Annotated in this window: 43 protein-coding genes (2 of these 43 cut by a window edge); 29 read left to right on the top strand and 14 right to left on the bottom strand. The window is 70.6% G+C overall.

Going from position 1 to position 57,671, the window contains the following annotated elements:
- The 6 genes from glmS to F8M74_RS04555 form a co-directional block, all read left to right on the top strand.
- Positions 1-677, top strand: the final stretch of a protein-coding gene (gene glmS / locus F8M74_RS04580) for a glutamine--fructose-6-phosphate transaminase (isomerizing) (RefSeq protein ID WP_141253501.1). The gene continues 1,159 nt to the left of window position 1, outside the view; 677 of the gene's 1,836 nt are visible here — the last part of the coding sequence; the start codon falls outside the window, past its left edge; the stop codon is at positions 675-677.
- A gap of 163 nt (positions 678-840) precedes the next feature.
- Entirely contained in the window at positions 841-1,644 is an 804-nt protein-coding gene (locus F8M74_RS04575; RefSeq protein ID WP_141253500.1) for a hypothetical protein, read from the top strand.
- Positions 1,645-1,756: 112 nt separating this feature from the next.
- Positions 1,757-2,848: a recombinase RecA gene (gene recA, locus F8M74_RS04570; RefSeq protein ID WP_090484573.1), complete on the top strand. Its 1,092-nt coding sequence runs from the start codon at positions 1,757-1,759 to the stop codon at positions 2,846-2,848.
- Positions 2,849-3,012: 164 nt separating this feature from the next.
- On the top strand, positions 3,013-5,241 hold the full coding sequence (locus F8M74_RS04565; protein WP_141253499.1) for an alkaline phosphatase: 2,229 nt from the start codon (positions 3,013-3,015) through the stop codon (positions 5,239-5,241).
- Between the two features lie 202 nt (positions 5,242-5,443).
- Positions 5,444-6,001 (top strand): GNAT family N-acetyltransferase, encoded by a 558-nt coding sequence (locus F8M74_RS04560; RefSeq protein ID WP_141253498.1) that lies wholly within the window; start codon positions 5,444-5,446, stop codon positions 5,999-6,001.
- Positions 6,002-6,060: 59 nt separating this feature from the next.
- The gene (locus F8M74_RS04555; RefSeq protein WP_141253497.1) at positions 6,061-8,412 is read left to right on the top strand and encodes a Tex family protein; all 2,352 of its coding nucleotides are present in this window, start codon (positions 6,061-6,063) and stop codon (positions 8,410-8,412) included.
- A 12-nt stretch (positions 8,413-8,424) separates the two neighbouring features.
- On the opposite strand, the gene F8M74_RS04550 is transcribed toward F8M74_RS04555, so the two are convergent.
- Together F8M74_RS04550 and F8M74_RS04545 are read right to left on the bottom strand one after the other, a co-directional pair.
- Entirely contained in the window at positions 8,425-9,549 is a 1,125-nt protein-coding gene (locus F8M74_RS04550; protein WP_141253496.1) for a hypothetical protein, read from the bottom strand.
- Positions 9,549-11,405, bottom strand: a complete 1,857-nt coding sequence (locus F8M74_RS04545) for an HSP90 family protein (RefSeq protein WP_141253495.1) — start codon at positions 11,403-11,405, stop codon at positions 9,549-9,551. The genes F8M74_RS04550 and F8M74_RS04545 overlap by 1 nt, the downstream gene beginning before the upstream one ends.
- 186 nt (positions 11,406-11,591) lie before the next feature.
- Between F8M74_RS04545 and F8M74_RS04540 the strand changes: the two genes are divergently transcribed.
- The 3 genes from F8M74_RS04540 to F8M74_RS38520 all read left to right on the top strand — a co-directional run bounded on the left by F8M74_RS04540 (position 11,592) and on the right by F8M74_RS38520 (position 16,307).
- Entirely contained in the window at positions 11,592-12,431 is an 840-nt protein-coding gene (locus F8M74_RS04540; RefSeq protein WP_141253494.1) for a metal-dependent hydrolase, read from the top strand.
- 166 nt (positions 12,432-12,597) lie between these two features.
- Complete coding sequence (locus F8M74_RS04535) at positions 12,598-13,974, top strand: LETM1 domain-containing protein (RefSeq protein ID WP_171410149.1); 1,377 nt, start codon at positions 12,598-12,600, stop codon at positions 13,972-13,974.
- Between the two features lie 155 nt (positions 13,975-14,129).
- On the top strand, positions 14,130-16,307 hold the full coding sequence (locus F8M74_RS38520) for an FUSC family protein (protein ID WP_141253492.1): 2,178 nt from the start codon (positions 14,130-14,132) through the stop codon (positions 16,305-16,307).
- Here F8M74_RS38520 and F8M74_RS04525 read toward each other — a convergent pair.
- A complete protein-coding gene (locus F8M74_RS04525) occupies positions 16,261-17,856 on the bottom strand; it encodes a HEAT repeat domain-containing protein (RefSeq protein WP_141253491.1) in 1,596 nt (531 codons plus the stop codon). The two genes, F8M74_RS38520 and F8M74_RS04525, sit on opposite strands and share 47 nt — an antisense overlap.
- Before the next feature lie 103 nt (positions 17,857-17,959).
- On the opposite strand from F8M74_RS04525, the gene F8M74_RS04520 reads away from it, so the two are divergent.
- From F8M74_RS04520 to rsmB, 4 genes are read left to right on the top strand one after another with little or no spacing between them, the layout of a single operon-like run.
- Positions 17,960-18,541, top strand: coding sequence for a signal protein (locus F8M74_RS04520; RefSeq protein ID WP_228559543.1), 582 nt, complete (start codon positions 17,960-17,962; stop codon positions 18,539-18,541).
- Between the two features lie 29 nt (positions 18,542-18,570).
- Positions 18,571-19,509, top strand: a complete 939-nt coding sequence (gene fmt, locus F8M74_RS04515) for a methionyl-tRNA formyltransferase (RefSeq protein WP_141253489.1) — start codon at positions 18,571-18,573, stop codon at positions 19,507-19,509.
- Positions 19,510-19,529: 20 nt separating this feature from the next.
- Positions 19,530-20,453, top strand: a complete 924-nt coding sequence (locus F8M74_RS04510) for a type II 3-dehydroquinate dehydratase (protein WP_141253534.1) — start codon at positions 19,530-19,532, stop codon at positions 20,451-20,453.
- Entirely contained in the window at positions 20,450-21,766 is a 1,317-nt protein-coding gene (rsmB, locus tag F8M74_RS04505; RefSeq protein ID WP_141253488.1) for a 16S rRNA (cytosine(967)-C(5))-methyltransferase RsmB, read from the top strand. Before F8M74_RS04510 ends, rsmB begins: the two co-directional genes overlap by 4 nt.
- On the opposite strand, the gene F8M74_RS04500 is transcribed toward rsmB, so the two are convergent.
- Together F8M74_RS04500 and F8M74_RS04495 are read right to left on the bottom strand one after the other, a co-directional pair.
- Positions 21,760-22,674 carry a LysR family transcriptional regulator gene (locus F8M74_RS04500; protein WP_141253487.1) on the bottom strand — a complete coding sequence of 305 codons (915 nt, stop codon included), beginning with the start codon at positions 22,672-22,674 and terminating at the stop codon, positions 21,760-21,762. The genes rsmB and F8M74_RS04500 overlap by 7 nt on opposite strands.
- Before the next feature lie 136 nt (positions 22,675-22,810).
- The gene (locus F8M74_RS04495; protein WP_141253486.1) at positions 22,811-23,119 is read right to left on the bottom strand and encodes a hypothetical protein; all 309 of its coding nucleotides are present in this window, start codon (positions 23,117-23,119) and stop codon (positions 22,811-22,813) included.
- 68 nt (positions 23,120-23,187) lie between these two features.
- Here F8M74_RS04495 and F8M74_RS04490 point away from each other — a divergent pair, with 68 nt between their 5' ends.
- A complete protein-coding gene (locus F8M74_RS04490) occupies positions 23,188-24,285 on the top strand; it encodes an MJ1255/VC2487 family glycosyltransferase (protein WP_228559545.1) in 1,098 nt (365 codons plus the stop codon).
- A 25-nt stretch (positions 24,286-24,310) separates the two neighbouring features.
- Here F8M74_RS04490 and F8M74_RS04485 read toward each other — a convergent pair whose 3' ends face one another.
- Entirely contained in the window at positions 24,311-25,357 is a 1,047-nt protein-coding gene (locus F8M74_RS04485; RefSeq protein ID WP_141253484.1) for an SDR family oxidoreductase, read from the bottom strand.
- A gap of 15 nt (positions 25,358-25,372) precedes the next feature.
- Positions 25,373-25,846, bottom strand: a complete 474-nt coding sequence (locus tag F8M74_RS04480) for a TlpA disulfide reductase family protein (RefSeq protein ID WP_141253483.1) — start codon at positions 25,844-25,846, stop codon at positions 25,373-25,375.
- A gap of 112 nt (positions 25,847-25,958) precedes the next feature.
- On the opposite strand from F8M74_RS04480, the gene F8M74_RS04475 reads away from it, so the two are divergent.
- The 3 genes from F8M74_RS04475 to F8M74_RS04465 all read left to right on the top strand — a co-directional run bounded on the left by F8M74_RS04475 (position 25,959) and on the right by F8M74_RS04465 (position 29,469).
- A complete protein-coding gene (locus F8M74_RS04475; protein ID WP_141253482.1) occupies positions 25,959-27,080 on the top strand; it encodes an aminotransferase class I/II-fold pyridoxal phosphate-dependent enzyme in 1,122 nt (373 codons plus the stop codon).
- A gap of 184 nt (positions 27,081-27,264) precedes the next feature.
- The gene (locus F8M74_RS04470) at positions 27,265-28,152 is read left to right on the top strand and encodes a hypothetical protein (RefSeq protein WP_141253481.1); all 888 of its coding nucleotides are present in this window, start codon (positions 27,265-27,267) and stop codon (positions 28,150-28,152) included.
- A gap of 24 nt (positions 28,153-28,176) precedes the next feature.
- A complete protein-coding gene (locus F8M74_RS04465; RefSeq protein ID WP_141253480.1) occupies positions 28,177-29,469 on the top strand; it encodes a choice-of-anchor X domain-containing protein in 1,293 nt (430 codons plus the stop codon).
- Between the two features lie 5 nt (positions 29,470-29,474).
- On the opposite strand, the gene F8M74_RS04460 is transcribed toward F8M74_RS04465, so the two are convergent.
- Positions 29,475-30,620, bottom strand: a complete 1,146-nt coding sequence (locus F8M74_RS04460) for a hypothetical protein (protein WP_141253479.1) — start codon at positions 30,618-30,620, stop codon at positions 29,475-29,477.
- 399 nt (positions 30,621-31,019) lie between these two features.
- Here F8M74_RS04460 and F8M74_RS04455 point away from each other — a divergent pair, with 399 nt between their 5' ends.
- A complete protein-coding gene (locus tag F8M74_RS04455) occupies positions 31,020-31,763 on the top strand; it encodes a PP2C family serine/threonine-protein phosphatase (RefSeq protein WP_011551529.1) in 744 nt (247 codons plus the stop codon).
- A gap of 6 nt (positions 31,764-31,769) precedes the next feature.
- Here F8M74_RS04455 and F8M74_RS04450 read toward each other — a convergent pair whose 3' ends face one another.
- Entirely contained in the window at positions 31,770-32,369 is a 600-nt protein-coding gene (locus tag F8M74_RS04450; RefSeq protein WP_216619785.1) for a hypothetical protein, read from the bottom strand.
- A 251-nt stretch (positions 32,370-32,620) separates the two neighbouring features.
- Here F8M74_RS04450 and F8M74_RS04445 point away from each other — a divergent pair, with 251 nt between their 5' ends.
- On the top strand, positions 32,621-34,450 hold the full coding sequence (locus F8M74_RS04445; protein WP_141253477.1) for a methyl-accepting chemotaxis protein: 1,830 nt from the start codon (positions 32,621-32,623) through the stop codon (positions 34,448-34,450).
- Between the two features lie 45 nt (positions 34,451-34,495).
- Here the strand turns inward: F8M74_RS04445 and F8M74_RS04440 are convergent, their stop codons facing one another.
- Positions 34,496-35,257 (bottom strand): SDR family NAD(P)-dependent oxidoreductase, encoded by a 762-nt coding sequence (locus F8M74_RS04440; protein WP_141253476.1) that lies wholly within the window; start codon positions 35,255-35,257, stop codon positions 34,496-34,498.
- A 137-nt stretch (positions 35,258-35,394) separates the two neighbouring features.
- Positions 35,395-36,273, bottom strand: a complete 879-nt coding sequence (locus tag F8M74_RS04435) for a DUF2058 family protein (RefSeq protein ID WP_141258239.1) — start codon at positions 36,271-36,273, stop codon at positions 35,395-35,397.
- 105 nt (positions 36,274-36,378) lie between these two features.
- Here F8M74_RS04435 and F8M74_RS04430 point away from each other — a divergent pair, with 105 nt between their 5' ends.
- Both F8M74_RS04430 and F8M74_RS04425 read left to right on the top strand, forming a co-directional pair.
- Complete coding sequence (locus F8M74_RS04430) at positions 36,379-37,413, top strand: hypothetical protein (protein ID WP_163884330.1); 1,035 nt, start codon at positions 36,379-36,381, stop codon at positions 37,411-37,413.
- A 225-nt stretch (positions 37,414-37,638) separates the two neighbouring features.
- Positions 37,639-37,986 carry a hypothetical protein gene (locus F8M74_RS04425; protein WP_020477748.1) on the top strand — a complete coding sequence of 116 codons (348 nt, stop codon included), beginning with the start codon at positions 37,639-37,641 and terminating at the stop codon, positions 37,984-37,986.
- 18 nt (positions 37,987-38,004) lie between these two features.
- On the opposite strand, the gene F8M74_RS04420 is transcribed toward F8M74_RS04425, so the two are convergent.
- Entirely contained in the window at positions 38,005-39,525 is a 1,521-nt protein-coding gene (locus F8M74_RS04420) for a peptidase M3 (RefSeq protein ID WP_171410150.1), read from the bottom strand.
- A gap of 173 nt (positions 39,526-39,698) precedes the next feature.
- On the opposite strand from F8M74_RS04420, the gene F8M74_RS04415 reads away from it, so the two are divergent.
- Positions 39,699-40,643 (top strand): RluA family pseudouridine synthase, encoded by a 945-nt coding sequence (locus tag F8M74_RS04415; protein ID WP_141258236.1) that lies wholly within the window; start codon positions 39,699-39,701, stop codon positions 40,641-40,643.
- A gap of 4 nt (positions 40,644-40,647) precedes the next feature.
- On the opposite strand, the gene F8M74_RS04410 is transcribed toward F8M74_RS04415, so the two are convergent.
- Positions 40,648-41,667 (bottom strand): glycosyltransferase, encoded by a 1,020-nt coding sequence (locus F8M74_RS04410; RefSeq protein ID WP_141258235.1) that lies wholly within the window; start codon positions 41,665-41,667, stop codon positions 40,648-40,650.
- 24 nt (positions 41,668-41,691) lie between these two features.
- Here F8M74_RS04410 and F8M74_RS04405 point away from each other — a divergent pair, with 24 nt between their 5' ends.
- Positions 41,692-46,254 carry a hypothetical protein gene (locus F8M74_RS04405; protein WP_141258234.1) on the top strand — a complete coding sequence of 1,521 codons (4,563 nt, stop codon included), beginning with the start codon at positions 41,692-41,694 and terminating at the stop codon, positions 46,252-46,254.
- A 1-nt stretch (position 46,255) separates the two neighbouring features.
- On the opposite strand, the gene F8M74_RS04400 is transcribed toward F8M74_RS04405, so the two are convergent.
- Positions 46,256-47,104, bottom strand: coding sequence for a hypothetical protein (locus F8M74_RS04400; RefSeq protein ID WP_141258233.1), 849 nt, complete (start codon positions 47,102-47,104; stop codon positions 46,256-46,258).
- A 60-nt stretch (positions 47,105-47,164) separates the two neighbouring features.
- Here F8M74_RS04400 and galU point away from each other — a divergent pair, with 60 nt between their 5' ends.
- The 6 genes from galU to def form a co-directional block, all read left to right on the top strand.
- Positions 47,165-48,067, top strand: a complete 903-nt coding sequence (gene galU, locus F8M74_RS04395; protein WP_140788461.1) for a UTP--glucose-1-phosphate uridylyltransferase GalU — start codon at positions 47,165-47,167, stop codon at positions 48,065-48,067.
- On the top strand, positions 48,064-48,819 hold the full coding sequence (locus tag F8M74_RS04390; protein ID WP_141258232.1) for a hypothetical protein: 756 nt from the start codon (positions 48,064-48,066) through the stop codon (positions 48,817-48,819). Before galU ends, F8M74_RS04390 begins: the two co-directional genes overlap by 4 nt.
- Before the next feature lie 108 nt (positions 48,820-48,927).
- A complete protein-coding gene (locus tag F8M74_RS04385; protein WP_141258231.1) occupies positions 48,928-49,554 on the top strand; it encodes a glutathione S-transferase family protein in 627 nt (208 codons plus the stop codon).
- A gap of 134 nt (positions 49,555-49,688) precedes the next feature.
- The gene (priA, locus tag F8M74_RS04380) at positions 49,689-52,076 is read left to right on the top strand and encodes a primosomal protein N' (RefSeq protein WP_141258230.1); all 2,388 of its coding nucleotides are present in this window, start codon (positions 49,689-49,691) and stop codon (positions 52,074-52,076) included.
- A 15-nt stretch (positions 52,077-52,091) separates the two neighbouring features.
- Positions 52,092-57,470 carry a DnaJ domain-containing protein gene (locus F8M74_RS04375; RefSeq protein WP_141279539.1) on the top strand — a complete coding sequence of 1,793 codons (5,379 nt, stop codon included), beginning with the start codon at positions 52,092-52,094 and terminating at the stop codon, positions 57,468-57,470.
- Between the two features lie 89 nt (positions 57,471-57,559).
- Positions 57,560-57,671, top strand: partial view of a peptide deformylase gene (def, locus tag F8M74_RS04370; RefSeq protein WP_090484493.1) — the beginning only. The gene runs 422 nt beyond the window's last position; the window shows 112 of its 534 coding nt (coding positions 1-112); its start codon is at positions 57,560-57,562; the stop codon falls past the right edge of the window.

Genomic DNA, 57,671 nt, shown 5'->3' with positions numbered 1-57,671 from the left:
TCTCCGTGCTCACCAACGCGGGCCCTGAGATTGGCGTGGCGTCCACCAAGGCGTTCACCACGCAGCTGGTGGCCTTGTACCTGCTGGCCGTCAAGCTGGGCCGCATGCGTGGCACCCTGTCCGTGCCGGCGGCACAGGAGCACCTGACGCAGCTGACGAAGGTGCCGAAGATGATTGAGGACGTCCTCAAGTGCGAGCCGGCCGTGACGCGCGTGTCGCGTGAGTACATGGACTCGCAGGACTTCCTCTTCCTCGGCCGCGGCCCCATGCACCCGGTGGCGCTGGAGGGCGCGCTCAAGCTGAAGGAAATCTCGTACATCCACGCGGAGGGCTACGCGGGCGGTGAGATGAAGCACGGCCCCATCGCGCTCATCGACGAGAAGATGCCGGTGGTGGTCATCGCGCCGAAGCAGCCGCACGTCGCGTACGAGAAGATCATCGGCAACATCGAGGAGGTCCGCGCGCGCGGTGGCAAGGTGATTGCCATCATCGACGAGGACGACGAGCACGTGGCCACGCTGGCCGACCAGGTCATCCGGATTCCGGCGGCCTGCGCGCTGCTGGCGCCGGTGGTGGCCACCATCCCCCTGCAGCTGCTCGCCTACCACGTGGCGGACCTGCGCGGGAACGACGTGGACCAGCCGCGCAACCTGGCCAAGAGCGTGACGGTGGAGTAGCCGCCGCGCGTCTTCGGACCTGAAGCGCCAGAAGCCCGGGCTCCCGCGAAGGGGGCTCGGGCTTCGTCGTTTCCACGCGAGGGGCTTCAGTCCTCCCGCTCCAGCTCGCCCGTTGCCCGGTGAATGTTGCGGGGGCACGTCGCTTTGAACCTCGCGGGGGGCCGTGGCTACAGTTTCCTCCGTGCCCGACGCGCCTCGCATACGTCCGCCCACGCAGCGGCCCATGGAGGGCGAGGACGAGGCGCCACCGGGGGAGGTCGCGCCGTGGGAGGCGCCGCCCGAGCCCGTGTCGCTGGAAGCCACTCCGGTTCTTCTGCTCCGGGGTACGCCCACGCCGCCGTTGGACCTCCCCCTGCCGGTGCTGGTGCTGACCGAGCAGGCCCGGCGGGTGCCGGAGGCGGAGCGTCCCCTGGTGGCGGCGCGGCTGAACCTCCAACTGGCCCGGATGGCCAGGACGGGCGGAGACCGGCTGGTGGCGGACACCTTCCTGCGGCTGTTGGAGAGCGGGCGGCTCACCGGACTGGTGGATGCGAAGGGACGCACCTGCCGCGCGGCCGCGGTGGAGGCCCTGCTGTCCCTGGGCTTCCCCTACGCCCTGGAAGTCCAGCCCGAGGACCTGGAGCACCTGCGCGCCAACACCCAGCAGCGGAAGGCGCAGCGCCTGAAGCCAGGTACGTGCATGGCGGTGTTGGTGGGAGGCATCGGGGCGCAAGTCGTCCATGAAGCGCTGTTCCCCAAAGGGGACGCCAGCCTGCTCACCTCCCAACTGGGGCTGTCCCTGCTGGCGGTGGCCGCCTTGTGGCTTGCTCCGCCCCGGACGCCCGTGTACCGCGTGGGGATGGTGATGCTGACCCTGGTTTCCCTGGCCGGGGCGGTGCTGGCGGTCCTGGGCCTGGCGCACACGGGGCTGTGGGTGGGATTGGCGGGGCTGGTGGCCGCCTTCCTGGCTGCCCTCCGCGAGGGCTGACCGACAGGATGCAGCACGGATGTCAGAGGGGTGGACTAGGGTCTACCCATCGCGTACTAAAAGCGCGTTCAGGTGAGCCGGGGTGGCTCGCCAATACAAGGAGCTACGAGCAATGGCCGTGAATCAGGAGAAGGAAAAGGCGATCGAACTGGCGATGTCCGCGGTGGAGCGCCAGTTCGGCAAGGGGTCCATCATGCGGCTCGGCAACGACGAGCCGCTGATGCGAGACGTTCAGGCCATCCCGACGGGCTCCATCTCGCTGGACATCGCCCTGGGCGTGGGTGGCGTGCCCAAGGGCCGCATCATCGAAATCTTCGGGCCGGAGTCGTCCGGTAAGACGACGCTGTGTCTCCACATCGTCGCCGAAGCGCAGAAGCGCGGCGGCATCTGCGGCTACGTGGACGCGGAGCACGCGCTGGACGTGGGCTACGCGCGCAAGCTGGGCGTACGTACCGATGACCTGCTGCTGAGCCAGCCGGACACCGGTGAGCAGGCGCTGGAAATCGCGGAGATGCTGGTGCGCTCGGGCGCCATCGACGTGCTGGTGGTGGACTCGGTGGCCGCGCTCGTGCCGAAGGCGGAACTCGAGGGTGAGATGGGCGACGCGCACATGGGTGTGCAGGCCCGCCTCATGAGCCAGGCGCTCCGCAAGCTGACGGGCACCATCTCCAAGAGCCAGACGTGCGTCATCTTCATCAACCAGATTCGCATGAAGATTGGCGTGATGTTCGGCAACCCGGAGACGACGACGGGCGGTAACGCGCTGAAGTTCTACGCGTCGCAGCGCCTGGACATCCGCCGCATCGGCGCCATCAAGAATGGCGACAACGTGGTGGGCAGCCGCACCCGCGTGAAGGTGGTGAAGAACAAGGTTGCGCCGCCGTTCAAGGAAGTCGAGTTCGACATCATGTACGGCACGGGCATCTCCCGTGAGGGCGACCTCATCGACCTCGCCTCCAACGAGAACATCGTGGAGAAGAGCGGCAGCTGGTTCTCCTTCAATGGTGAGCGCATCGGCCAGGGCCGGGAGAACGTGAAGGACTACCTGCGCGAGCACCCGGAGATCGCGAAGGACATCGAAGGCCGCGTGCTGGAGAAGTACGGCATCGGCAAGTCGGGTGCGCCCGTCGCCGCGGCGCCGGACGAGTCCGCGCCGGCCGAGGGTGGCAGCGAGAAGCGCGGCCGCGTGAAGGCCGTGAAGTAGTCCGGTCTCCGGGGCGCTTTCCCCGGATGGTGGCGATTCGCCATGAAAGTCAGAGGGCCGTCCGCCGCGAGGTGGGCGGCCCTTTTGCTTGGCGTCCGGCGTCCTTCGCGTGGGTTCGCACCGGGCGTGGGTGACACGACGCGTTGTCGTTTCATTCCGTGGGGATGTTTCCTGCTGAGTGGAAGAGCGCTCTAGACTCGCGGCCCTGTTACCTAACCCGCGCAACCCGGAGTCCCGCCTTGTTCGACCGATTCAAACGCCGCAGTTTCCTCCAGGCCGTCGTCGCCGTTGCAGCGACCACTGCGTTCGGATGTTCCGACGACGAGACGACGTCGGATACTGGCGAGAAGTACTTCCCGCAGTCCGTGTGCTCGGGTGATCCGCGTCCGGACAGCGTGGTGTTGTGGGTGCGGGCGGTGGACCCGGACAACGCGAGCGCGAACACGCAGGTGCGGCTGGAGGTGTCCACCAGCGAGTCGTTCAGCAGCGTGGTGCTGGACCAGCAGTTCACCGCGCTGGCGCAGTTCGATCATGCGTTGAAGGTGAAGGTCACCAACCTGTCGGCGCGCACGACGTACTACTACCGCTTCACCATCGACGCGAACGGTCAGAAGTACTCCACGGTGACGGGCCGTACCCGCACCGCGCCGGCCGCGGGCGACGACGTGCCGGTGAAGTTCGTCTTCGCCAGCTGCCAGGACTACATCGGCCGTTACTACAACGCGTGGCAGCACCTGCTGCAGCTCAACGAGGACCTCGACTTCGTCGTGTTCCTGGGCGACTACGTCTACGAGACGACGGGTGACGCGTCGTTCCAGTCCGTGGACGGGCGCGGCATCGTCTTCAGCGAGCCGGAGAAGGCGCTCCGCCAGGGCACGGGCCTGACGGCGTTCTACGCGGCCAACTCGCTGTCCAACTACCGCGACCTCTACAAGACCCTGCGCACGGACAAGGTCATCCAGCAGGTGCATGAGCGCTACCCGTTCATCATCACGTGGGATGACCACGAGTTCTCCGACGACTGCTGGGGCGACGTCGCCACGTACACGGACGAGCGCACCAACGAGAAGCAGACCGAGCGCCGCCGCAACGCGGAGCAGGCCTTCTTCGAGTACATCCCCATGGACCACGGCGCGAGCAGCGCGGGCGCCATCGACATCAACGCCGTGGTGGCCCAGCCGACGCGCATCTACCGCGACTTCGAGTTCGGCCGGAACCTGAAGCTGCTGGTGACGGACACGCGCACCTACCGTCCGGACCACCTCATCCCCGAGGACGCGTACCCGGGCAAGGTGGCGGTGCCGGCCGATCAGCTGGCCATGGTGCTGCCGACGCTGCCGGAGGCCGTCCAGGCGCAGCTGCAGTCCGACATGTTCGCCTACGTGGACATCGACGCCGCGGAGCTGGCGCCCTACAAGCAGATCCTCATTGGCGTGTACGTGCAGCAGGCCGTCGCCGCCGGGCTCACGCCGGAAGAGGCATCCGTGAAGGCCGCCTCCTGGGTCTCCGGTGGGCTGGCGCTGCTCTACGTCAACCAGGTGCTGAACGCCGTCAACCAGGCGCGCGTGGCGGCGGGTGGGTCGGCCGTGCCGCTCATCCCCGTGGCGGGCACGCCGCGCGGCCTGGCCTTCGCGCACATGGGCAAGACGGGCCTCTTCGGCATCCAGGGCTCGCGCTACGTTGTGGTGAAGCCCATCTTCGACCTGTACGCGGCCATCAAGTACATGGGCTCGGCGGGGGCCTCGGAGGGCATCTTCGGCAACGAGCAGCAGGCGTGGCTCCAGGAGTCGGTGACGGAGGCGACCAACGCGTGGAAGATCATCGTCTCCTCGATTTCGCTCACCTCCATGGTGTTCAAGCTGAGCGACAAGGCGGACGTCCCGGACCCCACGCTGCGCCAGGACTTCTACTTCAACGTGGACCAGTGGGACGGCTTCCCCACGAAGAAGCAGGAGTTCTTGAAGTTCCTGCGCGACAGCCAGGTGAAGAACGCGATGTTCATCTCCGGCGACATCCACGCGTCCTTCGCGTCCGTGGAGTCCGGCATTCCCGCGCTGACGACGCCGGCCATCTCCTCCGGCTCCATCAAGGAGCTGGCGGGCCTGGCCGTCATCGGCGCGGGCTTCTCCACCGGCAGCACGGTGTACCGGTACATCGTGACGGAGCTGGACAAGTCGCTGAAGGAAGCGCACCCCGGCATGGCGTTCGTGGACGGTGATGCCCACGGCTTCGTGGTGCTGGAGGTCGGCGGCACCGAGGCGAAGGCTGCCTTCCACCTCATCCCGGGCACGGAAATCGCCAAGGACTACTCGCTGCGCCAGCCCTCTGAGCTGACGGCGAAGTTCACCCGCCGCGACTTCGTCATCAAGGACGGCACCATCACCTCCGCCTGAGTGGAGAAGGCCTCACCTGCTCGGTGAGGAGCGAGGGCCGCGCCGGGAGCCACGTGCTCCGGGCCGCGGCCCTCGGCCGTTTCAGGGTGGGGTGCGCCCGGTGGAATGCCGGCAAGGTGCACGGCGCAGGCGGTTCCAGTCTTGGTTCGCGCGGACCTCCTTGATTGCTGCGCCGCGGCGTGGGGCGCGCTAGAAGCGAGGCATGTTGCCCGGTGCTCCCGTTTCCGATGTCCGACTCGTTCCCGCCCGGCCGGAGCATGTGGACTTCTGGCTGGCCATGCGGGCCGCCCCCGGCGCGCGGCGCTTCGTGGACACGGAGGACGACACGCGGGAGCTGCTCCTGCGGCGCATCCTGGAAGCGGGCGCGTTGGGTGAGCCCCGCGCGCGGAGCTTCCGGTGGTTCGTGGAGGCGGACGGGCAGCTCGTGGGGACGGTGTCCGCGCGGGATTTGTCGCGCGCGCATGGCCGCATCGAGCTGGGCTACATGATGGCGGACGCGCACCACGGCCGGGGCCTGGGCTCACGCGCGGTGGGGTTGATGCTGGAGCAGTTGTTCACGCTGCCCTACCTCCAGAGGGTGTGGCTGACGACGCTGGCGGAGAATACGGGCTCTCAGGGCGTGGCGCGCAAGTTGGGCTTCACGATGGAAGGCACCCTGCGCGGGCACTGTCTGTTTCAGGGGCAACGCCGGGACCAGCAACTCTGGGGCCTGCTGCGCCCGGAGTGGGACGCCCGGCGCGCGGCGTTCGTCGCGGGCTGAGCGCTTCGGACGACCGGTCTCTGGGAGCAGTGTGGGGCCCGGGTTATAGAAGCGGCGCCATGCATCCCTACGCCGCTGAGCTTTCCCAGGAGCTGGGCCTCAGGCCCGAGCAGGTGGACCGGACCCTCGCGCTGCAAGAGGACGGGGCCACGGTCCCCTTCATCGCGCGCTACCGCAAGGAAGTCACGGGCGGCCTGGACGAGGTCCAGATTCAAACCATCTTCGACCGGGCCACCGAGCGCGCCGAGCTGGACTCCCGGCGCGACACCATCCTCCGCTCCATTGAGGAGCAGGGGAAGCTGACGCCGGAGCTGGCGAAGGCGCTCAAGGCCGCCAGGACGCGCACGGAGTTGGAGGACCTCTACCTTCCTTACAAGCCCAAGCGCCGCACGCGCGCCGCCATTGCCCGGGAGCGCGGGCTGGAGCCGCTGGCGGACCTGGTGTGGAAGCAGGACGGCCGCCGCGGCGAGGACGTGGCCGCGCGCGTGCGCCCCTACGTCAACCCGGAGAAGGACGTGCCGGACCAGGCCGCGGCGCTCGCGGGCGCGCGCGACATCTGCGCCGAGCGCGTGGCCGAGGACGCCGGCCTGCGCCGCGAGGCGCGCGAGGTGAGCGCGCGCCGGGGCACGCTGTGCTCGAACGTGGTGCCCGCGAAGAAGGGCGAGACGACCAAGTTCGAGAACTACTACGGCCACGAGGAGCCCCTGTCCCAGGCCCCCTCGCACCGCGTCTTGGCGCTGCTGCGCGGCGAGGAAGAGGGCGTGTTGAAGGTGAAGCTCTCCCTGCCCGACGACGAGGTGAAGGGCCTGCTGGCCGGGCGCGTGGTGACGAAGCCGCAGTCCCTGTTCTCGCAGGAGTTGCGCGCCGCCGTGGAGGACAGTTGGGACCGGTTGATGGGCCCCTCGTTGGAGGCGGAGCTGCGCGCGGAGCTGAAGGAGCGCGCGGACCGGCAGGCCATTGGCGTCTTCGGGGAGAACCTGCGCCACCTGCTGCTCACGCCGCCCGCGGGCGCCCGCGCGGTGCTGGCCTTGGACCCGGGCCTGCGCACGGGCACCAAGCTGGCGATGATGGACGTCACCGGCAAGGTGGTGGAGACGGTGACGCTCTACTCGGAGCGTGGCGCGGACGAGCGCGCCCGCGCGGCGAAGCTGCTGGCCGCGGTGGTGCAGAAGCACAAGCCGGAGCTCGTCGCGGTGGGCAACGGCACGGGCAGCCGCGAGGCGGAAGTCTTCGTGCGCGACACGCTGAAGGAGATGGGCTCGCAGGTCCCCGTGGTGTCGGTGAGCGAGCAGGGCGCGTCCATCTACTCCGCCTCCGAGGTGGCCCGTGACGAGTTCCCGGACCTGGACGTCAGCCTGCGCGGCGCGGTGTCCATTGGCCGGCGCCTCCAGGACCCGCTGGCGGAGTTGGTGAAGATCGACCCCAAGAGCATCGGCGTGGGGCAGTACCAGCACGACGTGGACCAGGGGCTGCTCAAGAAGAAGCTGGGCGAGGTGGTGGACTCGTGCGTCAACGCGGTGGGCGTGGACGTCAACACCGCGTCTCCGCAGTTGTTGGAGCACGTGTCCGGCGTGGGGCCGTCCCTGGCGAAGAAGCTGGTGGCGCACCGCGCGTCGAAGGGCCGCTTCACCACGCGACGCGAACTGCTGAAGGTGAGCGGCCTGGGGCCCAAGACGTTCGAACAGGCGGCGGGCTTCCTGCGCGTGCGCGGGACGGAGCCGCTGGACGCCAGCGCCGTCCATCCGGAGCGCTACGGCGTCGTGGAGCGCATGGCCAAGGATTTGGGCGTGGCCGTGAGCGCGCTGGTGGGCAACGCCGAGCTGGTCCGCAAGATTGACCCGAAGCGCTACCTGGGCCCGGACCTGGGCGAGATGACGCTCAAGGACATCCTGGCGGAGCTGGAGAAGCCCAGCCGCGACCCTCGCGGCGACTTCACCGCGCCCCAGCACCGCGAGGACCTGCGCTCGCTGGAGGACGTGAAGGAGGGCATGGTGCTCCAGGGCGTGGTGACGAACGTCACCGCGTTCGGCGCCTTCGTGGACGTGGGCGTTCACCAGGACGGCCTCGTCCACGTGTCGCAAATCTCCACGCGCTTCGTGAAGGACCCCTCCGAAGTGGTGAAGGTGGGCGACCGGCTGACGGTGCGAGTGCTCACCGTGGACCTGGCGCGCAAGCGGCTGGCGCTCTCCGTGCGCGCGGTGCAGGAGGGTGGGGCGCCGCAGCCGTCGGGCCGCTCCCCCGTCGGCGGGGCCACGGGGCCGGGCCGCATGACGGAGCGCGGTGGCGGAAGCGGCGGGCCTCGTCAGGGCGCCCGGCCTGCCTCCGGCCCGGGACCGAAGCCGCCGTCGGGGCCCGGTGAGAAGAAAGGCCCGGAGCCGTTCAACAACCCGTTCAGCAAGCTCAAGCGCTGACGGGGCGTCGCCTCACTTCGCGTCGATGGGGAAGGGACGGACTTCCCCCGCGAGCACCTGGTTGCGCGCCAGCAGCTTCGCGAACCGGTCCGTCCCATTGCGTGTGTCGAAGCGGTTCGCGATGTCCCGGGCCTGCCCCTGCGTCCAGGCATGCAGGGCCCGGACGTCGTAGCCGCCATCCGCCTGGTGATTGGGGAACGTCTTGGGCAGCCGCAGGCTCACCACGTCCCTGTCTCCAGCGGCTAGCACCCGCTCCAGCAGGAAGGCGGCGGCGGCGTAGAAGGTGAAGCGGTCGCGGTAGCTCGGGTGGTCCAGCGCCCAGCCCAGGTGCTTCTCCAGCAGCGTCAGCCCGCGCGACAGGTTGTCCGTCAGGGCGAGGAACTCCATGTGCTCGCCCACGGTGGAGAGGAACTCGCGGTTCTTCGTCACCATGGCGTAGCCGCGGCGGTGGATTTCGCGCGCCTGCTCCAACTCCCCCAGCTTGAACAGCGGGTAGAGCACCGTGCCCAGCGTCAGGTGGGGAATCTCCGCGCAGGACTTGCGGCCGTCCAGGATGGGCTTCGCCTTGCGCAGCACCTGCTGCCATTCGCCCTTGTCGGCGTGGTGGTCCAGTTCGTCGTCCAGCTCGCACACGCGGCAGTCGGTGAGGTGGTCGCGGCGCGCCTCCAGCCACGCGTTCCACAGCCGCTCCACTTCCTCGGCGGCGTCACCCATCTCCCGCGCGGCCTGGTAGCGCATCTTCAGCACCGCGCGCACCCCGGAGTCCGTGGCCTTGAAGCACTGCTCCACGTCGTCCAGCGCGTCCACAATCTGCTTGCGGGTGATGTGCGGGAACTCCTTGATGCGCCCCACCACCCACTTCTGCTTCCAGAACATCTCCTCCGGGTCGAAGCGCTTCGGGTCCTTCTTCTGCTGTCCCCGGCACCACGCGAAGGCCACCAGCGCCTTGTCCGGGAAGCCGCCGAAGGTCGCCGCGTCGATGAGGGCATCCCGCATCCGGTAGCCCAGACCCACGTCCTTGTGCGTGTCCGCCAGGCGCACCGCCTCTTCCAGGAGTCGGACCTTGCTCTCGCCTTCCGCCAGGCCATCCGCCTGTTCGAAGAGCGACTCCGCCTGCTCGCGCCAGTCACCGCTCATCAGTGCAGCCCCCGGGGACCCGCGCCGCCGCTGCCTTCGCCGCCGCGCTCGCCATCCCCGCCCAACTGCGCGGAGATGAGGCCCAGCAGGCCCTGGTTCAGCAGCACCATCTCCTGTGCGTTCAACGGATGGTGTCCCAAGAGCAGTGCTTGCACGTAGAGCATCTCCACCGACAGCTTCAGCATGTCCCGGTCCGCCACCGCCGCCAGCCGCCGCACCACCGGGTTGTGGAGGTTGAAGCACAGTTGCGCCGGCTCGCTGCCCGATGCCGCCATGACGCTGTCCAACACCCCGGCGTACAGGTCATCCGACTCCTCGCGGGCCCGCTCGGCGTCTCGCCGGAACGCGCCCTCCGCGTCCGAGCTGTAGAGCGTGGGCACCTCCGCCGGGTAGAACTTCTTCACCACCGCGCCGCAGCGGAACGGCGCCAGCACGCGCTCCGCCATGCGCAGCAGCGGGAAGGTGGCCTCGCGCTCGTCCAGGGTGAGCTCCTCGAAGCTCTGCGGCAGGTCCGCGGAGGAGAAGGGCTCCACCTGCACGTCCGGCACCGCGTGCGGCAGCTTCTCCAGCAGCGACGTGTCGTGCGTGTACGCCGCGTTGATGATGCACAGACCTTGGGCACTGGCCACCTGGGCAATCTGCCGGAAGCCGTCCACTGTGGACGTGTAGCGCACCACAGGGTGCGCGCGCCGGTAGTCCGCCAGCGTCATCATCCCCATCGACGTCTCGAAGGGCAGCCAGTGGATGATGAGGCGGTAGAAGTCATCGTCATCCAGCGCCAGCGCCTTCACGCTCAGCCCGTGCAGGGCAATCAGCCGCTGGAGCGCGCGCGGGTCCTCACGCGCCAGCTCCATCAGGTAGCCGCGCAGGGACTGCCCCAGGGACTCGCGCGCCGCGGCGAGTGCGTCGTCCTCGTAGAAGGACTCCCGGCTGGCGGTGGGCCGCAACGCGTTGGCGTTCACCACGCACTTCACGAAGAAGGCCCAGTCCGGCAGCAGGTTCTCCGCGCTCTCCGACAGCAGCATGTGCTTGAGGTACACGCGGTGCTTCTGCCGTGAGTTGAAGTGCGGCGACGCGGGCAGCACGTAGGCCACCCCGTCTACGTCTCCGGCGGTGGAGCGCAGGGGGATGCAGTCGACGAAGTCCGTGTCGAACAGCTCGCGCCCGTAGGCGAGCAGCGCCTTGCGCCGCTCCGAGGCGCTGTCGTACTCGCGGCGCCAGGGGGCGCCGGAGGTGTCCAGCCGCTCGGTGCCCTGGTCCGTGGTGAGGTGGATGGGGAAGGGCAGCAGGCCGCCGTAGTGGCTGGCGAGGTTTCGCAGCCGCGTGGCGGTGAACCAATGCGCCATGTCCGGGCGGGCGACCAGGAACACCTGGGTGCCGGGCTGGGCGAGCGGGTGCTCGGAGGGCCGCACGGCGTACGTGCCATCGTGCCGGCCCCGCCACTCCAACGTGCGCCCATCGCCGCGTGCCGAGCGCGTCACCACCAGCAGCTCGTCACACACCATGAAGCAGGACAGCAGGCCGATACCGAACTGGCCGATGAAGTCGTTGCGGCGGGCCTCCAGGGCCTCGCGCTTGGAGGACTCACCGATGGTGGCCAGGAAGCGGTGGATTTCGTCCTCGGTCAACCCCACGCCGTCGTCGGTGAAGAGCAGGGTGGGCGGGCTGCCGTCCTGCTTCTCCATCAGCTCCAGCCGGACGGTGCCCGCGTGGCCGGGCTCCAGGAACTGGCGGGCGCGGATGGCATCGGTCGCGTTCTGGAGCAGCTCGCGTACGTAGACGCCCGGGGAGCTGTACAGGTGGTGAGACAGGAGGTCGATGACCCCGCGGAGGCTGACTTGAAATCGGTGGTCCACGTGCCGCCGACGTTAGCGCACGCCCCCCGTCGTATCGACAGCCGAATCGAGCTTGAGACGCAGCGCGCACTTGGGCATCCATGGCAGGCCCTTGAATGGCCGCCCGGTCAGTGTCAGGTGGCAATCCGGCCGTGGGGGACGTGTCACCACGGTGGCGGCAGGTCTTCACCTCGCAAGCAGGAGTGGATGGATATGCGGACGAAGCTCATGGCAGTGGTGGCGGGCGCGGCAATGGCCTTCGGCGGAACGGCAGCGGCGCAGGGCACTCCGGCGCCCGCCAAGGTCTCAGCCGCCAAGGCCCCGACGGCGGCGGCCCGCGGCAAGACGGAGGTGACGTGGTGGGGGCACGCGGCCTTCGTGATTCGCAGCCCGGGCGGCGCGGTGATTGCCATCGACCCCTGGCTCACCAACCCCAAGGCCCCGCAGGGCGCCGCGCAGCCGGAGGCGCTGGACGCCATTCTCCTCACCCACGGCCACTTCGACCACGTGGGCGAGGCCAAGGCGCTGGCCGAGAAGACGGGCGCGAAGGTCTTCGGCTCCTTCGAGCTCATCAACCTGCTGGGGCTCCCGGAGGCCCAGTCCGTGGGCGCCAACGCGGGCGGCACCTTCCGGGTGAAGGACGTCACGTTCCACCTGGTGGAGGCGGTCCACTCCAGCAGCTACGCCGCGGACCCGAAGTCGCCGGCGCAGTACGCGGGCGCGCCCCTGGGCTACGTGCTGGAAATCGACAAGGGCCCTACGCTGTACCACGCGGGTGACACCGGACCCTTCGAGGGCATGTCGCTCATCGCCACCCAGTTCAGGCCCACCGTGGCCCTGCTCCCCATTGGCGGCCACTTCACCATGGGCCCCGCGGAGGCGGCCCAGGCGGTGCGGCTCCTGAAGGTCAAGAGCGTGATTCCCATGCACTACGGCACCTTCCCGCTGCTCCAGGGCACCCCGGACGCGCTGACCGGCGAGCTGAAGAAGCTGCGCAACACGGCCAAGGTGGTGGTCCCGGAGCCCGGCGCGCCGACCGCGCTGTAGGCACCGGGCGCGGATGGTTGGGTCCGGTAGAAGTGGCGGTTCTACGCCCGCTGACTTCCGGGCCTTGACCCTGTCCCGTGGCCGAGTGGAAACCGGGATGCCCCTGGGTTACATCCTGCTCCTTTCTCCGCGTGTGGGGCTCTCCCCGCGGTCCAGGGGTGTTCCGGTGTTGGACTTCACCAAGGCGGGGTGGCTCTTGCCACTCCTGACGGAGACGGTCGCCTTCGAGGCGGGCGCGCCGGCTCCGTCCGCGCCGCCGCTGGGCTCCGGGCGGGCCCGCGCCCGCGCGTACCTGCGGCGGACGCTGCGCGCCAGTGGCCTGCTGTACGGCACGCCCGCGGACGCCCCCGCCGCGGCGGACGTGGCGCAGCCCACCGAGCTCCAGGCGCGCGTGCTGGAGGACCAGCTCTTCCACGCCGTGGTGCGGACGCTGGCGCTGATGGCGCTGGAATTGGGCCGGCTCGTGGGGGCTCCAACGGCCGCTCGCACCGAGCATCTCCTGGTCTTGTTCGCGGTGCTCACCGGAGAGCTGGAGCTGGCGGAGTCGGTGGACGCGGCGATTGCCTCGGGGCGTCCGGTGTCCCGGCGGCTGGCGGCGAAGGTGGAAGCGTCGCTGTTGAAGCGCTCGCCCGTGCTGGCGGGGGATCCGGTGTACGGGCTGGTGCTGCACAACGGCGCGCAGTACGCGGACGCGCAGCTGTTCTGCCGGCAGGCCATTGACTACTTCTCGCGCGGTACGCTGCACCGCGAGCGGGCGCAGCGGCGGTTGGACTTCGCGGCGCGGCAGAAGGCGCTGCTGGTGGACGTGTTGACGGGGCTCGCGTGTGTGGACCGGGTGCCGGGCCTGCCCGCGCGCCGCGCCATCCTGCGGCAGGTGGAGTCCCTGCGGCTGCCGGCGGCGATGACGTCCGAGCTCAAGGCCGCGGTGAAGCAGTCCTTCGCCCGCCGCCGCCCGGTGCGGGACGTGGTGCGTCAGGTGCGCAGCGTGGACGTGCGCCACTTCCTGCTGGAGCAGACGTTGCTGGCGGCGCTGGTGGATGGCCGCAAGACGCGGCGCGAGCGCGTCTTCATCCGCGAGCTGGCGCAGGCGCTCCAGGTCCCGGACGCGGAGTTGCACCGGCTGGAGCTGGAGATGGCGGAGTTCTACGCCCGCCACCGCGCCATCGTGGACGTCTTCACCGTGTCGGACGCCGCGGGCGCCATGGGCGAGGACCTGGTGGCTGGCATCCAGGAGACGCTGGAGAAGAACTTCTACCGGCTGATGCAGGAGGTCCGCGAGACGGGCGACCTGGCGGTGCTGCTGACGAAGGCGGCCCGGCGTCAGGCGCTCACGGGCGACGAGCGCCGGCGCATGCGCGCGCAGCTCGTCGACGTGGCCAAGGCGATTCCCGCGCTGGCCATCTTCGCGGCGCCCGGCGGCATCCTGTTGCTCGCGGCGTTGGGGAAGGTGCTGCCCTTCAGCCTGCTGCCCAGCGCCTTCCAGGAGGCCGCGCCCGTCGAGGAGGACTGCGAGGGCGTGGGCCCGGAGCGAGAGGCCGGCTGACGCGGGCCCCTGGCCGCTCGCCCTCCATCCATCCGGTGGAACGGGCCCTGCCGCGTTCACGCCTGGACACCACCTTCGAGGGGTGGTTCCACGGAAGCGTCGATGCGCGCGCGGACCTGTGACATAGGTCGGAGTGGTTTGGGATTGCTCGCGCGATGAGTCCGCTCCGTCATCACCTCCAGGCATTCCTCCGCGTGGAACCGGGCCGTCCCGCGTATGGCGCGGGGTTGCGCGCCGCGCTCGCGGTGGGTGGCCCCATGGCCGTCGCGGCCCTGCTGCACCTTCCCGCGGCCACGTGGGTCGGTCTGGCCGCCCTCTTCGTTGCCCTGGTGGACCGGGGCGGGCCCTACTGGGACCGCGCGCTCACCATGGGCGCGATGACGCTCCTGGGCTCCGTGGTGGGGCTGGCGGCGGCGCTGCACCTGCCCGCGTGGGCCGCCGTCATCGCCACGCTGTTCTGGGTGACGGCGTGTGGCTTCGCCCGCTCGTATGGGGACACGCCGGGGTTGATGGGCGTGGTTCTCGCCAACTACTTCGTGGTGTCGCTCGCGCTTCCCGCCAACGACGTGGCTGACGCATTGCTGCGCTCCGGCTTGTTCCTGGTGGGCGGCACGTGGGCCATGTTCCTCGCGCTGATGCTGTGGCCGCTGGTGCCCTACCGGCCCGCGCGCCTGGCCATCGCGCGGTGTTACGACGCGCTGGCGGACCACGCCGAAGAGGTGGGGCGCTGGCCGCTCGAAGGGGGGGCGTCCGCCGCCGCGGGTGTCCTGCCGGAGGCGCCCTGGCAGGCCCGCATGCGTCAGCTCATCGAACAGGCGCGCACCGTGTTGGCCTCCACGCGCATGGGCCGGGCGGGGGAGAGCGGCCGGGGCGAACAGCTGCTGGTGCTGGTCGAAGGCGCGGATTCGATGATGGTGACGCTCATCGCGCTGACGGAAATGCTGGAGGTGGCGCCCGCCGAGCCCCGCTATCACGCGCTCCGAGCGGAGGTGCAGCGCGCGCTGGCGGAGCTGACCGCGGACCTGCGCCGCGTCCGGTTTGCCCTGGAGAAGGGGACGGAGGTGAGCGCCCAGCCGGTGTGGAACGCCGAGCGGGTGAAGCGGGCCCTGGCGGCGCTGGACACGGCGGGCGGCGTGCCGGAGCCGGTGCGCGCCGGCTATCAATACGTGCACACGCTGCTGGACCGCCTGCGGGACTATTCCCACGCGACGGTGGAGGTGGCGGCGCGGCTGGAGGGCCGCGCGCCCGTGCCGGACGCCCTGGCGCTGCCCGCGCGGCGGGTGGAGGCGGCGCCGCGGCAGGCCCTCCTGGAGCCGCTGCGGGAGAATCTCAACGTCCGCTCCGTCATCTTTCGTCACGCGCTGCGGCTGGGCGTCGCGGCCGCGCTGGCCACCGCGCTCGTGGGGGCGCTGGGACTGAATCACGGCTACTGGGTCATCATCACCGTCACCGTCGTCCTGCAGCCCTACGCGGGCCTCACGTTCCAGCGGAGCCTGCAGCGCATCGCGGGCACGTTGCTGGGTGCGGCGCTGGCCGCGGGACTGGTGGCGGTGGTGAGGGACCCGGCCATCATCCTGCTGGCCATCGGGGTGCTGTTCGCGGTGGCGATGAGCATCCAGCCGCTCAGTCTGTCCGCGTTCCAGGTGCTGCTGACTCCGGCCCTGGTGCTGCTGGCGGAGCTCCAGAGCGGGGACTGGGAGCTGGCCGGGGTGCGCATCGTCAACACGCTGCTGGGAGGGCTGATTGCGCTGGCGGGGACGCGGCTCCTGTGGCCCAGCCCGGAGCATCTGCGTCTGCCGGAGCAGGTGGCCTTCGCGTTGCGCGCGGACCGCGAATACCTGATGTCGGTGGCCGCCGCGCACTCGGACACGGAGCCCGCGGTGCGCGAGGCCCGGCGGAAGATAGGTCTGGCACTGCTGGCGGCGGAGGCGTCCTTCCAGCGGCTGCTGAGCGAGTGGAGCGGACCCGCCAAGGACCTGGAGCCGGTGATGGCGCTGCTCGTCTACGCGCGGCGCTTCACGTCGGCGGTGACGACGCTGGCCGCCAGCCGCGCGGACCCGGCGTCCCCCCGGGAACTCTCCGAGGTGGTGCGCTTCGCCGGGGGCGTGTTGGACGAACTGGCGGCGGCCATGGAGCAGCAACGCCGGCCCGCGCCCATGCCCGCCATGGTTCCGACGGGTGGGGCGGATGCGCTGTCGCGCGCGCACGTGGAGCGGCTCGTGCGACAGCTCACCGTGCTGCACCACGCGGCGGAGCGTGTCCCGCCGCTGCGGCTCAAGGAGGGCGTCAGGGCCGGTCGAGCGTCGTCACCAGGCGCCGCAGGTCCTCGTTGACGCTGACGAACCGGGTGTTGCCCTGCTCGTCCGCGAGCTGCTTTCGCATCGTGGGCAGGGAAGCCTCGCGCAGCTTCTTCGCGGCGTCCTGCGAGCCTTCCACCAGCCAGCCCACCGCGAGGACGAGCGCGAGCCGGGCCTCGGTGTCGCGCTCTCCCAGCCGCGAGGCCAGCGCGCCCGCGTGCTCGGCCGCGCCCGAACGGCCGACCTCCAGCGCCGCGCGCTCCAGCATCCGCGGCTCCGCCTTCTCCATGCGCTGCACCCAGCAGCCCGCGTTGCCCGCGCACGCCTGCGCGGCCTCCAGCAGCTTGGACTGGCCCGCAATCTGATCCGCGCGCTGCTTGCCCAGCGCGGCCGCGTCATCGCAGCCTTCGTCCTCCGCCTGCTTGCAGTCCGCCGCCGTCCGCGCCGGCTCGGCCGCGGCGAGCTTCTGCAGCAAGGGCAGCTCGCGCGCGTCGCCCAGCATCGCGATGCCCTTCACCGCCAACTCGCGCGCGTACCAGTCTCCGGTGCCCGCGGCCTTCTCCAGCGCGGGCAGCGCGTCGCGTCCGCCCAGGCGCACCAGGGCGCTCACGTAGGAATCCCTCACGGTGGCGTCCGTCTCCGACACGAGCCCGGCCAGCGGCTTCACCGCCTCCTGTTCGCGCATGCGCGCCAGCGCGTCCGCGGCCTGCATCCGCACCAGCGCCTGAATCTGCGGGTCCGCGTTGGTGAAGGCCAGCTGCTTCATCAGTGCGGCCACCGCCCGCTTCTCTCGCAAGTCGCCCAGCACCGTCGCCGCCTTCATCGCGTAGCTGGCGGGGTTGACGCCGTTCGACCGCGCCCACTTCAGCAGGTCCGGGTCCTGGCCCTCCAACGCTTGAAGCAGCGCGTCCGCCGCGGGCGCGCCCAGCTGGTACAGCGCGAAGGAGCTCTCCACGTAGAAGGACTTGCCCTTGCGCTCCTTGGTCAGCATCCGCACCAGCGCGGGCGCCGCGCGGCCGTCACCGATGTCACCCAGGGCCTCAATGGCCTTCTTGTTGAGGAAGGGCTCCACGGTGTCGTCCGTGGCCAGGGTGATGAGCGGCTCCACCGCTTCCTTCGCCTTCATGTCGCCCAGCACCTGCACCGCCTCGATGCGCGTGTAGTTGTCCTTCGCGCGCAGCAGCGGCACCAGCGCGGGGACGGCGCGGCGGTCACCAATGCTCCCCAGCGTCGCGACAATGGCCTTGTTCGCCAGTTGCGCGGGCATGTCGCCCGCCCCGGGGTCCAGGGCCTTCGTCAGCGGCTCCACCGAAGAGGCATGCTTCAAGTCTCCCAACGCGCGGGCCAGTGCGGCGCGCACCTCCGGCTTGCGCTCGGTGCCGAGCTGTCCGTGGAGCATGGGCAGGAAGCGCTCGTCCATCTTCCCGGACGAACGCATGGCCTCCACCATGCGGATGCGGTCCTCCGCTCTGCGGCTCTGCTGAATGCCTGACTCCCAGTACTCCGGGGTCGCTGGGTCCCCCTTGCACCCAGCCAACACCAGGAAAGAGAGCGCAACACACAACGCGGTCAGAGAGCGGGCCATGCGGTCTCCATTGCGCCTGCGAGGTTGTCCTGTCTTCCGTGTAAACCTCGCGCGAGGAAGGAAGCAAACCGCCCCAGGCACCTGGGGTACGCTGGTCAACGACATGTCCGATGGCAATCAAAAGACGGTGCGCCCGAGCCACGTCCGCCGGACGTACATCCTGGACCGGCCTTTCCAGCTCAAATACATCCTGCTGCTGGCGGGGATTGGTGCCGGCAGCATCCTCGTGTTCGGGCTGTTGGCGCACCGCGTCCACGTGGCGTCCACGGCCCAGGGGCTGGACGGCGGGCAGACGCTGCTGTGGCTGACGGCGGTGGGCGCGCTGGGCACCGCGGTGGCGATGGGCCTCTTCGGCCTCGTCTTCACCCACCGGGTGGCGGGCCCCGTCCACGTCATGAGCCTGTATGTGGCGGCGCTGGCGGCCGGCCGCTATCCCCGGATGCGACCGCTGCGGCGCGGGGACGAGCTCAAGCAGTTCTTCGACCGCTTCACCGAGGCGGTGACGCGCATCCGGGAGCGTGAGGCGGATGAGGCCTACGCGCTGGAGACCGTGCTGGAAGCCCTGCGGCCGGTGGCCACAACGCCCGAGGCCCTGGAGGCGCTGGGCACCCTGAGCGCCCTGCATACGCGCAAACGTCAGGCGGTGGACACTCCCACCGGGAGCACCTTCAAGTCCGTGGCCTGAGTCGCCCGGCGCAGGAGAAGCGCAACACCATGAGCAGACCCCGCATCGTTTTCATGGGCACCCCCGAGTTCGCGGTGTCCTCACTGGCCGCCTGCTTCGAACTGGGAGACGTGGTGGCCGTCGTCACCCAACCCGACAAGCCGAAGGGCCGCGGCAACACGGTGACGGCGCCGCCGGTGAAGGAGCTGGCCCTGTCGCGCGGCGTGCCCGTGCTCCAGCCCACCAAGCTGCGCACGCCACCCTTCGCGGAGGAGCTGCGCCAGTACGCGCCCGACATCTGCGTAGTGACGGCCTATGGCCGCATCCTCCCCAAGGATTTGCTGGCGCTGCCCACCCACGGCTGCGTCAACGTGCACGGCTCGCTGCTGCCGCGCTTCCGGGGCGCCGCGCCCATCCAGTGGGCCATTGCCCACGGCGACACGGAGACGGGTGTGTCGCTGATGGTGATGGATGAAGGATTGGACACCGGTCCGGTGTTGGCGATGAAGCGCATGGCCATTGCCCCGGACGAGACGAGCGCCTCGCTGTACCCGAAGCTGGCCGCGCTGGGCGGCGAGGTGCTGCGCGAGTTCCTGCCGGCCTACCTGAGCGGGGAGCTGAAGCCGGTGCCGCAGCCTTCCGAGGGCATGGTGCTGGCCCCCATCATCGAGAAGGACCAGGGCCGGTTGGATTTCACGAAGCCCGCAGTGGAGCTGGAGCGGCGCCTGCGGGCCTTCACGCCGTGGCCCGGGGCCTTCACCACGCTGGGCGGAAAGCTGCTGAAGGTCCACCGCGCGCAGGCCAGGGGTGGTAGTGGGGCTCCCGGCACGGTGCTGGCGTCCGGCCCGGACGGCATCGAGGTGGCATGCGGCGAAGGCTCGCTGGTGCTGCTGGACCTCCAGCCAGAAGGCAAGCGGGTGATGCGCGCCGCGGACTTCCTGCAGGGGCACAAGCTGGCGCCGGGCAGCCAGCCCTTCGTCGCGGGCTGATGGGAGAACGGGTGATGGCCATGAGACTGCTGGTGCTGCACGGACCCAACCTGAACCTGCTGGGCGTGCGGGATGGCTCGTCCGGGGGGCGGCTGGAGGACCTGGACGCGGCGCTGCACGCGCGGGCGGAGGAGCTGGGGCAGGAGCTGACGGTGGTGCAGTCCAACCACGAAGGCGACTTGCTGGACACGCTCGGCGCGGAGCTGGAGGAGTTGGACGGCATCATCATCAACCCGGCCGGGCTGTTCGGTTCCTATTGCCTCAAGGAGGGGCTGGAGGCCGCCGGGCTGCCCGCCATCGAGGTGCTGCTCAAGCCCCCGGCCCGCGAATCCGTGGTGGGGGAGGCCTGCGTGCTCCAGATTCACGGAGGGCCCGGCTTCGAGCCCTACCTGCAGGCCCTGGAGACCTTCGGCAGCGGCGTCTTCACGACGGAGAAGCCGGAGTCGAAGAAGGCCCTGGGGAAGAAGAAGGGGAGCAGCCCCAAGGGCGCGAAGGTCACCCCCATCACCGTGCTCAAGCGCGCCGCGCGCAAGGAGGGCTCGTCGGAGACGGCCAGGTCCCTGGCCCGCGCGGTGAAAACGGCGGGGCCCACGAAGACGCTGGGCCGCAAGCTTGCGCCCGTGGAGGACCTTCGCGCGGCCCGTCAGGCGAAGACGCTGGGGCGCGGCGGCGGCAAGGGGCTCACCCCCGCGGCGGACCTGCTCACGCGCGCGCTGGTGCGCCAGAAGATTTCAGACCGACTTTCGGGACGGCTCTCCGCCGCCGAGCTGGCGGCCTGGGCGCGTTCCCAGTATCAGGCGGTGCAGCGTGGCGCTCCTGCGGAGAATGGCCACCGTGAGCTGCTGGAGGAGAGCCTCCAGAGCCTCACCCTCTCCAACCTGCCCGCGACGCGGCTCTCGGATGAGCAGCTCGTGGACCTCTTGACCCGGCTCGACGAAGGATGAACGCCCGCGCACTCGCCATCCAGGTCCTCGCGCGTGTCCGCGCGACGGATGCCTACCTCAACGTCGTGTTGGACACGCAGCTGTCCGAATCGCCGCCGAAGGACCCGCGCGACGCGGCGCTCGTCACCGAGCTGGCCTACGGCGCCACCCGGCGACAGCTCGCGCTGGACTACGCGATTACCCGCTTCGCCGACCGCAAGCTGGACGCGCTGGAGGACAAGGTGCTGGCGGCCCTCCGCATCGGCGCCTACCAGATATTCCACACCCGCGTGCCCGCGCGCGCGGCGGTGGCGGAGACGGTGCAGGCCCTGAAGGAAGTGGGGCTGACGCGCGCGGCGGGCTTCACCAACGCCATCCTCCGCAAGCTGGCGGCCCTGCCCGCGCCGCCGCTGCCGTCCACGTCCGACGTGGCGCTGCATCTGTCGGTGCGGGAGAGCCATCCCCAGTGGCTGGTGGAGCGTTGGCTGCGCCAGTTTGGCCGTGAGCGCGCCGAAGCCATGCTGGTGGCCGACAACCAGGCGCCCGCGGTGGTGGTTCGCGCCAACACCGCGAAGGTGACGCGCGACGCGCTGCTCGCCCAGCTCCAGGAGATGGGCGTGGACGCGAAGGCGACCACCGTGTCGCCGGTGGGCATCACGCTGCCGTCCGTGGGCCGCGTGGAGGACGTGTACGGCTACGCGGAGGGCCTGTGGCAGGTGCAGGACGAGGCCGCGCAGCTCGTGGGCGTCTACGGGGCGATTCCAGAGACGGCGCGCGTGCTGGACGCGTGCGCCGCGCCGGGTGGCAAGTCCTGCCACCAGGCGCAGTCACATGATGTGGTGGCGGTGGACCTTCACGCGCACAAGCTGCGGAAGATTGAAGCGGAGGCCCGGCGCCTGGGCCTGCAGCCGCGCCTGAAGGCCTACGCGCACGACGCCGCGGAGCCCTTCCCGGAGGCGTGGGGGGAGTTCCACGCGTTCCTGGTGGATGCGCCGTGTTCGGGGCTGGGCACGCTGCGCCGCCACCCGGAGCTGCGCTACCGCCGCAAGGAGGAGGACATCTCCCGGCTGGCCACGCTCCAGCGGCGCATCCTGGAGAACTGCCAGGATGCGGTGCCGCCCGGGGGGCTGCTGGTGTACGCGGTGTGCACCATGGAGCCGCAGGAGGGGCAGGACCAGGTGGAGATGTTCCTGCGCAGCCACCCGGAGTGGACGGCCGAGCCACCCGTGCTGCCCGGCCTCAAGCTGCCGATGTCCCAGGCGTACCTGCGCACGCTGCCGGGACCGGAGGGCTTCGACGGGTTCTTCGCCGCGCGCCTCCGGAAGCTCTACTGACGCTCAGCTTCGTCGGCGGCCGGCAGGTTGGAGGCGGCCTTGAACGCCTCCAACACCGCGGCGGACGCGCGGTCCAGGTACTTGCCCTTGCGGATGAGCAGGCCAATGGGGCGCGACACCGGCCCCTCCGCGAAGGGCTTGGCCACCAGGGTGCCGCCCTTCACCTCGCCCTGTGCCGTGGACATGGGGAGGATGGCCACGCCCAGGCCCATCTCCACCGCCCGCTTGATGGTCTCCACGTTGTCCATCTCCATCACCGGGTTGATGTCGATGCTCTTCTCGCGGAAGAGCCGGTCCAGCGCCTTGCGCGTGGGCGCCTCGCGGTCGAACGCGATGAAGGGCACGCCGGACAGCGCGGTGAGGCTCACCTTCTGCTTCGTGGCGAAGGGGTGGCCGGGGGCACAGACGACCGACAGCTTGTCGTCGCGGAAGGGGAGGATGTCCACGCCCGCGCGGGGCTGTGGATAGGCGACGATGCCAATCTCCGCCGCGCCCAGAATCACGTCGTCGTACACCTGGTCGTTGCGCCGGTAGTTCAGGCGCATGTTCACCTTGGGGTGCGACTTGAGTAGCTGCTTCTGCACCGAGTTCAGCTCGTGCAGCCCCACCGAGTAGATGGTGGAGACCGTGGTAGTGCCCGCCACCTCGGCGGCCTGCTCACGAATCTCCTGCTCCACTTCGGCGAAGCGGGCGAGGATTTCCTTGCACCCGCGGAACAGCCGCTCCCCGGCCGGCGTCGGCGTCACCTGGCGCGCGCTGCGCGACAGCAGCTTCTGCTCGTACCGGTTCTCCAGCGCACGAATCTGCTGGCTCACCGCGGATTGCGTGACGTGGTTGAGTTGCGCGGCGCGGGAGAATGAGCCTGTCTCGACCACGTCGCAGAACATCTTCAAGGATTCGAGCTGCATAAGGTCATCTCCTACCCTCAAATCCAATGATTAGGCCAGAGATAATTAGAATGCCTTTCCTTGGCTGCCAAACTACCTAACTCGCCAGGGCGGCCTCCGGCCACTCATCGGACGACAGGAGGATTGCGGACGGGGCTCAGGACTGCTCAGGCCCCTCGGGTGGGGCCGGAGGGCGCGGGCGGAACAGGACGAAGAGGGAGGCGGCGAGCGCGGTGAGGGCGCCCCCGGCGAGCAGCTGGGTGCGACCGACCTCCCGGGTGGCGTCCGTCAACAACTGGCATTCGGGGCCGGTGAGGCCATCGCAGCTCAGGGTGGCGAAGCTGTTGCTCAGGCCCACGGCGAGCAGGCCCAGGCCGCCCAGGAAGAAGCCGCCCAGCAGGCCCGTCGCCGCGGAGCGGCCCAGGGACGGCCGCTGGGGTGAAGAAGGCTCCGGAGAGGAGGGCATGCGGGCTGCTATAGCCGCGAGGGGGAGCGGGCTCAACGGGGGCATGGCGGGCGCGTATGCTGCCGGGCATGCGAATCCTCTACGGTGTCGTCGGCGAAGGCATGGGCCATGCGACGCGCTCCCGCGTCCTCCTCGAGGAACTGACGAAGGAGCACGAGGTCCACATCGTCGTCTCCGGCAGGGCCCAGGACTACCTGGCCAAACGCTTCCAGAACGTGCACGGCATCTGGGGGCTGACGCTCGCGTACGAGGGCAACTCGGTGAAGAAGTGGCAGACGGTGCTGCAGAACCTCACGGGCGCCGTGAAGGGCTGGCCGCAGAACATCCGCCAGTACTTCGAGCTGGTGGACGGCTTCCGCCCGGACGTGGTGGTGAGCGACTTCGAGTCGTTCAGCTACATGTTCGCCCGGAACCACCGGTTGCCCGTCATCAGTGTGGACAACATGCAGGTCATCAACCGGTGCAAGCACGAGCCGGCGCTGCTGGCGGGCCACGAGGACGGCTTCGAGACGTCGCGCGCCATCGTGAAGGCGAAGCTGCCGGGGGCCTTCCACTACCTGGTCACCACGTTCTTCTATCCGGAGCTCCGCAAGCGGCGCACCACGTTGGCCCCGTCGATTCTGCGCCCCGAAATCCTGGAGGCGAAGTCCGAGCCGGGTGAGCACCTGCTCGTGTACCAGACGTCGACGACGAACACGGCGCTGCCGGACATCCTCAAGGCCGCGGGCATCCCCTGCCGCGTGTACGGGCTGCGCCGCGACATCACCGAGGACCTGGTGGACGGCAACCTCACGTACCGGCCCTTCAGTGAAAAGGGCTTCATCGATGACCTGCGCACCGCGCGGGGCGTGGTGGCCAGCGGCGGCTACACGCTGATGAGCGAGGCGGTGTACCTGCGCAAGCCGGTGCTGAGCGTGCCGCTGGAGGGGCAGTTCGAGCAGGTCATCAACGCGCTGTACCTGGAGCAGCTGGGGTACGGCATGTACGTGAAGGCGCTGACGGTGGACGCGGTGAAGGAGTTCCTCACGCGCGTGCCCCGCTGCCAGCAGGCGCTCCGGGGCTACGAGCAGGACGGCAACACGCGGATGCTGGCCGCCCTGCGCGAACAACTGGCCCTGGCCTACGAGCACCGTGGCCACTGGGCCATGGAGATGGCGCAGGACTAGCGCCCGCGTTTGCCGCCGGGGGCCGTCAGTGCAGCGGCACCTCGGTCTCGTTGTTGCGCTCGGCCGCGCGCCGCGTCAGCTCGGTGAGCCAGGACTGGGTCAGCGGCGTCTCGCTCTGGCTGCCGCTGTAGCGGTCCTGGCTGCTGTCCTGGGGCATGAAGCGGTTGGCCCAGGCGGTGAGGGCGGCCGTCAGGTTGGGGGCCAGCGCGCGGCCCACGGCGGCCAGCTTCGCCGGTGCGCCCAGCAGCACCTCGGCGTCGCCCCGCCGGCACGCGTCCAGAATCTTGCGCGCGGCCTGTTCGGCGCTCAGCGAGGTGAGGGGCAGGGAGTCCCCGGTGGCGAACCACGCGTACTCCGCCTCGTGGTTGCCCTTGAAGTACGCGTTGCGTGGGCTGCCCGTGCGCATCAGCCCCGGGCACACCGTGGTGACGACGATGCCGTCCTGGCGCAGCTCCGCGCGAAGGCCGTCCGACAGGCCCACCAGCGCGAACTTGCTGGCCGAATACGGCACCAGGTGGGGGATGCTCACCTTTCCGCCCACGGAGGCGATGTTGACGATGCGCCCCTTTCCGCGCCGCTTCATCTCCGGCAGCACGGCCAGCGTGGTGTACAGCGGCGCCCACAGGTGTGTGTCGATGGCCTCCTGGAAGTCCTCCAGCGTCATGGACTCCAGCGGCCCCACCTGGATGACGCCAGCGTTGTTGATGAGCACGTCCACCGGGCCCCAGCGCTCGTGGATGGCGGAGACCATGGCCTCCACCTGCACCGGGTCCCGCACGTCGCAGGGGATGGCGTAGACCTCGCCACCGGTGCGCTCCAGTTCCTCGAGGGCCCGCTCCAACGTCTGCTCGTCCCGGCCGCAGATGGCCACCCGGGCCTCTTCCTTCAGGAGTTGCCGTGCCAGCACCAGCCCCAGGCCGCGAGAGCCGCCAGTGATGAGGACGGTGCCGTCCTTGAACTGGAATCGGGAGCGGAGGATGCGGCGCAGTCCCAGCGCCGCGCCGATGCCGGCTGCGGCCACGGTGCCGAGCGAGATGCGGGACGAGTCAGAATCCTTGCGGTGAGCTGGCATGGTGGACTCCTGGAGTCAGGGGGCGGGAGAGGGGGCCGCGGCGCTGGCCTGGACGAAGCGCTCCAGCACCGGCCGCACGTGTTTGGACGCGTTCTTTCCGGAGAAGTGGTGGCGCAGCCGGCCGGAGTCCGCGTCGAACACGAGCCACGCGGGCGTGTCCGCCACGTCGTAGGCCCGCGCCATGGAGCCGTCGTCCACGGCGATGGGGTGGTAGAGCCCGTGCTTTCGCGCGAAGGCCTCCACCGCGTTGGTGTCCCGCAGCTCCTTGTCGGAGTGGGTGACATCCACGCTGATGACCTTCAGCCCACGCGAACCGTACTCCGCGAGGATGCGCTTCACCGCGTCGATGTCCTCGTCAGCGCCGCGCTGCTTGACGGAGAAGAAGTGGAGGAGGACGGGGAGCTCATCCAGCTCCGAGACATGGACGGGCGTGTTGACCCACCCACCGTCCGGGTCCAGCAGGGTGATGGGAATGTCGAGCGTGGGCATAGGGGCTCCAACAAGGCCTGGGTTCGGAAAGGACGCGACTCAAGCTAGGCACGCGTGGCCGCTTCCGGGCGTCGCTGGACGGCAGGCCGCGAAGCAGGCAGACACTCACGGCATGCGCATCCCCGACTTCAAGCTGGAGCGGTACTTCGCGCGCTGGGAGTTCGCGGCGCCGTACCTGCTGTGTTCCTCGGACATCGAGGGCTGGCGGATGGGGGACTTGCTGGCGCTCGCCGGCCCGGACGAGCGGGCCCGCTGGGAGGGGCTGACGCTGGGCTATACCGAATCCACCGGCCTGCCCGCGCTGCGCGAGGAGGTTTCCGCCCTGTATCCCGGGCTCTCTCCGGAGCAGGTGCTCACCTTCGCCGGCGCGGAGGAGGCGCTCTTCGTCCTGGTCAACGTGCTGCTGGGCCCCGGGGACCACGCCGTCGTCACCTGGCCGGGCTACCAGTCCCTGCACGAGGTGGCGCGCGCCACGGGCGCGGACGTGACGCTGTTGCGCCTGCGCGAGGAGGACGGATGGGCATTGGATTTGGATGCGCTGCGCCGCGCGCTGACGCCCCAGACGCGGCTGCTGGTGGTGAACTTCCCCCACAACCCCACGGGCGCGTTGTTGGACCGGGCCACCTTCGACGCGCTGTGCGAGCTGTCGCGTGAGCGCGGCATCCACCTTCTGTCCGATGAGGTGTACCGGTTGCTGGAGTACGACACGCGCGACACGTTGCCGCCCGCGGCCAGCCACACGCCGCACGGCATCAGCCTGGGGGTGATGTCCAAGGCCTTCGGACTGGCGGGGCTGCGCGTGGGGTGGCTGGCCTGCCGTGACGTGGAACTCTTGCGGCGCTGCGCGGCCTACAAGGACTACACGACCATCTGCAACAGCGCGCCCAGCGAGGTGCTGTCACTCATCGCGCTGCGCGCGAAGGCGCGGGTGCTGGCGCGCAGCCGGGAGTTGCTCGCGGCGAACCTCTCCCTGTTGGATGGCTTCTTCGCGCGGCACCCGGACACCTTCCAGTGGGTGCGCCCGCGCGCGGGCAGCGTGGCTTTTCCCAGGCTGCTGCGTGAGACGCCCGTGGCCCGCTTCACCGAGGAATTGCGCGAGCGCGAAGGCGTGCTGCTGCTGCCCGGAGACGTCTACGACTTCCCCGGCAACCACTTCCGCCTGGGGCTGGGCCGCACGAATCTGCCCGACGCGCTGGAACGACTGGAGCGCTACGTGGTCGACACATCGCGTTGACGCGGCCGTCTCGATTGTCGCCTCCTCGCGGGAATCCACGGGGTGATGCGCTGCGTCAGTCCTCGCGCGCACTTCAAGGTTTCCGTGACCTCGACCTTTTACACACCGCGCCTCTACAGTACGCCCCGCCGCCTGGTCCCCCGCCGGGCTGGCACCCCCCTATGCAGCGCTGGAGGCGCTCAACATGAAGAAGTTCTTCGGTACGGTCCTTGTCGCCGCGACGATGCTGGCGGGCACGGAGGCTGCCGCAGCCAACTACACGCTGTGGATTCATGGCCGCAACGGCGGCACGACGCAGCCCGGCAACTACAATGACTTCAGTTACTGGGGCTCCGCGAGCGTCGCGGCGGGCGTGAACAAGAAGGCCGTCAACTGGGACGGCCGTCAGCGCATCGGCTCGCAGAACTACCGCATCCGCGACGCGCTGGACTGCTTCTGCACGGGGGACAACTGGTGCTACATCGCCGCGCACAGCGCGGGGAACCTCCAGATTGGCTACGCGCTGTCGATGTATGGCGGCTCGCAGCGCGAGGTGAAGAACGCGTCCCCCAACGCCAACGGCGTGTGTGGCAACGTGAGCGGCGGCGCGAAGCAGACGGGCTGGAACATCCGCTGGGTGAACGTGGCGTCGGGCGCGGGCGGCGGCAGCGAGCTGGCCGACATTGGCGAGTGGGCGGTGAATGAGCCGCTGGTGAGCGACCTGGTCACCACCACCGCGCGCGCCATGTACAACCACAACACCACGCGCAACGTGTGGTTCTACATGTTCGCGGCTGCCAAGGGCACGCTGTACTCCGGCGTGCTCCCCGGCCAGGACGATGAGGCGGTGTCGTACCACTCGACGGGGGGCGTGTCGGGCAGCGCGGGCAGCTCGCAGTGCAACCCCGGTGACTGGTTCTGTGGCGGCACCCTGAACCTGGGCACGGCCGCGACCAGCGACGGGCGCGCGAAGTGGAGCTACCACACGGTGGAGCTGCGCGACGACCGGGAGGCGTACAACCACTACGCCGGAGGCAACTGGGGTGGCATCATCGCGCCGGTTCGCCAGGACGTGGCCACTTACGCGTACTGAGCCCCCTCCACCGCAAGAAGCGACATGACTCCGACTGGCACCGTTTCTGCCCCCGCGTCCCGGATGCGCCGCGCCCTGTGGGCCATTCCCCTCATCCCGCTGGTGCTGGGGGGCGTGGGGTGGTGGTGGATGGAAGCAGGTGCCGGCTCGGAGTCCTCCGGCGAGGACGGCGCATGGGAAGCGTCCTCGCCGTCTGGAGTGCCGAACCCCGCGCCGCGGAAGTCGGGAGGCGGCATGGGCAGGCCGACGGGGAGCGTGCCAGGAGTGGCCGTGCAGGACCCGGCTCGCAGCCCGGAGGAAGCGGAGCGGGACGCGCGGCGCCAGTTGTGGGAGCAGCGGCTGGCGCGCGCGAAGCAGACGCTGGAGTCGTACATGAAGGCGACGCGCTATCCGCCGGAGTCGCGTCCCGCCGGTGAGCACCCGGACCAGATGGAGATGGCGGAGCCGGAGCGCACGCGCCCGCTGAACAAGGACGGCTCCGACATCCAGCTCCGGCTGAAGCAGGACCGCGTCTTCGTCGTCGGCGACGAGGTGGTGCACTTCTTCGTCGGCTGCGAGGACGCGCGCCGCATGCCCAGGCCCTGCCAGGTGGTGTCCGCCTCCGCGCACGAGGCCGAGCACATGCCCGGCGCGGGTGCCATGCCGGCGGTCCCCCTCCTCTTCTCCGACGACGGCGCCGCGGGCGACGCGCTCTCCGGAGACGGTACCTTCACCGGGCGTTTCCAGCCGTCGAAGCAGGGGTTCCCCATCTATTCAGGCACGCTGCGCGTGGACGTGCAGGTGCGCTCGGGAGGCGCGGAGGGCACCGCGTTCTTCGACATCATGTACACGCCGTCGCCTCCGGCGCTCTTCACTGGCCAGGTGCGGGAGGTGCTGGAGCAAGGCTCGCTTCAGCTCTACCTCGGGATTCAGGTCCAGAAGGCCGGACGGTACGTGGTGGCGGGCCGCGTGGATGACGAGAGCGGCATGCCCTTCGCGCACGTGTCCTTCAACGAGGAGCTGAAGCGCGGCGAGCAGGAGGTGAAGCTCACCATCGCCGGCAACCTGGTGCTGGACGAAGTGCCCACCTTCCCCTTGAAGCTGCGCGACGTGGAGGGCTTCCTCCTCAAGGAGCGGGGAGACCCGGATCGCGAGCTGATGACGAGCATGCGCGGGTACGTGCACACCACGAATGACTATCCCGCCACGTCCTTCTCCGCCGCGGAGTGGCAGAGCGCGGAGCGGCGGCGCTATCTGGACGAGCTGAACCGGGATGTCATCGAAGCGCAGACGCACCTCGACGGCATCGACCAGGAAGAAGCGCCGCCCAGGCCGTGAGGGGCTCAGGCCCGCGGATTCTCGGGCGCAGGTGCCTCGGTGGTGCTGGGGTTCGCCTCGGGCCGCAGCTCCGGCTCCAACGCCTCCGCGACCACTTCCACGCCCTGTGAAGCGAAGGCCGCGGCCACCGGCGCGCTGGCCGCCGCGGGGTTGGCGGAGATGGAGCCCAGGACGCCTGCCACGGCGGCATCGTCCAGGGACGGCTCATCCGGCGGCAGCATGTTCAAGTCATTTGGATCCGCGAGGAACTCGTCCGGCCCCGCGGGGCTGACTGCCGGGTCCAGCGCCTGCCTCACGGCGAACTGCTGCCCGTAGGTGGCCGCGTAGGCACTGCCCAGCGCGTAGCCCGCGGGCGCATCATCCACGCGCGCGTCACCGGCCGCGGCCGTCACCAGGTCGGCGGGAACGGCATCGATGCCCGCGGCCTCGGTCGCGAAGTTCACCGGCGCGCCGGAGCGAGCGGCGGCGAGGCCCGGCTGCTGGGTCTCCGTGGCGCCGGAGATGGCCGCTGAAGCGTCATCGGCTCCAGCCATGAAGAGCGCGTCTTCCGCGGCGTGCAGCCGCGGGGCTTCCTCGAAGATGTCCTCGAGTCCCAGCTCCAGCGGCGGCTCCAGGTCGGCCGCGGCGCCGGGGCCATTCAGCATGAACAGCACGTCCTCCGCTTCCATGGGCGTGGGCGCGGTGGAGGTGTCCCGGTTCTGCAGCTCCCACGCGGCGGCCTCCGGCGAGAGCAGGTCGCTGCCCATGTCCTGGGCGCTGGCACCTCGGAAGGCGGGCCGGTGCGCCGCGCCACTCACCGACTCACGGGGCGCGCCGAGCGCGGCGGGAAGCTGCGAGCCCAGCAGCTGCGAATACCGCGGCGGGGCCGCTTCGAAGGAGCTCTCGCCGGCGAACACGCGCAGGTGTTCGGGCGCTTCCGCATTCGCGGCGTCCACGCCCGCCAGCATCGGCGCATGCGCGGCGAGCGACGTGTCCAGGTCATCCACCTCCGCCTGGAACTCGCTCTCGTCGGCATAGCCACGCCGCACCGCGGGGATCGGCTGCAGCGGCTCGCGGGGCGCGAGCGGTGACACCGACTCCAGGCTCGTGTCGAGCCGGGCGCGGGAGATGGCGCTGGAGATGCTCGCGGTGATGCGGCGGATGGACGACATCAAGGGCTCCCTGCGGCGCACACTTCGGGCCGCATCGGAATTGTCGCCTCGTCACCGGGGAAGTTGCCAGGGAACGGGCCCGGCCATGCCGGGTTCCTCGTTTCGTTGTCATGGCATTCGCGCACCCTGACGGGAGCGTCCTGGCGGACAAGCGCCTCCCTCAGGGAACGGGGCCCGGGTGTCAGGCGGAGGTGTGGGGTCGCGACCCCACGTTCTGGGGGCTGTTGACGTGTGGAGGGCACTTGCAGCGTCTGCCAGTGGACGGGTGAGGGTGGTTGTCACGGCGCAGTGGCGGTCCCTTCCCAGGAATCCCCAGAACCGGAGTATCCGTTCCATGCGTCCGTCGGGGGGAAGGACGCTGGCCTCCCGCTTGCTGGTGGGAGGCCCGAGGAGGCAGTCATGAGAATGGACAGCGCGGGACAGACCCACATCGGTCGGCGGCCGCACAACGAGGATGCGTTCTGCGTCGCGCCGGAGCTGGGGCTGTTCGTCGTGGCGGATGGGCTGGGCGGACAAGAGGGGGGAGAAGTCGCCAGCCGGTGTGTCGTGGACACCTTCGTGGGCTTTGGCCTGCGCCTGGGACAGGACCGGGATTCGACGTGGCCCACGGTGCCGGACCCTCGCCGCAGCCGCGAAGAGAACCTGTTGGCGGCGTGCTCGGCGCTGGCGCAGCGCAACCTCCAGGCGCAGCGCGTGGGCCGGCTGCGGGAGATGGCGTCCACCGTCGTGGCGTTGGCGGTGAGCGAGCACGGCGCGGCGGTGGCGCACGTGGGCGACAGCCGCCTGTACCGGCTGCGTGGCGGAAAGCTGGAGTCGCTCACGCGCGACCACTCGCTCATCGAGGAGCTGCGGGACGCGGGCATGGAGCCGCCGGGAGGCTCGGGCAACTTGCGCCACCTCATCACCCGCGCGCTGGGCACGGAGAACGCGGAGCCCACCGTGCAGCGGCTTCAGACGGAGCCGGGCGATGTGTTCCTGCTGTGCTCGGACGGGCTCTATGAGCCGCTGGGCGTGGAGGGACTGATGAAGCGTCTGACGATGTCCTCCGCGCGCGAGGTCTGTGACGCGCTGGTCGCGGACGCCTACGAGGCGGGCGGCAAGGACAACATCACCGCGGTGGTGCTGCGCGTCGCGGAAGCGTGAGGGGCGTCAGAAGCCCACGCCGAAGGAGAGGCTGGCGGACGGCAGCCACGTGTTCCCGGGCTGGATGAGCTCGGGAGCGTGGGGCATCCACGCCAGGCTGAGGTTGAAGTCGCCCACCAGCTCGAAGCCCGCGGCCAGCGGGCGGAGGAAGCGCAGCCCGAGTCCCCCCTCGGGCCCTGCCGTGGCCACGCGGCGTCGGTCGGTCCCCTTGAACTGGAACCCTGGGTCGTCGCGGCCCACCTGTGCCTCCGCGAAGCCCCCGGCGAGGAAGGGCTGGAAGGTGCCCCAGCGCTCCACGTCGAAGCTGGCCAGCCGCAGCTTGGCGCGGAAGTGCGCCACCTCCGGCTCGGGGTCGCCGTGCAGGAAACCGCTCCCCGTGCCACAGCTCTCCACGGACAGGAACGCCACGGGGGACAACTCCAGACACAGGTCGGGTCGGCCATTGCCGTTCGCCGTGGAGCCACCCACGCGCAGGTTGCCGAAGTTGCGCGTCGTGCGAGGCGGCTCGGCCTTCGCGCGCGCCTCTCCGGCGGCCTCCTCCGCGCGAAGTCCGCTGGGCGTGAGGGCAATCAGGGCCAGAGCCGCTGGAATGGAGGTCGAGCGCATGCCACGCACGCAATCGCGCCGCTTCCACACCGGTCAATGCAACGCCAGGGTGAGTGTCCATGGCCCCGCGCGCGCCGCCGCCGAGGACGTAGGTGCACGACATCGGTGTAGGTCTCGATTTGTGTCATGTGAGACATGCTGCCGGGTCATTCCTGCCACCTGTTGTTCCTTGCTCAACAGCAGGTCGCTGTCGCGGTAGGCTCGCCATCCCCCACTGGGCTCCCCCCGCTCATCCCCTGGCCTTGTAGCGAATGACGCACAGCCTTGCCGCGCGCCTGACCGCAGCGCTCTCCCTTGTCATCCTCTGTCTCTCCACGCTGAGCGTCGCGCTCACGGGCGTGTCGCTTCGGACGTGGTCGCACGAAGCCGTCACGTCCCGTCTGGCGCAAGACGAAGCCGCGTGGAGCCGCGTCCTGTCCCAGGAGGTGCGCTCGCTGACGGCCCTGGCCCGCGTCGCCGCGGCCGGCACGCCCTTGCAGACCGTGCTGTCGGGCGGCTCCGGGGGCGGGGAGCATCTTGAGCCCTCGCTGCGTGCGCAGCAGTCGCTCCTGGGCGTGGACCTGCTGCTCGCGGTGGACACCGCAGCGGGTGTGCGCGTGGGCACGCCGCCCGGTGCACTGTCGGGGATGGAGGCCCTGGTGAAGGAGGGCGGCGCGCGCATCATCCTGGTGGATGAGGTGCCCCATCAGGCCGTGGCGCAGCCCGTGATGACGGCTGAGGGCCGCACCGTGGGGTACGTGGTGCTGGGGCGGGTCCTGGGCGAGGTGGAGCTCCAGGCGCTACGTGACGAGCGCGGTGTGGAGGGCGTGTTGACCGTGGGCGGGAAGCCGGTGGCGCACGCGCTGAGCGCGGTACCTGATGATGCCTTGCTCGCGGCACTGGAGGGGAAGGGCCGTCCGGACGAGGTGTCGGTGAATGGCGTGTCGTTGCGGCTGCGCCGGGTGGAGATGGGGCCGGGCGTGGAGCTGCTGCTCACGCGTGACGGTGGGAAGGAAGCGGAGCAGTTCCGTGCGTCGATGCTGCTCGTGGTGCTGCTGGGCCTCATCGTCACGGCGGCGGCGGGCACGGCCATCTTCCTGCTGGTGCGGCGGATGATGGAGCCTCTGCGCGAGCTGACCGTGGCCACCACGCGGATGGTGTCGGAGGGTGATTTCCGAGGGGCGTTGGCGGTGCGTTCGAAGGATGAGATTGGTCAGCTGGCCAGTTCGTTCTCCGAGTTGATGTCGCAGCTGCGCGAGCTGTTGATGGCGCTGCGCCATTCGGCCGAGCAGCTCGAGACGGCGTCCACGCACCTCACCGAGTCCGCGTCCGTCCAGAACGAGGCGGTGTCGCAGCAGGCGGTGGCGCTGCATGAGACGCAGATTGCGGCGCAGCAGCTCCAGGAAGCCTCGCGCGCGGCGGCGCGGCGCGTGGAGGTCATCCTGCGGGAGGCGGACAAGGCCAGCGGCTTTGGCGAGGCGGGCGAGGCCGCGGTGTCCGGCAGCGTGGGTGGGCTCACGCACATCCGGTCGCACGTGGAGCAGATTGGCCGCACCGTCGCGGAGCTGCACCAGCGCACGCGGCAGGTGGGCGACATCACCCGCACGGTGAAGGACCTGGCGGATCAGTCGAACGTGCTGGCGCTCAATGCTTCCATCGAGGCGGCGCGCAGTGGTGATTCGGGCCGCTCCTTCGCGGTGGTGGCACGGCAGATGCGGTCGCTGGCGGACCAGTCCGCGGGGGCGACCACGCGCGTGCAGTCCATCCTGAGTGATATCGGCCGGGCCATCTCGCAGACGGTGAGCACGAGTGAGGGCGGGGCGCGCGAGGTGGAAGGCGGCCTGGAGCAGGTGCGCGCGGCGGGCGAGAGCCTCCGCTCGCTGGCGGGCATCATCCAGAGCAACGGCACGACGGTGCGCAGCATCGCCGAGGCCGTGAGCCAGCAGGACGCGGGCATCGCGGAGCTGTTCGCCGCGCTCAGCTCGATGGCCGACCTGGCGGACCAGATTGTCGACCGGATGGCCGCGAGCGAGCAGTCCGCCATCCAGCTCTCCGCGGCGTCCGCCGAGCTGAGCGCTATCGTCGGCCGGTATCAGCTCTAGCGCGCTTATCGGCCTGGGGCTCGGGCGGGCGGAATGGGGGGCGTCTCAGCCCAGCTCGCCACCGTCGATGGCGTACGCCGTGCCGGTGATGCCGCCCGCCGCGTCCGACGCGAGGAACAGGCACAGCGCGGCGACTTCCTCTGGCGTGATGATGCGGCCCATGGCGTTCATGGACGCCAGGGCCTCGCGCGCCTGCTCCTCGCTGCGGCCCGTGGAGGCGCTGATGGCCGAGGTCGCCCCGGCGAACATGTCCGTCTCCACCCAGCCCGGATTCACGATGTTCACCGTGACCTGCTTCTTCGCGTACTCCACCGCGAGCGCGCGCGTCAGGCCCAGCAGCGCATGCTTCGACGCGCAATACGCGGACGTGTACTTCACGCCTCGCACCGCGGCCATGGAGCCGATGTTGATGACGCGTCCGCCGCCCGCCTGGGCCATGGCCGGCATCAGCTCACGGCAGAGGAGGAAAGGCGCCGTCACGTTGACGGCCATGACGCGGGCCAGGTCCTCGGTGCGCGTCTTCGTCAGGGGCGCGGAGACGGTGATGCCCGCGTTGTTCACGAGCACGCGCGGAGGACCCTCGGCGAGGATTCGCTGGCTCGCGGCAACCAGCGCCGCTTCGTCGGCCACGTCCACCGCGAGCGGCCGGATGCGCTCGCCGCCTTCCTGTCGGAGCGACTCTAGCGCTTCCGTCGAACGCGCCAGGGCCCACACGTCATGGCCCGCCTTCGCGAAAGCCAGCGCCACCGCGCGGCCAATGCCTCGGCTCGCGCCCGTTACCACCACCGTCTTGGAGGTCGTCGTCATGAGACCAGCCTAGCGCCGGGCCCTCATGCTGGCAGCAGGACCTGCCAAGGCCGCATGGCGATGCCGCCACGGGCCACATCGCCACCCTCCCCACATCCACAAGGGACGGGGAGGGTGGGAAGACGCTGGTGTCCGGCTCAGCCGTTCTGGGCTTCTTCGCTGCTGGCCTTCGGCTCGGTCGGGGCCGCCTCGCCCTCGGACGCGGTCTCGGCCGGAGCCTCGGACGCGGTCTCGGCCGAAGCATCGGACCCGCCTTCGGGCTCGTCGGGCAGCTCGGGCGCGGTGCCCGCCGCCTCGGCGGCCTGCTGGGCCTTGAGCTCCTCGTCGTTCATGAAGCCGACGGGGTTCTCCTTGCGGTTGAGGAAGCGCACCGACTTCTTCGACAGCGCGAACATCTGCTCCGCCGCCGACGAAGGCACCAGCGAGTGCTCGATCTGCGCGGGCTCGGGGCGCTCCACCACGCCCAGCTCGCCCTCCTCGAGCTGCTTCGCCTGCGCGGGGCTCAGCTCCAACCGGCGCAGCTTGCCCTTGCGGGTCATGAAGTAGAACGCCGTCTCCCCCGCCTCGACGGGCACCTGGGAGCCCAGCACCAGCTCACGCAGGGCGCGGTCCAGCTCTACCTGCCGCTTGGACTCGGCGCGCTGGTAGGCCTTGGAGCCCGGCATGGGGGGCAGCTTGGGGATGGCCCGCTCCGGCGCCGCCGCGGCCGGCCGCCCGTGCTGGGGACCTCCGCCGTGCCGGGGGGCACCCCCGAAGCCGCCGCCAGGACGTCCGCCGCCCTCACGACGGCCGGCGTCACGGCCGCCACTCGGACGGCCTCCACCCTCGCCTCGGGGCGGGCCGCCTTGTGTCCGGTTGTCATCACGGCGGGGGGGAGGACGGTTGCCGCCTGAACGGCCGCCCTCCTGGGGTCCGGGCCGCCGGGCTTCCGCCTGGCTGGGCTTCGTCTCCACCTTCTTGGCCTGGTCCTCGGTGACGAGGCCCGCCTTCAATAGCTTGTCGCGCAGGTTCTGCATGAGTTGGGCGTTCTATCCCTTGCACGGCCGCACGCAAGCCACTGCTTGCTGCTCGTGTATGCCCCACGTAACTTGCCGGCCTTGTCGTACCCTTCCGGAGGAGTCGTGAGCCGTCTGAAGAAGTCCGCCTTCACCCTCGCCGTGGCGCTGGCCGCCGTCGGCTGCTCGGACCCGGTCGACAAGGCGGCCAAGGCACGCATCTTCTCGCCGGAGGACCCGCCCAAGGTGGTGGCGTCCGCGAAGGAAAAGCTGCCCCCCGAGGACGTCGCGGACAACCCCCAGGTGGCGCGCCGCATCCTGGGCATGGATGCCGCCGAGGTGACCGAGCGTCTGGGCCCCCACCGCTACCAGGCGACGCTGGGGTACGAGTGGACCTCCGAGGCCTCCATCCCCGTGAAGCTCACCGAGACGCGCACCTTCCGCGCCGGCCCGGGCGGGGTCAGTGGGGATTTCCACGGCGTGCTGGAGAACTCCCGGGACCAGGGCCTGGAGGTGATGCGTGTGGGTGGGCAGGTGTTCGCCCGCAACCGGTACGGCCCCTTCCGCCAGCGCCTGCGCGACCGAGGCATGGCCGAGCGCACCCGCGCGGAGCTGACCGGCGCCATCCGCGACTTCGACAGCCTCTTCCAGGGGCGCATCAAGCTGACGCCCGAGGGCACTGTCACCCATGAGGGCCGCACGGCCTGGCGCTACGTGGTGACGCTGGCCCCCGCCGCCCAGGCGGATGCGTCCCGGCCCCTGCCGCCCATGCCCCAGGCCAAGAAGGGGGGCGCGGACGAGACGACGGTCCGCCGGGCCAACTTCTTCGCCCACCGCCTGCCGCGTTCGCTGGACGGCGAGGTGCTGGTGGATTCCGCTACCTCCGTGGTCCTCAAGGCCCGGCTGGACGGGCGCATGGGCGTGCCCGGGGACAAGACGCCCGAGGCGGCCGAGTTGCGCCTGACGCTGGAGGCCGCCCTCACCGAGGTAGGCAAGGACCCACGGCTCCAGCCGCCCGAGGATTTCCTCCCGGACGCGGACAAGCCCCAGGGCATCGCCGACGCGCTCGACTCCTTCGGTATCCAGCGCAAGAAGCCCTCGGATTCGGATTCGGCCAGCCCGGAGGCGACCCCGGAGCCCGAGGACGAAGAGGGGACCTGACGTGGTTCCGGCGCCCTTTCCGGGCGCCGTTTCCCGGTGAACGGCTGACCGGGACTCCGGGGTATCCTGGACGGGGGTGGAGGGGACTGCGCTACATCTCGGCAGCGAGATGTTGGAAGAAAATTTGCGCTGACTCTTGCGTCCTCTACAATCCTCGACGGTTGCGGCCCGGACGCGTCCGACATGCTCGGATGTTCAGCGGGGCTTCACAGCAAGGGAGCGGCGATGGAGCGCAAGGTCGGAAGTAGCACGGTGACGGCCAAGGAGGTCAAAGCGGCGCTGGAGAAGGCGCGTACGCTGTCGGCCGAAGAGGAGAAGGTTCTGCGCATGCGCCACGGTGCTGGCGCTTCCAGCACCCGTGCACCGCTGCCCCGTGCCGCCGGTGACAACCAGGAGCTGGGCGACGAGCTGCTCCTCATCGAGATGCAGCTGATGAAGGCGATGCGCGCTCGCGCGGGTGGCAAGCCCGCGGCCACCGCCAGCAGCAAGCCCGTCGCCGCCACGCGCGCGCGGGATGCCGCCGCCAATCCCACCAAGGACAAGATTGTCCGGGCGCTCCGCAAGAAGAAGTAGTCGTCTCGCGGGTGTCCCCTACCGGTTGAGGATGGCCACGAGGCGCTCCCCGGCCTCGGGCAACGCCAACGGCGTGCCTGACGTCTCCGTGGCCAGTCCTTCCGCATCGTCAGTGCCCCCACGCGCGTACAGCCCCTTCAACCAGGCGGCGGCCGCGGGGTTCCTCCAATAGTCCTCGTTGAACCGCTCCGTGAGGCGCGCGGTGAGCTGGGTCTCCAGGGCCCAGGACCGCAGGTAGTGCGCCACGTGCAGTTGCGGGTCCACGTCGTGGAGGAAGAAGCCAGGGTGTGGCTCGACGAAGAGCGCATGGCGCTGCCCGTCGGCGTATTCGTCCGCGCGTTCCGTGGAGGCGCCCCGCTGCGTCAGGGACAGCTCGTAGGTCAGCTTGGCCGCGTGACGCCGCAGCAGCGTGAGGGCCTGGAAGGCGGCCAGTCGCACCGTGTCCCGCGCGGCCACGGTGGGCAGTCCCAGGTAGCGCTTGAGCCACTCGGGGGACAGGATCAGCCGTTCGAAGACGGCGGCGTGGGCTTCCGTCACGGACGCGTCGCCCAGCCGGCGCAGCTCCATGGGCAGCGTGTCGGAGACGTGGGCGCGGTGCTGCGCGTGGCCCATCTCATGGAGCAGGCTGGCCAGCCCGTCGATGCCGCCGCGAGGCTGGAGCACCAGGCGGATGTCGTCCGGCACGCGCACCACGGCGACGAAGGGGCGCGGTGACTTGCCAGGCCGGGCCTCGTCGTCGATGCGGATACGGCCTCCGGCGTTGGGCGTCAGGCCCCACTCGCCCAGCCAGCGCACCACGGCGGGGAAGGCGTCCTCGCGCCGGAAGAGGCCGTCCATCCACGGGGCCTGGAGCGCGGCCTGCAAGTCATGCCTGCGGGCCTCTCCGCCGGGCAGTGGACGCAGCAGCGGGTCCACCTTCTTGAGGACGTAGGCGAGCACGTCGCGGTAGGCGTCCTCCGTGCGCGCGAGCATCTTCGCGGCGGACTCGGCCAACTTGGCGAAGTCGATGCCGGTGACGTCCTGGCGCAGGGCGGGGTAGTTCTTCGCGCCCAGCTGCTCCGCGGTGTGCAGGGCCGCATCGCGCCGGTCACCGTAACGGGTTCGGTTCTGCCAGAGGAACTCGCCGGTGGCGCGCTCCAGCAGGGCGCGGCGGCCCCGGGCGGACTCGTGGGGAATGCGGCCCAGCGCCTCGCCGAAGGAGTAGGTCTGGTCGTCCACCATCAGCCGGGCCTGGGCCTCCAGCGAGGCAATGGCCTCCACGTGACGGGCGGCGAGCGCGTCCTCGACGTGCGAGGCCACCAGCTCACGCACCAGTCGGATGCGGCGGACGGTGAGGGGCTCGTTCTTCGATTGGGCCTTGGCGAGCGCCTCGTTGGCGGCGGCGAAGGTGTCCGGAGACGACAGCTCGGGGAAGGAGGCGTGGAGCTGGCTGGGGGAAACATCCAGCGCGAGCCCGGCGCCTTGCCGGTAGTTCAGCGTGGCGAGCTCGGCGAGGAAGTCGTCCAGCCGCGTACGGACGGAGTGCAGGGGACGGTCCATGGGGGCGCGGAAGGTAACAGGAAGCGGGCGGCGCGGAAGGGCGATGCGCGCGTAGAGTGCCGCCGCATGACATCTGCGGTGGACACAGGGATGGGGGGCGGCGTGCCGGAGCACGTGGCGCATGGCGCGGGCTCGTACGCTGAGGCTGTCCGCCCGGTGGGCGAGGTGGCGGCATGAAGCGCCGGACGTTCCGGGTGGAAGGGGCGTTGGTGGGGAAGGCCGTGGCCCGCGCGGTCGCGGATGAATTGGGACTGCCCGAGCCGGGGGCGCGGGGGCTGGTGGAGGTGGGCGCCGTCTACGTGGCGGGCAAACGGAGCCGGGATGCGAATGCGCGGCTGACGGCCGGGCAGGTGGTGACGGTGGTGTTGGAGGAGGGCGGGCAGAGCCCCCTGTCCGAGACGCCCCCCGCGCCCGAGCTGCGTGTGCTGTATGAGGACGCGGACGTCATCGCGGTGGACAAGCCGGCCGGCGTGTCCGCGCAGCCCACCGAGGGGCGCGTGGGGGACAGCCTGGTGGACCTGGTGGGGGCGAAGCTGGGACGCCCCGCGGGGTTGGTGCACCGCCTGGACCGGGAGACGTCCGGCGTGACGGTGTTCGGGAAGACGGCGGAGGCCACGTCGGCGCTGGCGGCCGAGTTCCGGGAGGGACGGGCGCGAAAGCGCTACGTCGCGGCCACCGGACCGGGTTTGCCCCCGTCGGGCACGGTGGACCTGCCGTTGTCCAAGGACCCGTCGCGCCCTGGCCGCTGGCGGGCGACCCGGGCGGCCAATGGTGTACCCGCGTTGACGGACTTCCACACGCTGTCATCGGGGCCGGCGTTCTGTGTCGTCGAGCTGCTGCCGCACACGGGCCGCACGCATCAGCTCCGCGCGCACCTGACGGCGCTGGGCGCTCCGATTCTGGGGGATGCGCGCTACGGCGGAGCGGCCCGGGCGGAAGGCGTGGAGGCAGCGCGGTGCTTGCTGCATGCCCAGGCCCTGGAGCTGGGACATCCGCGCACGGGCAAGCTGCTGCGCATCGAGGCGCAGGTGCCGGAGGACTTGATGCGGTTCTTCCTGGCCGCTGGCGTTCCGGCACCCTCGGGGGCCATTCGCTGCGCGGGCTCCGGGGCGGAGTGAGTCCTCACGCCGCGCAGGTGAAGTCGCGGCCCTCCACCCAGCCCCGTCCGATGAGGTCCTCGCGAATCTCCGCGCGGGCCCAGCGGACGCCCACGCACACCAACAGGTGTCCATCCTCGGGGGCGCCGAGCTCCTGGGGGGAGATGACCGGGATGCCATGGATGCGCGTGCCCACCTTGCGAGGGTGGACCTCCACGTAGCGCCGCACGCGGACGCCTTCCTGGTGGAGGAAGTGCGTCAGCGTCTTGCCGCTCGGGCCCGCGCCCCACACCGTGCAGGGGCGCCCATCCGCCAGGGGGCCACGGCCTCGTGTCAGGTAGCGCGCCTTCGTCCACATGAAGCGCTTGACGGCATAGCGTGGGTCCGTTCGCGTCATCCGCCCGTCGCTGTCGCGCCAGCGAAGCAATACCTCGGGCAGGTTGCGCAGCCCGAAGCCCCGGTCCAACAGCTCCAGCCACAGCGCGTAGTCCTCCGGGAAGTCGCCGTCCTGCCAGCCTCCCGCGGCCACCAGGGCGTCCCGGCGCAGGCAGACGGAAGGGTGGCACAGGGGGCTTTCGATGAAGCGCTCCCGGTCGAGTCGCTCTGCGGTGGTCAGCCCGCTGAGCCACGTGGCATAGGCCTGGAGCGAGGGGCTCACGGGTTTGTCATCCCGGAACAGCTCCACGGCCGTGCCCACGCCAGCCAACCCGGGTTCCTCCTCCAGGGCGGTGAGGCTTGCCTCCAGGCGTTTGGGAAGGGCTTCGTCATCCGCGTCCATCCGGGCCACGTAGGGGGAGGTGGCTTCACGCAGCGCCAGGTTCAGCGCCGCCACCAGGCCACGGCCCCGGCCGTCAAGGACTTCCACGCGGGAGTCGCTCGCCGCCAGGCCGGTCAGAACTTCACGCGTACCGTCCGTGGAGCCGTCGTCCACCGCGAACACAAGGAGGTCGCGGACGGTGCCCGTCAAGAGGCTGCGGACGGCGCCGGCCACGGTGGCTTCGGCGTTTCGCGCGGGGAGGAGGACAGTAACAGCCGGAACGGGCATCGTTGCGTGTAGACTGCCGCACCCATGGGTGGCGTGAGAAACGGCAGGAGCGCCGGCACGCCGGAGCCCGCAGCGGTCCGACAGGCGGCGCTGCAGCCCGGCGCGTCCGACGTCAAGCCCGCGGAGGATGTCAGCGAAGTGGTGGACCGGCACTTCTGGTCCGCGGCCCGGCAGCTGCGAGAGGGCTCCGCCGCGCGCGCGTTCGGAGAGCTTGCGCGCGCCAGCCGGACCCTGCCGATGACGCCGCGCCTGGCCGCCGGGATTGTGCGCATGGCGCTGCTGGCGGGCACCGAGGCGGCGGCCATCACCCTGCTGGAGGTGGCGTCTACGGGGGGCTCCAGCAGGCGCGCGGTCCGGCGTCAGCTCGCGCGGGTACTGCGACGGGTGGACCAACTGCCGCGTGCCGCCTCCGCGCTCGAAGCCCTCCTGCTGGAATGGCCCGAGGACCGGCGTGCCCAGCGCGTGCTCCAGGTGCTGCGTGCGCGCATCGAGGGCAAGGCGGTGCCTGACGCTGGTGCGAGCGCCCCGAAGGTGGATGAGGACGAGCAGGGTGTGCTGGCGAAGCTCCCAGCGCGGAAAGAAGGCGCGCAGGCCGTGGCCTCTTGGGAGAACGACGACGCCGTCTACCTCATCGAAACGGTGGTGGGGCCGCCGCTCTCCGCGAGGGCGGTCTCGGTGTCAGCTTTCACGGTAGGTGCGGCGGAGGCACGTTCGCAGTCTTCGGTATCGCAGCTGCCAGAGGCTGGTGGAGGAGCGCCTGCGGCCGCGTTGCCTGAGCGCGGCGCGGATGGGCTTCAGGCGGAAGCTCCGCCCGTCTCGGAACAACGTGGGCCAGTGTCGAGTTCGGTCCCGCCGCCTGGGCCTGATGTGAGCGCGACGGCTTCGTCCAAGGGGGGCGAAGCGCTGCCCGAGGCCGATGCGCGTCCGCCGCCCGTGAAGGCGCCACCCACTGAATCGCTCAAGACGGTGTTGGAGATGCCGGCGGTGGAAGTACCCGCGGTGACTCCTCGCGGTACCTCTGCTCCCGAAGCACCCAAGACTGTCGTGGAGATGCCGGCGGTGGTTGTGCCACCGGGGGCATTTGACTTCGGGGCACGCAAGACAGAAGTGGAGATGCCCGCGCTAGGGGACATCGCCGTGCCCCCGTCTTCAGGTGTGGCCAAGACGTTTGTTCCGGGGCGCGCGCCACTGTCCGTGCCTTGGGCCGATGCCCCAGACGACGACGCGGTCGCGCCCGCGCCAGTCGCTCGCTTCGACGACGCCGACGAAAGTGAAGTCACTTCGGAGGCACAGCCCTTTCTCGTCGGCGCTGACGTATCGAGTCCTCCACCGCGCCAGCAGACGCCTGCCTCTTCGAAGAGCGAGCGGCGGAAGACCCCGCCCCCGTCCGAGGCGCTGCCTCCTCCAATCACGTCCAGTGCCGCGCCCGAGCCGGATGCCCGCTCAGGCACCATGGAGGTGTCGTTGGCGGAGCTGGAGGCCGCGCTCGCGTCGGCTTCTGGCGATGCACCGAACAAGAAAGGCCGCGCTTCCGAGGCGAGCGCGGGGCCTCGTGAAGAAGACACCGAGGAGCTGACCCGCTCGCGGAAGGTCGAGGCCCAGCTCATCGCTCGACGGGCCTGGGCCGAGCTGGCTCAGCTCTACCTCAAGCGGGCGGACCGGGCGAAGGACGCGTCCCAGCGCGCCGATGCGTTGGCGCGCCTCGCGGAGGTGATGGAGAACGAGCTCCACGACCCCGCGGGCGCCGCGCGCATGTACCGGGAAATCGTGGAGCTGACGGGGGACCGCGCCGCGCTTCGAGATCAGGTGCGGTTGCTCGCCGCGAGAGGGGACGCGTCCCTCGTGCGCCGTGCGCTGGACGAGGCCATCCGGCGCGCGCCCGCTGGCCGCGCACGCGCGGGGGCTCTGCTCACGCGGGGCGAGCGCTGGCTCCACATGGGCGAGCTGAAGAAGGCTCGCGCGGACTTCGAGGCGGCGGAGTCCTCCGCGCCGGGACTGCTTCCCGTGCTCGCGGGGATGCTCCGCTGTGTGTCGGACGCGGAACGTCCGTCCATCGCGGAACGGCTCCGGGTGGCACTGGCGGCGGCACCACGCCGTGCGCTGGACCGCGTGGAAGCGCTGCGCGTCCTGGCCCAGGTCGCGGAGGAGTCGCTGAGCGATTGGCGGCTCGCGCAGTGGGCCTGGAGCGAGGTGCTCACGGAGAGTCCCGACAGTGAGCAGGCCCGCGTGCAGCTCACGACGCTGACGCGAAAGCTCGGCGACACGACGGTGCTCAGCCGGCTTCTGCGTGCGCAACTCGCCCGCGAAGCCCGAGGGCCCGCCGCGCGTCAGGCCCGGCTGGAGCTGGTCGCCACGTTGGAGGTCCAGGGCGACGCCGATGCCGCGCTCGATGAGTTGCGTCAGGCCGTGCGCTACGAGCCGGGCCACAAGGAAGCGTGGCTGCTGCTCGTGGAGCGGCTCCTCGAACGCGACCACCTGGGCGAGGCGGCTTGGGCCCTGGAACACGCGGCCACCGCCATGGATGACGAGGCGGAGCGGGAGCGCACTTGGGACCGGCTCGCGCGTCTGTGGCGCGAGGTGATGGGCAATCCCGAGCGCGCGCAGGTCTACGCCCGCCGGGCAGAGGGAATTCGGCAGGCACGAGCAGAGCGTGAAGTACCGCCTCCCGAGCCGCCGCGCTCCGCGGCTCCTCGCCGTGAGTCGAGCGGCCCCCGTGCGCCACTCATCGCGACGCCCCCGGTGCTGACGCAATCGTCCGGAAACCTCCAGCGCCTGGCCAACGAGGAGGCGTCCACCACGGACATCGGGGTTGCTCCACCCGCGTCCGAAAGCGTGGAGCCAACCCGCGATGAAGTCGGCAGAGATGCCCCGGGCGCCGCGGTGGAGCAGGGCCGCAAGGCCTCGCCGGAGCCCGTCCCTTCGGGGCGGAAGGGGCGGCGGGAGGCCCGTTCCGGCCGCGAGGCCCCGTCTGGAATGGACGCCGGGGCGCAAGGCGAGCGGTCCACGGAAGCGCCGGTGCGAGGTGAGTCGCGTGCGCTGGCCGCGGATGCGCCGCTTCCCAAGGGCGCGGCGCGCGCAGCCGCAGCTCCCGCGGGAGGGGAGGGACGTTCCGCGGCCTCACCCGCGCGTGGGTCCCCCGCTTTGGCGGATGCTTCCTCGGCTCCCCAGTCCAAGGCGGCGGCACGTGCTGCTGCGGCCCCGGCCGATGCTGCCGCTGCGCCTCAGTCCAGGGGTGACGCTCGCGCCGCTGCAACCTCCGCCGCTGTCTCCCCCAAGGCGCCGGCTGCTCAACGCTCCCCCGCGTCCTCGCGCGGAGACAAGGCCGCGCCACGCGCCGCCGCGTCCGGAAGCGAAGCAGAGCAAGGGCCCGCTTCTCGCGACGCGGAGGCCCGAGCCCAGCGCCCTCGGGCCACCGACCTCATCACAGGCGAGGTCATGGACCTCGGTGATGCCTCCGTCCCGGAGACCCGCGTCATCTCCTGGGAAGCGCCACCCGGCCGGATGGACCCGGTGCGCCGCGTCGTCCGCGCGCGCCCGGAGGGCACGGTTTCCGCCCCGGCGCCGGGCCGCACGTTCATCGCGAAGCCACCCGCGGCGCCCGAGCCTCCTCGGCCTGTCCCCGGCGTCATGGACCCGCGCGAATCACCCGCGCCCGCTTATGCGCCGTCTCCGGACACCGAGCCCGATGCCTTCCGGCACATCCGCGAGCGCCCGCTCGACGCGAAGCCCTATCGACTCCTCGCCGAGTACTTCGACCAGCGAGGAGACCCAGCGCGTGCCTCGCTCATGCGCGAAATCGCCGATGCGCTTGATGGGCTCGAAACTCCCGCGCCGCGCGGCCAGCGCCCACCGCTGACCTCCGACGAGCGCGCTGGCCTGCGTCACCCCGGTCTGCGCACGCCCTCGGGCGAACTGCTGGCCTGCGCCGGAATCGCGCTCTGCCGCCTGTTCCCAGCGGAGGGGCGCGCCGCCGGTTCCTCGGAGCTGCTGCGCGCCACCGCGGGCCCCTGTGCGCCCGCCGTGCTCGACGCGCTGCACACCTCCGCGCGGATGCTGGACGTCCACCTGCCCGAACTCGTGCTCGCAGAGGACGACGGCCCACCCTTCACCGCCGTGCACGCGGGCCACCCGCGCCTCCTCGTGGGCCGGCTCCTGCTGCGTGAGCCCATGCCGCTCCCGGAGCTGCGCTTCCACGTGGGCCGCGCCTTGCTGTCCCTGTCGCCGGACCTGCTCGCGCTCCGGGCCCTCAAGGGTGGCCAGCTCCTCCGCGCCCTGGCGCTGCTGGCCACCGTGCTGAAGGACCCGCGTGCCTCCGGAGCCGAGGCCCGTGTGGTGCGCGAGTCCCTGTCGCCGCGCGCTCTGGAGCGCGCCATGGCCTTGCTGGAGCCCGGCACCCAGAACTTCAAGGCTTCGGCGCTCGCAGATGCCGCGCGGGATTCCGCCAACCGCGCGGGCCTGGTGGCCTGCGGAAGCATTGGCCCCGCGCTGTCCGTCCTGCGGACCCGCCGGGGCAACGAGGCGGAGCTGGTGGAGTTGCTGCGCTTCGCCGCGTCGGAGCGCTACCTGCCGCTCCGGGCGCCGCGCTGACTCAGTTCATGTTCAGCTTGATGGTGAGCGCCAGCATGCGCCCCTTGGGGCCGCCCAGGTCGTGGCGGTAGCCGAAGTCCAGGCCGCCTCCGCCCTCGGACATGAAGCCGAGCCCCGTGCTGATTTGCGACGTCCGCGTGAAGCCGTCGTAGGAGTAGCCCGCGCGCACCGGGAACAGCTCGCCCAGGATGTACTCCAGACCGCCGTGGTACGTGAACGTCTTGGTGTCGTTCGTCGTGAAGTCCGCGCGCACGTCGCCTGCGAGCGTCAGCAGCCCCGTCATCACCCCGACGTGCGCCGAGTAGTAGCGCGTCAGCTCCTCATTGCCAGTGTCCACGATATTGTGCGCGGAGAAGCCCGCCATCAGTGACGGCGACAGCCGGAGTATCAGGCCCGCGTCGCCGGTGACGGAGTTGGCGAACCGCGACTGGCCGCTCATGCGCAGATAACGCACCGTGGCGCCGAGCATGAGCGCCTGACTGATGGGCAGTCCCACGCCCATCGAGCTGAGGTGGGCGCTGGCACGCGCGCCGCCGCGCCCCACGCTCACCCAGTGGTAGTCCACGCCCATCCCCAGGCGGCTCGTGGCGGCGTCGATGACGGAGACGCCCAGCAACCCTTCCTTCCTCCGCGTATCCCACGCGCCGGTGCCTTCAACCCGGTAGGACGGGTAGAGGACCATCGCCGCTGGATTGCCCATGATGGCATCCGTGCCCAGCCCCAGGGCCCGGTAGGCGCCGCCCATGCCATAGGCGCGTGCGCTCATGACATCGCGAAGGTCCTCGGCGGGCTGCGCCAGAGCGGTAGTGGACACACAAAGGGCAATCAGCAGCAAGGCGCGGAGCAACATGACAAGTCCATCCTATCCGGCTTGATGGGGTCAGGGGCCATCAATAGATTCCCAGCCCACATGGCCTCCAAAACCTCGAAGGTAGAGCCCCTCATCCGCAAGTGTGTCATCCCGGCAGCCGGCCTGGGCACGCGCTTCCTGCCGGCGACCAAGGCGGTTCCCAAGGAGATGCTGCCTATCGTCGATACTCCGACGCTCCAGTACATCGTGGAAGAGGCGGTATCCGCCGGCATCGAGGATGTCGTCCTCATCAATGGCCGTGGCAAGAGCGCCATCGAGGACCACTTCGACATCGGCTTCGAACTGGAGACGACGCTGCGTGCGCGCGGCAAGGAGTCCGAGGCCGACAAGCTGCGCGCCATCGCGGACCTCGTGCGCGTCGTCAGCATCCGTCAGAAGGAGCCCAAGGGACTGGGCCACGCGGTGCTGTGCGCCAAGAGCGTCATCGGCGACGAGCCCTTCGGCGTGTTGCTGGGCGACGACATGATTGACGCCGAGGAGCCGGGAATCCGCCAGCTCGCTCGCGTGTACCGCCAGTACAACCAGGCGGTCATCGCGCTCATGGAAGTGCCGGAGAGTGAGACGCACATGTACGGCATCGCCGCGGGCACGGACCTGGGTGATGGCGTCATGCGCATCGACCGCATCGTGGAGAAGCCGAAGAAGGGCACCGCGCCCTCCAACCTCGCCGTCATCGGCCGCTACGTGCTGCCGCCCGACATCTTCCCCATCCTGGAGAACCAGACGCCGGGTGTGGGCGGCGAAATCCAGCTCACCGACGGCCTGGCCACGCTCCAGCAGTCGAAGGGGCTGCTCGGCTACCGCTTCAAGGGGCAGCGCTATGACGCGGGCGACAAGGTGGGGTACCTGAAGGCCAACATCGCCTACGCGCTCAAGCGCCCGGACCTGCGTGCCGGGCTGCTCGAGTACATGCGTGAAGTCGTGAAGACGGAGAAGCCGTGAAGCGCACCGTTGCACTCCTCGCTGTCCTGGTCTCCTTCGCCGCGGCGGCCTACGTGCTGCCCGGCAGCTCCATCATCCGCCGCATGTCGGCGGAGCGCGCCGAGCTGAGGCTGTCCACGTTGCGTGTGGAAGGCTCCCTCAGCTTCGGAGGTCCGGCCGTCAAGGAAGCCGGCGCCGCGCTGGGGACGCCCACGGACCGCCCGGAGGTGCAGGGTGACGGCGTGCTGTCCATCCGCGCTCCCGGCCGCTGCCGCTTCGAGGCCTCCGTGCCCGACGGCAACGCCCAGTCCGCGGTGGTCCAGTCAGGTGGCCGCCGTCGCGTGCAGGGGACCGAGATTCCCTCCATGTCGGCGCTCGTCTCGCAGGTGTGCCCGCTGCTCGCCACGGGCAGCGGCAACGTGCAGGAACTGAAGGAGGCGGTGATTCGCCACCTCCAGGGCTTGGGCATCGACACGGGGCGCACCGGACTGGCGCGCTTCGGCGGCGAGGTGGCCTACGTCATCGGCGACATGGCCGAGGGCCGCCCGCAGTTCTGGGTCTACAAGGACTCCTTTCGCCCGGCCCGGGTGCGTTACTCGGACGCGTCGGGGACGGCCTGGGACGTCCGCTTCCTGGACTACAACTCGCCCGCAACGGGGGAGTGGCTGCCCCGCACCATCGAGGTGTGGCGCGGCGGTCAGCGCAACCTGCGCTTCACCGCCTTGAAGGGGGACAACCGGGCCAGCCTCCCCGACTCGCTCTTCGCCCTGTAGTCAATGCCGCCACTTTCCTGAATTCCTTGCGGCGCTGGCGGCGGCCATGAAGAGTCTGGCCCCGCCTGGCCGGGATTTTCCCCGGCCCGCCACGCAGAGGAATGTCCCATGAAGGTGTACGGCCTCCCGATGAGCACTGCCACGCGTTCGGTCCTCACCACCCTGGCGGAGAAGGGCCAGGAGGCGGAGCTCGTCCTCGTTGACCTCACGAAGGGGGAGCAGAAGAGCCCCGCGTACCTGGAGCGCCACCCCTTCGGTGTCATCCCCGCCTTCGAGGACGATGACGGCTTCCGGCTCTACGAGTCGCGCGCCATCATCCGCTATCTGGACCGCAAGCTGCCGGGGGTCTCGCTGACGCCGTCCGATGTGCATGCGTACGCGCGCATGGAGCAGTTCATCAGCGTGGAGCAGTGTTACTTCTCGCCCGCAGCGATGAAGGTCATCTGGGAGCGCGTCTTCAAGAAGTTGATGGGCGGCGGCGCGCCGGACGAGGCGCGCATCAGCGACGGCCTGCAGGGCGTCGAGCGCGTCTTCGGCATCATCGAGCCGGTGCTGGGCAAGCAGCAGTACCTGGCGGGAGACGGCTTCTCGCTCGCCGAGGTGACGTGGATGCCCTACATGGACTTCTTCGTCGCCGCGGGCGGCGCGGAGCTCGTCGGCAAGCACCCGAACGTGGCGGCCTGGTGGGAGCGCGTCCGGAGCCGTCCTTCGTGGAAGAAGGTCACCGGGGCCTGAGCCCCGAAGTGGCCTCCTGACACGCCGGGTTCCGTCCCACGGGCGGGACCCGGCGGGGAATGTCAGACCCTTCGCGCACTGTGGACCCCGGTAGCAGGACGGATGGGGCCGGGGTGGTGGTTGAAGGGAGTGTCATGGAACAGCGACCCTTGTGGAGTGGGGCGGACGCGGCGCCCGCGAAGGCCCCCACGACTCGGGGTTCCAGGGCGGTGCGCACCTCCGGTGTGAAAAGCCGCCGGGAACTGTCCGAGCCTGCCGCCGCCGCTACAGTGCGCGCCGAAGTGAGCACTCCCGTCCTGGCCTCCATCGCCGTTGGCCGCCCCGTCCGGGGCGAGTTCACCTACACCCTGCCGGACGAGTTGGCGGGCCGCCTGGAGCCGGGGCAGCGGGTGCTGGTGCCCTTCGGCCGGGGCACGGCGCTGGGCTTCTACCTGGGGCCCGCGTCTCCGCCGACTGGCGAGAAGGTGAGGCTCAAGGCCGTCCAGCGCGTGCTGGAGGACTCGCCGTCTTTGCCCAAGGACCTCATCTCGCTGCTGCGCTTCGCGGCCGTGCACTACCGCTATCCGCTGGGTGAGGTGATTCGCGGCGCGCTGCCGCCCGGCCTGTCGAAGGCCGTGGATGAGAAGGAAGCCAAGCCGGACGTGCAGCACTTCGCGGTGGCGCTCGTCAACGAGGTGCCGCCGGAGCTGTCTCGTGCGCCCGCCCAGTCCGCCGCGCTCGCGTATCTGCTGGCCGTGGGAGGCAGCGCGCCGCTGGAAGAGGTCGCCCACGCGATTCCAGGCGCGCGAGAGACGCTGAAGAAGCTGGCCACGCGCGGCTTCGCCCGGCTGGAGGAGAAGACGGTGGAGGCCAGCGTGAAGGAGGGCCTGATTCAGGGCCGTCCGGACCACCTCACGCCGGAGCAGGACGCGGCGGGCGTGGTGCTGCGCGCGGCCCTGGACGCGGCCACCTTCCAGCCCTTCCTCCTGCACGGCGTCACCGGCAGCGGGAAGACGGAGGTGTACCTGCGCGCGGCCGAGCATGCGCTGTCGCTGGGGAAGGGCAGCCTCATCCTGGTGCCGGAAATCGCGCTGACGCCGCAGCTGGTGGGCCGCTTCCGCAGCCGTTTCGGCGCGGAGGTGGCGGTGCTGCACTCGGCGCTGAAGGACCGGGAGCGGCTCTTCCACTGGCAGGCGCTGCGCCGCGGCGACGTGAAGATTGCCGTGGGCGTGCGCTCGGCGGTGTTCGCGCCGGTGGACAACCTGGGGCTCATCGTCGTTGACGAGGAGCACGACCCGTCCTTCAAGCAGGAGGAGAAGCTGCGCTACCAGGCGCGCGACCTGGCCGTCGTGCGCGGCAAGCAGGCCGGCGCGGTGGTGGTGCTGGGCTCGGCCACGCCCGCGCTGGAGACGCTGGAGAACGTGAAGCGCGGGCGCTACCAGTTGCTGGAGCTGAAGCACCGCGTGGATGACCGGCCCATGCCCACCATCGAGCTGGTGGACCTGCGCGTGGAGCGTCCGCGAGAGGGCGTGGTGACGGAAGAGGCGCCCATCCTCAGTCCTCCGTTGCTGGAGGCGATGGCGGAGACGATTGGCCGCGGTCAGCAGGTCATCCTCTTCCTCAACCGCCGGGGCCACAGCACCGTCCTCCTGTGTGAGGTGTGCGGCCTGTCGCTCAAGTGCACCGAGTGTGACGTGTGCCTCACGCACCACCGCTCGCAGAACCGGGTGGTGTGTCACTACTGCGGCCTGGCCATGCCGGTGCCGGAGCAGTGTCTGGAGTGCACGGGCCCCATGCTCAAGCTGGGCATCGGCACCGAGCGTGTGGAGGCGGAGGTACTGGAGCGCATCCCCACCGCGCGCGTCGCCCGGTTGGACCGGGACTCGGCCAGCAGCGCCGAGCGGCTGACGGAGATGCTGGCCTCGTTCGCGCGCCGGGAACTGGATGTCCTGGTGGGCACGCAGATGGTGGCCAAGGGGCACGACTTTCCAGGCGTGACGCTGGTGTGTGTCGTCATGGCGGACACGTCCCTCTCCATCCCGGACTTCCGTGCCGCCGAGCGCACCTTCCATCTGCTCACCCAGGTGTCCGGCCGCGCGGGCCGGGGCAAGGACCCGGGCCGGGTGCTGGTGCAGACCTACAATCCGGACGCGGAGCCGGTGCGGCGCGTGCTGGCCCATGACTTCGACGGCTTCGCCAATCAAGAACTGGAGTGGCGCAAGGCGCTGGCCTACCCTCCCTATTCGCGCATGGCCGCCGTCCGCCTGGAGGGGGAGCACCCCGAACAGACGGCCAGCGTGGCGCGCTCCCTGGGGAACATCGTCTCCCGGCACATGCCTCCTGCGTCCGCCGGGGTCCGCATGCTGGGGCCGGCCCTGGCGCCCATCTCCCGCATCCGTGGCAAGACGCGCTGGCAGCTCCTCTTGAAGGGGCCAACGCATACGGCGCTCGCCCCGCTGCTCGCCCGGTTGGAAGCGGCCCTGGTCGATGTTCCTTCCGCGGTGAAGGTCGTGATCGACGTGGATCCGGGGGCCATGCTGTAGACTCGGTGCCCCCCCATGGGCGCACCGGTCCTACTCGTCCACGACGACATCGCCAATATCGCCGCCGTGCGGCGCCTGCTCACGCGTGAAGGGTACGAGGTCATCCTCGCCACCTCCGCCGCGGATGCCCTCATTGCGTACGGGCACCACCTGCCCGTGCTGCTCGTGCTCGCGCCCGGCGTGGAGAGTGGCCGGGGCCACCTCGTGCTGGAGGAGTTGCTCCAGCACCCGGATGGCAAGTCGGCCCGGGTGCTGCTCCTGGGCGAGTCCATCCCCGGCTTCAGCGCCCCCGTGGCCCAGCTGCCCCTGGAAGGGGCGGCCTTCGTCGAACTGGTGGATTCGCTGGTCAAGGCCCCCGCGGATGCGGACGCCTGGCACGTGGTGGAGACCCGGGAGCTGCCTCCGTCGGGTGGTGGTGTCCCGGCGGCCACGGGTGCGGAGACGGAGTCCTGGCACGCGACCCCGCCGCCCTCGGTGGCGGGCGACCCCGCGCTGGCGAATGCGCTCTTCGGGGACCTGGCGCCGCTGCATCAGACGGACTGGGAGCTGGCGGCCATGACGGACGCGGAGCGCTCCGCCCACGAGGCGGCGCAGCAACGCGAGCGTCAGAGCACGCGCGACCTGGACACCGCCATGGAGCGGGCGCACCTGGAGGTGGAAGCCCAGGCGATGGCCTCCATCGACTCGGCGCTTGCTCCGGACTCGGCGGATGGGTGGGGCGAGCCTTCGCAGGGGCAGGACTGGGGCTCGGCGGTGGACGCTGAGCCGGCCGCCGAGGCGCCCGGAGACGATGCGCAGGGAGCGTCCGCGGGGCTTGAGGGGGAGGACGCCGCGCCGGCCGAGGATGCGCCGCCGGTGGGACAGCTGGCCTGGACGGAGGAGGCTGTTTCTCAGCCTTCGATGCGCACGGCGGCCCTGGCGCCTCGGTTGGGCGATGAGGGGTTCTTCGACGTCGATACGCCGGAGGCCCCGGTGGGGGATGCCCTCTCCGCGGCGGAGGCGGAGCTGGCCGCCATGCGCGGCGGGCCTTCCTTCGACTCCGTGAGCACGGAGGGCTCGCCCTGGACGGAGCTGCCTCCGGATCCCGAGATGGAGCACGCGGGGCGCGTGGGCTCGGGGGGAGATGGGGCGGGCGATGTACCCGGTGAGGCGCCGTCCACGGAGCCCGAGCAGGCGGCGGACGCCGAGCCGCAATCGCCGTCATCGGAGACGGAAGACACGTGGGGCACGGAGGCGGCGCTCGGTGAGCCCGCGGGCACGCCGGAGCCGGAACAGGCCGCTGAGGAGCCGGACGCGGCGGCGGTCTCCGCGTCCAACTGGGAGTTGCTGGAGGCGGAGCTGCAATCCGCGTCAGCCCAGTCCCAGGATGACGAGGAGCCACAGGCGTCGGGCGTGGGGGATGACTGGTTCGACGGGGAGTCCACCGAGACGCCGAAGGAGGATCCTCGCAGCATCGGGGAGGATTGGTTCGACTCGGATGCGGAGGCGTCGAGTCCCGCGCCAGAGGCGCCGCCCGTCGTCGAGACGCCCGCCCCAGGCGCCGGAGGCTTCGCGGTCCCCGCGCTGATGGCGCAGTGGCAGGCCCAGCAGGAGGAGGCGGAGCGCCAGCTCGAGGAAGCTCACGCGCGTGTGAGCTCCGTCACCGAGGCGCTGGAGCGGGAAGCCGCGCTGCGCCGCGAACTCGAGCAGCAGGTCCAGGGGCTCCAGGAGCGGCTCGCGGCGGAAGAAGAGGAGCGCTCGCGGGAGTCCTTGCTGCGGGTGGAAGCCGAAGCGGCGCTGGAAGGGCTCCGTCGGCGGGAGTCGCCTTCGTCCATGGACGCCGCCAGGGCTGCCCTGGCGGGCGACGCGCAGGAGACTGGCGACCTCTCGGCGCTGCGCGAGGAGCTGGAGGCGCAAGTCCGGCTCCGCGAGGAAGCGGAGACGCTCACCGCCGAGGTCGAGGCCCAAGTCCGCCGGTTCGAGGATGCCTGCGCGGAGGCGGAGCTGCGGGCCATCGACGCGGAGGCCCGCGCGGAGGCCGAGACGCAGGCCCGTGAGGCAGCGGAGCTTCGCGCCGCGGCGAGCACGCAGGCATTGCAGGCGCTCGAAGCGCGCCTGGAGTCGGAGGCCGCGGGGCGAGTCGTTTCGGAGGCCCGCGCCGAGTCGGAGTCCAAGGCGCGTCAGGCCGCGGAGAGCCGGGTCGAGTCCGCCGAGGACCTGACCTCGGTGTCGGAAGCCCGCATCGACGCGGAGGCCCGTGCCCGCGAGGCCGCGGAGGCCCGCGCCGAAGTGGAGGCCCAGTCGCGGCTCGAAGCGGAGACGCGTGCGCAGAGCCTGTCGCGAGCCCTTGAGGAAGTAGAGGCTCGCGCGGAGCTGGCGGCGCGTGCACAGGCGGAGGCAGAGGCTCGCGCGGAGCTGGCGGCGCGTGCGTTGGCGGAGGCGGAAGCCCAATCGGAACTGATTGCTCGGGCCCTGGCAGACGCCGAGGCGCGTGTGCAGGCGGAACTCGGTGCGGACGCCCGTGTGGAGTCCGTGGCCACGGCGCTGGCCGAGGCCGAGGCCCGAGCCGAGATTGAATCCGCGGCCCGCGTGGATGCCGAAGCACGGCTGGCGTCAGCAGAGGCGGCGCTTGCCGAGGCCTCCGCGCGAGCGGAGATTGAGGCCACGGCGCGCGCCGAAGCCGACGCCCGAGTGGAATCGGTCGCGACGGCTCTGGCTGAGGCGGATGCCCGGGCGGAGATTGAGTCCGCGGCTCGCGTGGACGCCGATGCGCGTCTGGAGTCCATCGCCACGGCGCGTGCCGAGGCCGAGGCCCGAGCAGAGATTGAAGCAACGGCGCGTGCCGAGGCAGAAGCCCGGGCCGAGATTGAGGCAACGGCGCGCGTGGAAGCTGAGGCGCGTGCTGAAGCCGAGGCGTTGGCTCGCCAGGCGGCGGAAGCCCGCGTCACCTCCGAGTCTGATGCGCGCACCGGGCAGGAAGCGGAGGCCCGTGCGAACGCAGAGGCCCGCGCGAAGAAGGCGGAATCCCGGGCTCAGCAAGAAGCGGATCTCCGTGCAAACGCCGAGGCCCAGGCTGACAGCGAGGCTGCGGCCCGGGCGGAGGCCGAAGCCCGAGCGGAGCAAGACGCCGCTGCACGACTTGAGGCCGAAGCCCACGCTGAGCGCGCGACAGCTGCGCTGAAGGACGCCGAAGCTCGAGCCGAAAGCGAAGCAGCCGCACGGCAAGCCGCGGAGGCCCGAGCCGAAAGCGAGGCCGTCGCGCGACGCGAAGCCGAAGCCCGCACGGAAATCGAGGCCGAGGCGCGAGCCGCAGCCGAGGCCCGCGCCGAAGCAGAGGTCGCCGCACGGTCCGAAATAGAGGCCCGCGCCGAGCGCGAGGCGAAGTTGCGTGCGGCAATCGAGGTCCGTGCGGAGAGCGAGGCGTCCTCGCGAACCGATGCGGACACGCGTGCTTCCCGTGAGTCCGAGGCGCGAGCCGCAGCCGAGGCGCGTGCCGAGCACGAGGCCACGTTGCGCGCCGAAGCCGAGGTGCTAGCGAAGACGGAGACCCAGGCTCGCGAGGAGGCGGAAGCACAGGCTACCGCGGAGGCGGAGCGCCGCGCGAAAGCCGAAGCCCGTGCCGAACATGAAGCGCAGGCCCGTGCCGAAGCAGAAGCCCGCGCCGAGCGCGAAGCGCAGGCCCGTGCCGAAGCGGAAAGTCGCGCCGAGCAGGAAGCCCAGCAGCGCGCCGAAGCAGAAGCACAGGCCAGGCGAGAAGGAGAGTCCCTCGCCGCCGAGAAGGCACGCGCCCGAACGGAAGAAGAACACCGCGTCACCGCCGCCGCTCAGGCCGAAGCCGAGTCCCAGGCACGGCGCGAAGCGGAAGCCCGCGCCGAAGCCGCCCTGAAGTCCGCCGAGGAGGCGGAGTCCCGCGCTGAAGCCGAGGCGAAGCGCCGTGCCGAGGCCGAGGCCCGCGTCCAGCAGTCCGCCCAGGCCGAAGCCGAAGCGACCGCCCGCGCGAAGGCCGAAGGCCGCCATCGCACGGCCCTCGAGGTCCGCCTGGACGCCGAGGCAACGCAGCGCACGACGCTGGAATCCCGGCTCGAAGAAGAGTCCCGTGCCCGCAACGAGTCCGAGACCCGTCTCCTCGCGGAGAACGCGAGAATCTCCGAGGAACTCGCCGAGCTCCGCCTGGAGCACCAGCAGTCCCGAGAGAACCTGGCGAAAGAGCGTGAAGCACGCGAGTCCCTCGAGCAATCCCTGGAGGCACTGCGCACCGAGTCCGCCGAGCAGCGGGCCCGCTCCGAGCGCGAGCGCCTGGAGTTGGAGGAGCGCGCGCTCCGAGACGCGGAGGAAGCCGCTGCCCAGGCCCGGGCATCCATGCTGCCCCTGGAAGCACCTCCCGGCAGACCCGAGCTGGCCGTGGCCCGCAGTGGCAGCGTCACCCAGGATGGCCTGACGAAGCTGGTGCTCCGGCTCTGCGAGGCCCGCATGGAGATGCGGTTGGAGCTGAAGGTGATGAACGCCCTGCGCGTCCTCTGGCTGCGGGACGGGGCGCTTGTGGGGGCCGTCTCCTCCGCGCAGGGGGAGTCGTTGGTCGACCGGGCCCGCGCGGACGGGCTCATCGACGCGCGGCAGGAAGGCGAGCTGCGGCTGGTGCGCAGCGCCACCACGGCCGCGCTGCTGGAAGCACTGCGGGGCCGGGGCTACCTGCGGGAGTCCGAAGCCGTGCCCCTGGTCCAGCGCTACACCGAGCAGGTCTTCCTGGACGCGCTGGCGGAGTCCTCGACGCTCTACCGCCTGGTGCCGGAGCCAGCGCCGCACGAGGTGGCGCTCGCCGCCGCCACGCGTCCGCCGCTGCACCTGTTGGCCGAGGCCCTGCGCAACACCCTCACCTCCGAATCCCTGCTGGAGGCCGCCGGGAGCCTGCGCGCACGCGTCACCCGCGGCGACATCCACCTGGCCCCGGATGACTTCGGTCTGCCCTCGCGGGACCTCCAGCTCCTGTCCCAGGTGGACGGAGAGCACACGCTGGAGGCGCTGCTCCTGGGCGCGGGGCTGCCGCAGGACTCGGCCTTGAAGTCGCTCGCGGTGGCGCGGACGCTGGGGCTCGTCTCGCTGGAGCCCGCCACGGATGAAGACGCGGGCGACCTGCCGCCGGAGCTGGACGTCCGGCGCCTGGAAGCCAAGTTCGAGGAGATCCAGGACGCGGACTACTTCGCGGTGCTGGGGCTGGCCCGCTCGGCGGGGGGCGAGGAGGTCAAACGCGCCTACGAGCTGCTGGCCGCTGAGTTCCACCCGCTGCGCTTCGCGGGACATCCCGACCCGGCGCTCCAGCACCGTGCGCAGCAGATTCGCACCGTGCTCGCCGAGGCCGCCCAGGCCCTGGGAGACGACCGGCTGCGCGCGGAGTACGCCCGAAGCCTGCTCGACTGACGCCCGTCGGACGGAAGGCCTCCCGGGAGTGCAGGGCGGCCCACCCGGAGCGGTTGCCCGTCCGCTCCGGTGAGATTAAGACGGCGTCCATGGTCCGCGAGATCCTCATCTGGCCCGACCCTGTCCTGAAGCAGAAGGCCAAGCCGGTGGCGAAGGTGGATGACTCCACCCGCACGCTGGTGAAGGACATGTTCGAAACGA

The organism is Myxococcus sp. CA023 (assembly GCF_010998615.1).
Taxonomy (GTDB): Bacteria; Myxococcota; Myxococcia; order Myxococcales; family Myxococcaceae; genus Myxococcus.
The sequence above is the reverse complement of the archived record's forward strand: the minus strand, read 5'-3'. Positions and strand labels throughout refer to the sequence as shown.

Bases quoted from the DNA above. Each gene is read 5' to 3' on its own strand.
- recA (WP_090484573.1), top strand. From the start codon at position 1,757: ATGGCCGTGAATCAGGAGAAGGAAAAGGCGATCGAACTGGCGATGTCC.
- F8M74_RS04565 (WP_141253499.1), top strand. From the start codon at position 3,013: ATGTTTCCTGCTGAGTGGAAGAGCGCTCTAGACTCGCGGCCCTGTTAC.
- F8M74_RS04560 (WP_141253498.1), top strand. From the start codon at position 5,444: ATGTTGCCCGGTGCTCCCGTTTCCGATGTCCGACTCGTTCCCGCCCGG.
- F8M74_RS04555 (WP_141253497.1), top strand. From the start codon at position 6,061: ATGCATCCCTACGCCGCTGAGCTTTCCCAGGAGCTGGGCCTCAGGCCC.
- F8M74_RS04550 (WP_141253496.1), bottom strand. From the start codon at position 9,549: ATGAGCGGTGACTGGCGCGAGCAGGCGGAGTCGCTCTTCGAACAGGCG.
- F8M74_RS04540 (WP_141253494.1), top strand. From the start codon at position 11,592: ATGGATATGCGGACGAAGCTCATGGCAGTGGTGGCGGGCGCGGCAATG.
- F8M74_RS38520 (WP_141253492.1), top strand. From the start codon at position 14,130: ATGAGTCCGCTCCGTCATCACCTCCAGGCATTCCTCCGCGTGGAACCG.
- F8M74_RS04525 (WP_141253491.1), bottom strand. From the start codon at position 17,856: ATGGCCCGCTCTCTGACCGCGTTGTGTGTTGCGCTCTCTTTCCTGGTG.
- F8M74_RS04520 (WP_228559543.1), top strand. From the start codon at position 17,960: ATGTCCGATGGCAATCAAAAGACGGTGCGCCCGAGCCACGTCCGCCGG.
- fmt (WP_141253489.1), top strand. From the start codon at position 18,571: ATGAGCAGACCCCGCATCGTTTTCATGGGCACCCCCGAGTTCGCGGTG.
- F8M74_RS04510 (WP_141253534.1), top strand. From the start codon at position 19,530: ATGAGACTGCTGGTGCTGCACGGACCCAACCTGAACCTGCTGGGCGTG.
- rsmB (WP_141253488.1), top strand. From the start codon at position 20,450: ATGAACGCCCGCGCACTCGCCATCCAGGTCCTCGCGCGTGTCCGCGCG.
- F8M74_RS04500 (WP_141253487.1), bottom strand. From the start codon at position 22,674: ATGCAGCTCGAATCCTTGAAGATGTTCTGCGACGTGGTCGAGACAGGC.
- F8M74_RS04495 (WP_141253486.1), bottom strand. From the start codon at position 23,119: ATGCCCTCCTCTCCGGAGCCTTCTTCACCCCAGCGGCCGTCCCTGGGC.
- F8M74_RS04490 (WP_228559545.1), top strand. From the start codon at position 23,188: ATGCGAATCCTCTACGGTGTCGTCGGCGAAGGCATGGGCCATGCGACG.
- F8M74_RS04485 (WP_141253484.1), bottom strand. From the start codon at position 25,357: ATGCCAGCTCACCGCAAGGATTCTGACTCGTCCCGCATCTCGCTCGGC.
- F8M74_RS04480 (WP_141253483.1), bottom strand. From the start codon at position 25,846: ATGCCCACGCTCGACATTCCCATCACCCTGCTGGACCCGGACGGTGGG.
- F8M74_RS04475 (WP_141253482.1), top strand. From the start codon at position 25,959: ATGCGCATCCCCGACTTCAAGCTGGAGCGGTACTTCGCGCGCTGGGAG.
- F8M74_RS04470 (WP_141253481.1), top strand. From the start codon at position 27,265: ATGAAGAAGTTCTTCGGTACGGTCCTTGTCGCCGCGACGATGCTGGCG.
- F8M74_RS04465 (WP_141253480.1), top strand. From the start codon at position 28,177: ATGACTCCGACTGGCACCGTTTCTGCCCCCGCGTCCCGGATGCGCCGC.
- F8M74_RS04460 (WP_141253479.1), bottom strand. From the start codon at position 30,620: ATGTCGTCCATCCGCCGCATCACCGCGAGCATCTCCAGCGCCATCTCC.
- F8M74_RS04455 (WP_011551529.1), top strand. From the start codon at position 31,020: ATGAGAATGGACAGCGCGGGACAGACCCACATCGGTCGGCGGCCGCAC.
- F8M74_RS04450 (WP_216619785.1), bottom strand. From the start codon at position 32,369: ATGCGCTCGACCTCCATTCCAGCGGCTCTGGCCCTGATTGCCCTCACG.
- F8M74_RS04445 (WP_141253477.1), top strand. From the start codon at position 32,621: ATGACGCACAGCCTTGCCGCGCGCCTGACCGCAGCGCTCTCCCTTGTC.
- F8M74_RS04440 (WP_141253476.1), bottom strand. From the start codon at position 35,257: ATGACGACGACCTCCAAGACGGTGGTGGTAACGGGCGCGAGCCGAGGC.
- F8M74_RS04435 (WP_141258239.1), bottom strand. From the start codon at position 36,273: ATGCAGAACCTGCGCGACAAGCTATTGAAGGCGGGCCTCGTCACCGAG.
- F8M74_RS04425 (WP_020477748.1), top strand. From the start codon at position 37,639: ATGGAGCGCAAGGTCGGAAGTAGCACGGTGACGGCCAAGGAGGTCAAA.
- F8M74_RS04420 (WP_171410150.1), bottom strand. From the start codon at position 39,525: ATGGACCGTCCCCTGCACTCCGTCCGTACGCGGCTGGACGACTTCCTC.
- F8M74_RS04415 (WP_141258236.1), top strand. From the start codon at position 39,699: ATGAAGCGCCGGACGTTCCGGGTGGAAGGGGCGTTGGTGGGGAAGGCC.
- F8M74_RS04410 (WP_141258235.1), bottom strand. From the start codon at position 41,667: ATGCCCGTTCCGGCTGTTACTGTCCTCCTCCCCGCGCGAAACGCCGAA.
- F8M74_RS04405 (WP_141258234.1), top strand. From the start codon at position 41,692: ATGGGTGGCGTGAGAAACGGCAGGAGCGCCGGCACGCCGGAGCCCGCA.
- F8M74_RS04400 (WP_141258233.1), bottom strand. From the start codon at position 47,104: ATGTTGCTCCGCGCCTTGCTGCTGATTGCCCTTTGTGTGTCCACTACC.
- galU (WP_140788461.1), top strand. From the start codon at position 47,165: ATGGCCTCCAAAACCTCGAAGGTAGAGCCCCTCATCCGCAAGTGTGTC.
- F8M74_RS04385 (WP_141258231.1), top strand. From the start codon at position 48,928: ATGAAGGTGTACGGCCTCCCGATGAGCACTGCCACGCGTTCGGTCCTC.
- priA (WP_141258230.1), top strand. From the start codon at position 49,689: ATGGAACAGCGACCCTTGTGGAGTGGGGCGGACGCGGCGCCCGCGAAG.
- F8M74_RS04375 (WP_141279539.1), top strand. From the start codon at position 52,092: ATGGGCGCACCGGTCCTACTCGTCCACGACGACATCGCCAATATCGCC.